Here is a 57671-nt window from a genome sequence, read left to right on the forward strand (position 1 = left end):
AGCCACTCGACGCGGTCCGCAACCGACGCCCGGTCGACATCGCCGGCATCGCGCGCGCCATGGGCCTGCACGCGTGGGTGGTCGAGCGGCCGCGCGAGCTCGGCCCCGCGGTGCGCGAGGCACTCGCGGGTCGACACCCCGCGGTGATCGAGGTCCGCGTCGCCGCCGAGATCGCACCACCGCTGGGGCCCCGCGCGCAGGTCATCGCGGGCTTCCGCGACCGGTGACCACGACCATGGCACACCGCGGACCCATCGAGGACGGCACCTGGCCCGAGCGCCTGCAGGGCCACGTGGTCGACCCTGGTCCGCCGGTGCGCGTGCACGGCTACGCGGCGGTCGAAGATCTCGCGCGACACCACGGCTTCCCCGAGCTGACGTTGCTGGCGTTCACCGGCGAGCTGCCGAGCTCCGAGCAGGTCGCGATGTGCGAGCTCGCATGGTCGTTGCTCGCACCGATCGACGTCGGTGCGTCGCCGACCCACGCCGCCCTGCTGGCGCGGATGTTGGTCGCGCCGGCCGCGAGTGTCGTGGCCCTGGCCGCGGCCACGGTGAGTGAGGAGGCGGCCGCGCTGCTCGAACAGCACGGCCCGTGGCTGCGGCGCTGCAGCGAGCTCCCGTGCGTCTATCCGGCCGCGCGCGAGGGCGATGCCGTGCTGGTCGCGACCATGCGCGCGCGACTCGGCGACAGCAGCGCGACGCTGCCGTGGCTGCGCGAGGCCGCGTCCGCCGAGGCCGCGGCGCTGGCCTTGCTGCAGGCCTGCGGCCTGCGCGAGCCACTGCAGCTCATCGCCGTGGTCGTGCAGGCCCGGCTCCCGTGTGTGATCGCGGAAGCCGAGCGACACGTCCCTCGTCGCCTCTCGCACTACCCGATCCAGCAGCCACCGTTCGACTACGTCGAGGCGGACGACGACGACGGCGGAGCCCCGTGACGCACGAGTCCCGCCTGCGCACGCACGTCGGCCACGCCGGCCACGGTGACAACCGCTTCCGCGGACGCAGCGTCGCCGACGCCCTCACCGGCCGCACGCCCTACTGGAGCCTCATCTCGCAGGCGGTGGGCAACCGTGACCTCTCGCCGCAGGAGTGCAGCGAGCTCGATGCACTTTCGGCGGCGGCCTGCGCCGCCGATCCCCGCATCTGGCCGCTCAAGTCGGTGCGCCTCGGGGCCGCGCACGGCAGCGCCACCGCGGGCCTCGTCGCGGGCCTGCTGGCGACCGATGGCGTGCACGGCCCTCGGGTCTCCGGGCTCTGTGCCGCGGTGTTGGTCGCGGTCGCCACCGCGATCGTCGGGCACGACGACGACGCCGCGCTCGAGGCCGCGCTCGAGCGGCACTTTGCGGTGCGCGTGCGACCGATCCCCGGCTTCGGTGTGGCCGCGCGGGCGCAGGACGAGCGCGTCGCGGCCTTCGCGGCCTGGCGAGCGCGCGCCGGCCACGACGGTGGCCGCCACTGGGCGCTCATGCGACGCATCGAGGCGATCGCGATCCGGCGGCGCCGCACGCCGGTCAACATCTCCGGTGCCGCCGCCGCGGTGCTGCTCGACCTCGACTTCACGCCCGCGCAGATCCACCTGCCCGCGATGTTCGTGATCGTGCAGAACCTGGTCGCCAACGCCGTCGAGGGTGCGGCCCAGGCCCCAGCGATCCTGCGACAGCTGCCACCCGATGCGATCGAGTACGTGGGCGTGCCGCCGCGCCGGTCGCCGCGGGCCGGCGGCTGAATTCGGCAGGGCGAGGGATCGAAATTCCCGGCCCCGACACTGGCGACGGTGGCCCGCCTTCGCCTGCTCCACTGCGCCCTCGCATGCCTCTTCGCAGCCGTCGCGCCCGCGTGCGTGAACAAGTCCGATGTACCGGACGCCAGCTGCCCCGACGCGCCGGGCTGCGCCACGACGTCGGGGCCCGGCGACGGCAGCACCGGCGGCGAGGCCAGCACCGGCGCGACCGCGACCTCGGCGACCTCCTCGCCCACCACCACCACCAGCGCCACCACCAGCGCCACCACCACGACGAGCGAGGGCTCGAGCGGATCCACCGGCGACGGCTCGGACGCGACGGGCGAGGGTTCGTCGAGCACCGGCGCACCACCGGACAACACCTACGCGCCGTGCCAGTCGGACGACGAGTGCACCACGGGCGTGTGCTACGCGGGCTTCTGCACCATCGTCTGCTGGACGCAGGTCGATGGTGAGATCGAGTGCCCACCGCCACCGGGCGATGCAGTCGGTGTCACCGTCACCTGCGATCGCATCGGCACGCCGAAGGGGCCCGCCTGCAAGGGCTGCTTCGACTGCGGGCAGTACTGCATCCCGAGCTGCACCGCCGACTCGACGTGTCCCGGCGGCGGGGCCTGCATCGACGCCGCGTGCTCACCCGGCGGCGCCCACTGCGGCTGAGCTGGGTCGCGACGCTCACAGGCGTCGCACGAGCCACTCGAACGCGCGCGTCGGCAGCAGCCACTGCAGCGTCGTGGCGAGGTGGGCATCGACGCCCACGAGGTAGCGCGGACGCGGCCGGGCCGCGAACAATGCATGCATCACCGCCGTGGCCACGCGATCGGGCGTCATCGGCCGCGCGGTCGCGCGTCGATAGGTCGCTTGCGCCCGCGCGAGGCCGGCGGCGTACGCGGTCTCCGTGGCCGGCAGGGCCGCGAGCGCATCGACGTAGAGCTGCTCGCCGGCGGGCAGCATCGGTGTGTCGACCACGCCGGGCTCGACCAGGCTCACGTGGATCCCAAATGGTCGCAGCTCGTGGCGCAACGCGCCGGTGAGACCAACCAGCGCGAACTTCGAGGCGCCATACGCCCCCAACCACGGCGTCGCGACACGACCGCCGACCGAGCCCACCGCGACGATGCGGCCGTGACCGCGACGCAGCGCCGGCAGGCACGCCTGCGCGAGCGCGACCAGAGCCACCGCGTGCAGCTCGAACGACGCTCGCAGCTGCGACAGCGGCACGTGCTCGAGCGGACCCAAGGTCGGCTGCCCCGCGCAGTGCACCACGCCGCCGAGTCCTGCGGGCCCGACGTGTTCGGCGATCGCCGCGCGCACGAGCGCGACCAAGTCATCGGCGCGGAGGTCGACGACGACCGGTACCACCGCGGCACTCGCCGGCATCGCGTCGTCGCGGCGCACGATCGCAATCACGCGATGGCCGGCGGCCTGCAACCGCCGGCTCACGCTCGCGCCGATGCCACTGCTGGCACCGGTGACGACGACGTCGCTCACGTCGCGTAGTCGAAGCGCCAAGCGCCGCCGAAGCCGATGCCGATCGACAGCTTGGGCGGCACGGCGCCCTGGGCCATCTGCTCGAGTAGGCTCCGCGCGAGGTTCGGCATCAACGAGCCGCGCAGCGCGTGGTCGAGCGCGCGGGCGCCGGTCTCGGACTCGGTGCAACGCCCGACCAGCTCGGTGATGAGCGAGTCCTCGAAGGTCACTTCGGTACCGTGGGCGCCGCGGATGCGCTTGCCGAGGCTGGCGAGCTTGAGCTTCGCGATGTCGGCGAGGATCTCGGGGTCCATCGGCCGATACGGCACCATCGTCATGCGAGCCAGCAACGCCGGCTTGAAGTGCTTGCTCAGGATCGGTCGGATCGCGGTCGCGACCTCCTCCGGCGACGGCTTGGCGCCGTTCTCGTGCAGCTTCATGATCGCGTCGGTCGCGAGGTTGCTGGTCAGGATCACGACCGTGTTGCGGAAGTTGACGACGCGACCTTCGCCATCCGACAGCATGCCCTTGTCGAACACCTGGTAGAAGAGGTTCATCACCTCGAGGTCGGCCTTCTCGCACTCGTCGAGCAGCACCACGCTGTAGGGCTTCTGCCGCACCGCCTCGGTGAGCATGCCGCCCTCGCCGTAGCCGACGTAGCCGGGCGGCGAGCCGATCAAGCGGCTCACGGTGTGCTTCTCCTGGAACTCCGACATGTTGATGGTCGTCATCGACCGCTCGCCGCCGTAGAGCAGGTCGGCGAGCGCGAGCGCGGTCTCGGTCTTGCCGACGCCCGACGGCCCCACGAACAGCATCACCGCGATCGGTGTCTCGGGGTTGCGCACGCCGGCGTGCGACATGCGGATGGCCTCGGCGACCGCCTTGGTGGCGTGGTTCTGGCCCTTGATGCGCGCCTCGAGGTTCGACTCCAGCTCCAGCACGACCTCGATCGAGCCGGCCTTCATCTTGCCGACCGGGATGCCGGTCCAGTCCGCGACGACCTGGCCGATCGAGTCGCGATCGACCTCGGCGTGGACCAGCGGGGTCTCGCCGCAGACCTCGGCCAGCGACGCGCGCGCGGCCTCGACCGCCGACACCCGCTCCGCGCGGTTGTTGTCCTCGGCCTCGCGCAGCTGCGTGAGCGCGTGCTTGAGCCGCGCAATGGCGTCCTTCTCGGCGGCGAGCTTCTGCTCGAGCTGGCCCATCTCGGCCTGGATCTGCTCGATGCGGGCCTGCAGCTCGGCGGGCTTGCCGTCGTCCTTGGCGGCCGCGTCGTCGATGTCGCGTCGCCGCGCAGTCAGCTCGCGCTCGACGCTGGCGAGCTCGGAGCGCAGCTGCGTCAGCTGGGCCGGCGGTGCATCCTGCTCGATGCGCACCCGCGCAGCCGCGGTGTCGAGCAGGTCGACCGCCTTGTCGGGCAGCTGCCGACCGGTGATGTAGCGCTCCGAGAGCTCGACCGCGGCGATGACTGCGTCGTCGCGCACGATGACGTCGTGGGCGTTCTCGTAGGTGTGCCGCAGGCCGCGGAGCATCAAGACCGCGTCGGCGACGGTCGGCTGGTCGACCTTCACCGGCTGGAAGCGACGCTCGAGCGCGGCGTCCTTCTCGAAGTACTTCTTGTACTCGGACCAGGTGGTCGCCGCGATCGTTCGCATCTCACCGCGCGCCAGCGCGGGCTTGAGCAGATTTGGAATCTCGTTGCCGTCGGCGCCCTGGCCGATCAGCGTGTGGGCCTCGTCGATGAACACGATGATCGGCGTCGGCGAGCCCTTCACCTCCGCGATGACCTTCTTGAGGCGGTTCTCCAGCTCGCCGCGTACGCCGGCGCCGGCCTTGAGCAGGCCCATGTCGAGCCCGAGCAGCTCGACCTGCTGCAGCTCGGCCGGGACCTCCTTGGCCACGATGGCGCGCGCGAGGCCCTCGACCAGCGCGGTCTTGCCGACGCCGGGCTCGCCCACGATGATGGGGTTGTTCTTGCGACGGCGCGCGAGGATGTCGATGACCTGCCGGATCTCGGCGTCGCGCCCGAAGATCGGATCGATCTCGCCTTTGCGGGCCTTGTCGGTGAACGAGATCGTGAAGCGATCCAGCGCCTCGCGCCCCGGCGCCCCGGCGGCCCGTGGCGCGCCCGGCTCACCGCTGGCCTGGGGCACCTCGAGCGCCTCCTTGGTGCCGGCGATGATCTCGACCAACCCCTTCTTGAGCTCGTTCTCGTCGATCGCCTCGAGGTCGGCGAAGCTCTCGGTGGTGTAGCGGCCGACGTGGGCCACGAACTCGAGCAGCAGATCGGCCGAGCGCAGCTGCACCGCGTTGCGCTCGAGCGAGGCGCTCACCCACGCGTTCTCGAACCACGTGAAGAGCGTCTCGGCGAACATCGGGCGGCCGGCGTTGCCGGTGCGGAGCTTCTGCAGCGAGCGCTCGACCGCGGCGGCGATGCGCAGCCGGTCCTTGCGGAAGTGGTGCAGGATCGCCGCGGCGTCGCCGTCCTCGACCAGCAGCAGCCCGTGCAGCATGTGGTCGGGCGTGATCTCGTAGTAGCGGCCCGCGGCCGCGCGCTCGACCACGCCCTCGAGCGCGCGCGTGCAGGTGGGGTTGAGACGACGGACGAGAGCTTTGGGTTCGACGCGCATGGGGACCTCGCTACGGGGACTCGATCGGTTCGGAGGGTTGCTTGGAAGTCAGCGGCATCGGCACGCGCAGGTGGGTGCGACTCTTCGCGCCCTGTCGCGACGACAGCCAGGAATCGATGCCCACGCGCTGGCCCGAGGCCACGCCGAGGCGAAACGGCGGGCGCGCGTGCTCGGCGAGCACCAGATCGAGCTCGAACTCGATCGGCTCGGGCGCCATCAGCCCGAGCAACTCGCGGATGACCGGGTACATGTCACCGTCGACGAGGAAGCGGCGGAAGTTCTCCTGCAGCGGGCCGATCCGCACCACCGCCTTGCCGGCGCGATCGAAGCACTGCACGCCCAGCACCGAGCTGTGGCCGAGCCGCGAGTTGAGCACGCCGAGCGTGGTGCGCTGCTCGGGGTCGATCGGCGACCAGCCGCCGGCGAACTGCACCATCTCGACGACGGCGTCACCCAGCGCCTCGCTGCAAACGTCCTGCAGCGCACGCTCGATGACGTGCGCAGAGCGCACGCGCGAGGCCAGCAGCGGCGCGATGCGAGCCATCCGCCACAGCGGCACGTGCTTGGTGCGTCGCCCGGAGAACGCATCGAGCCCCGCGAGCGCGAGCATGCGCATGGTCCACGCGTCGCCGCAGTCGGTGGTGAACTCGCGCGGCACGTCGAACTTGATGCCGATGCGGTAGACCAGGCTGAGCAGCCGGTGGTGGAACAGATCGAGGAAGTCGCGGCGCAGCGCGCCGGACTCCTGCGCCTGCAGCAGCTCCTCGGACATGAACAGCGGCATCGGTGACGCCGAGCCGGTCAGTCCCAGGAAGCTGGTCGTCACGTGGTAGCGGTGGCGGCGCTTCTCGAGCGCCTGGTGGGGGCCGCGCGGCACCTCGACGTACTCGACGCCGGTGATGTCGCCGCTCGAGAACGCCAGCGAGGGGTCGTGGCGAAAACGGATCGACTCGCCGTCGGGCGGGCCGTCGCCACCGATGCGCACCGCATTGGGCGTGGCGCGCTCGAGCATGCCGACCGCCACGAAGAAGTCGTAGGTCGACGCCTGCGTCAGCACGCGCTCCCGCAGCCCGCGCTCGGTCTCCTGATCGAGCCCGCCGGCGTCGCGGCCCACGCCCGCCGACGCGTTCATACGATGTGCTGCCGCCCGCTGCGCGCCGGCCACCCGAACTCCACCTTCGACGGGTGCAGCTGCAGGTGTTGCTCGGTCAAGGAGTTGAGCGCGACGTGGGCCGCATAGAGCTCGTCGAGCACGCAGCCGAACACGAACGCCTCGCCGACGGTGCCCGCGCGGGCCTCGTCGATCTCGATGTTCACCCGCGTGCCGCGAACCGGAGCGCCCTGCAGCATGCGCGTGATGGCCTCGGCGCTGACCTTGCGCAGCGACTCGATCTTGAGCTCGTTGGCGCGACCGGCCGTCGCGCTCACCTCGCGCTGGAAGTTGTAGAGCGCCAGCAGGGCCCGCAGCACCCCGACGTCGGCCAGCGACGAGCGCGACAGGCCCATGTGCGAGAGCAGCCGCCAGTGCAGCTCGTTGCCGAGCGCGGGGCGGGCCGGCACCGTCACCGGCGCGATGTTGCGAAACGGCGCCGGCGAGGCCACGCCGCGCGGCGTGGTGCAGATCTCACCGAGCTGCAGCTCCGCGGGCAGATTGCGGTTGGTCGCGACCACGTCGATCGACAGCACCTCTTCGACCTCGAAGCTGTTGGTGCTGACGTTGCGTGGCGTCGCGATCGACAGGTACGTGTCGGTGGCGTCGTCGATGGGCGACGTCGTCGGACGCAGCACGTAGTAGGCCGCGTCACGCCCCTCGGTCGCGTGGGTGTAGGCGACGAACGGCGCGTACTGCTTGCGCTGGGCCTGGCCCTGGCGCACGCCGATGACCGACGTCACCTCGTAGATCTCCATGTGCGCGGGCTTGAGGCCCGACGCGCGCAGCAGCTGCTCGTAGACCCGGATGTCGCGCTTGATCGGATCGGCCGAGGTCTCGAACAGGTTGATGACGGGCGTGCAGAACAGCCGGAAGGTCTCGGTGGTCAGTCGCGCAGGCAGGGCCGGCGGGCGCTCGAAGGTCAGTGCGAGCTCGAAGCTGTCCTCGGTGAGCGTCAGCCGATCGAAGTTGCGGATGTCGACGAACAGGAACTTGCCGGGCAGCGCGAAGTACTCCTGCAGCACGCGATAGCCCGCGGGCGCGAAGCTGGGCCACGGCAGCATCGCCTCGCCCTCGCCGAAGCCGACCGGGACGATCGCATCGGCGCCCAGACCCACCGGCGCCGCGCTGCCGCACTTGAGCGCGGCGGCCTTGCAGTAGCGCCGCAGCCACAGGTACAGCGCGCATGTCAGCGACGGCTCGCCGTGCAGCATCAGCCGCACGCCCTCGCGGCGGCACACCACCTGGCGACCGGCCTCGGTGGTGTTGAAGCGCAGGCGGATGACCGGGCGGTGCGCTGCGGTCTCGTCGAGCGTCGCGTCGACCAGCTCCAGCGGCAGCAGATCGATGTCGGCGGTGGTGCGGAACTCGCAGGCGGTGCCCTGCAGCGGCTTGGCCGACACCCGTGTGCCGCGGGGCACCGTGGCCACCGCCCGCAGTGCCCGCAGCGGCGGTGTGTACTGGATGATCGACATCGACGGCACCGGGCGCAGGTAGTGCGGGAACACCAGCTGCGCGACGCCATGGATGATCGCCGGCACCGCGTCGTCGATGCGCTCGCGGATCCTCGCGGTCAGGAACGCGAAGCCCTCGAGCAGCCGCTCGACATCGGGATCGCTGCCCTTCTCCGCCAACAGGCCGGCGGTCGTGGGATGGACCAGCGCGAACTCGCGGCCCATCTCGCGCAGGTAGGCGAGCTCGCTCTCGTAGTGCTTGGATCCCACCGTGGACCGCGAGTGTACGTCGGCGGGCGCGGGCCCGTCACTCGACCTTGACGCGGCCCTGCGAGCTCACCTCGGTGCGCACGCGGACCACCCCTTGGTGGCGATCGCCGGCCAGCCGCGCCGCGATCTCGAAGACCAGGGTCAGCGGGTCTTCGCCCGGCACCTGCCGCACGCGAACGTTCTTGAGCCGCGGCTCGTACTCCGCCACGGTGGCGCGGATCGACTTCTCGAGCGCGAGCGCGGCGTTGGGGAAGGCGTGCACGAGGTCGGCGAGGTCGATGATGCCGAACTCGCTGGCGGTGTGGGAGTCGCCGATGCGGCTATTGAGGATCGCCCGCAGGTTGGCGAGGATCGACTGCACCTCGTCGATCGGACGCAGCGGGTCCGGGGATGACAGGCGCGAGAGGAGTCCTCGGGTGCTCATCGGGGGCGAGGATCGCGGGCGAGGTGGCGCGACGTTGGGTCAGCGGAAGAGAGACGTCGCGGGAGGCCGGGGGCCCGAGACGCCGATGCGCGCCGGGGTTACCCCCGACGCGCAGCTACGGCAGAGCGCGATGCTCTTAGGTGTTCTCTTTCCAGTTGTCGTGGTGCGAGATGCCGCCGTTCATATACGTCCACGTGATGTTGTGGAACACGATGCCGATCTCCTCCAGCGGAGGCTCCGCCGACTTCGCCGGGTCGATGCAGTCCGGGGACACCATCTTGAAGAATGCGATGCGAGCATTCTTGAACTCGACGGTGAAGAACTGCTCGGTGGTGCCGTCACCCGTCGGGTTGGGACGGAAGAACTTGAACGTTCCCTCGATGACCTCGTTGTTGCAGAGCGCCTTCGCCAGCAGCGGGGTCGACTTGTCGATCCGCTTGCGGAAGACGATCGGCTTGTAGGTCCGTCGACCCGTCGCCAGGCTCGAGCCCTTCTCGCGCGCGGTCTCCACCTCGCTCGACCAGTAGACGCACTCGATGCTGCCCTCGCGACCGAGGCTAGTCTGCGACGACTCGCCTTGGACATCCGCACCGTTCGCCTTCAGAAAGAGATGACTTGTCTCTGCCATGTTGCTTCGAACCGTAGCAGCGCCCCGCGGGAGCGACAAGATGCCCCGGGAGTGCAGGTCCGTGAATTAATCCCGAGCCTCTCGCCACCACGCACGCGTGGGAGTCGACGCGAGAATCCGTCACGGCGGCCGCACCACTGAAGGTCACGTCGCCGCCGTGATCAAAACTTCACCCGCGCGCCGCGACCAGCTGCCGCGGCGTCACACCTGCACTCGCCGTGGCGAGGCTCGCCATCGGTCCGCCAACGGTGGTCACGGGTACATCGCGCGACCGCGACGACCACGGGTTCCACCGCGTGCCCGCGCGCGATCGACGAGCCCCGCATGTCGCCGCGCCGTCACCCGCGACGAGCCCGGCCCGTGGCCGATCGGTCGCCCTCCCACCGCGTTCACCGTGGTCACGACCGCGCGCCGCTTGCAGGCCTCGACGCGCCCCCAAGGCCCCACGCGCGGGTGACCGCCGCGCGGGCCCCCGCCTCGGCGTCGCAGCCTTTGTCGCGCGAGGGCTTCCCGAAGACCCCGCGCACGCGTGATGATGCGCGCACCGCCATGCTCCGCATCTCCGTGTCCAAGGCCGGCGAGGTCCCGCGCGCGCACGTCTTCGAGAAGCGGGAGATCACCGTCGGTCGCACGGCGGCCAACGATCTGATGATCTCCGAGCCAGGGGTCTCGAGCGCCCATGCGCGGGTGCTGTTCACCGGCACCGAGGTCACGATCATCGATCTCGAGTCCACCAACGGCACCTTCGTCAACGGCACGCGCATCCAGGGCCCGTACATCCTCGCGCCCCGGGACGAGGTCTACATCTGCGCCCACCGGCTCGAGTTCGAGATTGCCGCCGGCGCGATGGCGGGCCCGAACACCGGCGGGCGCGGCGTCGGCATGACCTCGGATCCGTCGATCCAGCCGCCGTCCCCCGCGTTCGCAGCATCGCCCGCCCCGAGCCCCGCGCCCGGCTACCCGTCGTCGCCGCCACCCCTCGGGCCGCCCGCAGCAGCGTTCGGTGCACCGTCGCCGGCCTTCGGCGCCGCGCCAAGCCCCGCGTTCGGCGGCATGCCGCAATCGGAGCCACCGCCGCTCGGGCCCCCAGCACCGCTCGATGCCGGGCTGTCGTCGGGCGGACCGCCGATGAGCCTCGGGGTTCCATCGGCGGTCGGCGTCGGTGGGCCGCGCCCGCGCAGCGCCGATGAACCTCCCACGATGCCGCCACCGATCACACCCATCGGCGGGCCGTCGCTCGGGGCCCCGGCCGGCGCGATGACCTCGGCGCCGTCGATGCCGCCGCCGCTCGAGTTCTCGTCGCCGAACCTCGCGGCCGATCTCGGCGACCTGCCGCCGCCGGTCGTGGCCGAAGCGCCCGCACGCACCGGCGCGACGCTCACGCCGAGCCAAGGCGGCATCGCCGACGCCAGCGCGCCGCCACGACTCGAGACCAAGCGCCCGGACACCCGCGAGCCCGCGGCGAACCTCGAGCCGATCGTCGCGCACGGCGAGCCCGCGTGGCCGGCCACGCCTTCGTACGCCGTCGATCCACCGTCGATGCCACCGCCGGTGGACTCGCTCCCGCCGCCCGTCGAACCGGTGGCGACGCCCGAACCTCCCCCGCCACCGGTCGAGCCCGCACCGCCCGTGATCGAGCCCGCACCACCACCGGTGGAATCACCGATCGCCGCCGCACCACCGCCGTTGCCGAGCGCAGAGCGCGAGCCCAGCTCGCCGCGGGCGATGACCCCGGCACCGGCACCGCTGCCGCCGATCGAGCCGCCGGTCGCGGCCTCGATCGAGCCGCCGGTCTCCCCCGACGCGTACACCACCGCCGACGCGTCGGTGAACGACATCTCGCGCCCCTTTGCGCCCACGCGCAGCAGCCCCTCGCGCCCGCCGGGCGTGCCGCAGGTCATCGCCGCCCCCGGTGCGCCGCAGCTGCGCTCGAGTCCGCAGCAGTCGCCGGTGCTGATCGACCCGCGCCACGTCGAGTCGCTCGACGTCGACTTCACCGATCTCTCGGCGTTGTCGGGCACCGCGCTCATGCGTGCCGCGTGCGCCCGGGTGTTCGCCGCCGTGATGGACACCCTCGCGCCCGAGGACGGCGTGCCCGATCGCGACGGTGACACCCGCGCCCGCGCCCGCGCCGAGGCCATGCGACTGCTGCAGCACGCCTCGACCACCGTGACCGGCATCGAGGTGCGTCCCTGGTCGGAGCGCATCGTGAGCGAGCTGTGCGGGCTCGGGGCCTTGTCGGCCCGGCTCGCCGAGCCCGACGTGCAGGAGATCTTCGTGCACGGCCCCGATCGCGTGCTGGTGCGGCGGGGGACCGGACCGGCCGCCGAGATCGACGCCAAGTTCTCGTGCCCGCAGGCCATCGAAGTCGTCGTGCGTCGACTGACGGGCACCAACTTCGGTGCAGAGAACCCCATCGTCGATGCGCGCACGCTCGACGGCGCTGATGTCTACGCGGTGCACGAGTCGGTCGCCAGCGGCGGACCGGTCGTCAACATCACGCTGCCGTCGCCGTCCGAGACCCGCTGGACGCTCGAGCGGCTGCTGCAGGACGGCTCGATCTCGCCGGCGATCGCGAACCTGCTCGCGACGTGCGTGCAGGCCGGGCTCGGTATCCTGGTGTGCGCCGGCCCGGGCGCGCGGGCGTTCCCGCTGCTGGCGGCGTTGATGGACGCGGCACCGACCACCGATCGCCAGGTGTTGGTGCGGCCGATGTCCGAGCCGGGCTTGTTGCCACCACAGGTGGTCGTGCTCGAGGGCGACGGCCTGGTCGGCACCGACGGCACCACGGTGATGCAGGCGCTGGTGCGCACGGCGGTGGGGCTGCGCCCCGATCGCCTCTGCCTGCACGAGACCGCCGGTCCCGAGGCCGCCGAGCTGCTCGCCATCGCCGGCCGCGGCCTCTCCGGTGTGCTCGCCTCGACCCGTGCCAGTACCGCCATGGGTGGCATCGGCCGCCTCGCCGCGCTCTCGGGGCTCGAGGGCGGCGGGCTCGATCTGGTGAGTCGCACCGAGCTGGTCGCCCGATCGATCGAGGTCATCGTGTGCGTGGGTCGATTCCCCGATGGCGTGTCGCGCGTGGTCGAGCTCGCCGAGACCCGCGTGGGCCAGGACGGCGCGGCCGCAGCCGCCGAGATCATCGGGATCGACGCGCGCACCGGCACGTGGCGCCACACCGGCGTGGTGCCCAACTTCTTCGCGACGCTGCAGCGACGCGGGGTCGTGGTCGACGCGGCGATGCTCGGCAGCTGACCTCGCGGGGACTCGACCGACTTCGTTCGCGGCCTTGGGCCCACGTGCGGCCCGGCGCCACCGCGGCGCCCTCGCGCGCGCTCGGGCCCCGCGGAGTTAAGCGTGGGAGCGGCTTGCGCCCGCGGTGTCGGCGTGTTGAGATTTCGCGGCTTTCCCGGCCCCTCATGCCCACGCGACGCACTCGGACCGCTCCTCTCCTGCGCTGTGCATCGACCCTGGCCCTGGGTCTCGCGCTCGCGCTCTCGATCTCCGCCTGCAAGAAGAAGAACGAAGGTCCGACCTGCAAGCCGGAGGACCACGCGAAGTTCAAGGTCCGCGTCTTGGTGCAGCCGACCAACGACATCAACCCCGACGAGAGCGGCGCACCGCTGCCGACGTTGATGCGGATCTACCAGCTCACCTCCGACGAGAAGGTGCCGCTGCTCGACTATCGCGAGGTCTGGGACAAGGGCAAGGACGTGTTCGGCGACACCTTCGTCGCCGAGACCGAGCACCAGGTCTATCCCGGCAAGCCCGACATGGTGGAGATCGAGCCCGATCCCAAGGCGAACTACGTGCTGGCGATCGCGCTCTTCCGCGAGCCCACCGGCTCGAGCTGGTACCGCCTGTGGGACGTGCCGAAGTACCACGGCGACTCGGTGTGCTTGGCCGAGCGGCAGAAGAAGACCTGGGCCGATCCGTGCTTCTACGTGTCGATGGAGCGCAGCACCATCGACGGTGGCCACACCCCGCCGGCGAGCTTCGACAAGGCGCTGGCCGGGGTCGAGTGCCCCGGCCCGCCGCTCAAGATGAAGCCGCCCGCACCCGAGCCCGAGGGCAAGAAGAAGAAAAAGAAGAAGCTGAAGGACTTGAAGAAGCCCGAGGTGCCCGAGCAGCCCGCAGCCCCCGAGGCTCCGGCGGCACCCGAGGCCCCCTCCGCACCGACCGCGCCCGAAGGCCCGGCCGCACCCGAAGCCCCCGCGGCACCGGGGAAGGGCTGACGTCGATGGCCAAGCGCAACCTCGATCGCGTGGTGTGGACCGAGGGGATGCTCATGTGTCCCCAGCACCTGCAGCAGCAGGATCAATTCATGGAGGCGACGCTGTCGTCGCGCCTTGCCGCCGCGGCCCCGGTCGCATGGGGCGTGGTCGCGATGACGATCGACGACGGCGCGCTCAAGGCCGGCTCGTTCAAGCTCACCGAGTTCGTCGGCGTGCTGTCGGCCGGCCTGCCGGTGGAGTTCTCGCCCAGTGAGGGCGGAGCCCCGGCCGCGCGACCGATCGCCGACGCGTTCCCGACCACCGCACCGATGCTCGAGGTCTACCTCGCGGTGCCGGCCTCGCGCGAGGGCATCCCGAACTACCAGGACGCCATCGACGACACCGCCAACGCCCGCTTCCGCATCGCGAACCGCCCGGTGCAGGACCTGACCATCGCCAAGACCGAGCAGATCGTCGCGTTCGGCCAGCCCAACCTCTCGATCGTGTTCGGTACCGAGGCCCGCGACGACTTCGAGACCGTCAAGATCGCCGAGATCGTCCGCGACGGCACCGGCAGCTTCGCGCTGTCGCGCAACTACATCCCGCCCGCCCTCAAGGTCGCTGCCTCACCGGTGCTCGCGTCGTGGATGCAGGACCTGCTCAGCGTGATGCTCACCAAGCAGCGCGCGCTGTCCGAGACCCGCCGCCAGATCGACGCCGCGGCGGTCGAGTTCACCGGCCAGGACATCACGCGGTTCCTGCTGCTGAACGCGCTCAACACGTACATCCCCCACGTCCGCCACATCACCGAGACCCGCGTGGCCTCGCCGCTGTCGTGCTACCTGACGCTGATCGAGCTCGGCGGTGCGCTCACGACCTTCTCGAGCGAGGTCGATCCGTCGAGCTTCCCGCGCTTCAACCACGCCGATCTGCGCAGCAGCTTCGAGGAGCTGTTCGGGCTGCTCAACAAGATGCTGGGCGCGACGGTGCGCGAGCTGTGCATTACCGTGCCGCTCGAGGCACGCCAGGACGGCATGTGGATCGGCCAGCTCAAGGACGATCGCCTGCCCCGCTGCCCGCGCTTCGTGCTCGCGGTCGAGGCCGAGGGCTCGCAGCAGGACGTCGCCAACCGCCTGCCCAAGCTGTCGAAGATCGCCTCGTGGAAGCAGATCAACCAGATCGTGCGCTCGGCGACCCCGGGCGTGCCGCTGGTGGTCACCCATCGCCCACCCTCCGAGGTGCCGGTGCGACCCAAGCAGGTCTACTTCATGCTCGACGTTTCGAGCGACTTCTGGCGACAGATCGCGACCGAGCGCACCGTCGCGATCTACTTGCCGCCGCCCTTCGATCCCAGCAAGGCCAAGATCGTGCTGATGGGCGTGCCCGAGCGCGCCGCACAGGCGTGAACCCCCGCGCGTCTGCGAACGCGCACCGCTTCGAGACTGCACCATGGACCGGGTCAACGAACTCACGAAGGACTGCTTCGATGCGCTGATCCAGCTGCGCAACGTCGCCGACGAGAGCCTGCTGGCGCCGGAGATGTTCCACGCGCGGGTGATCGGCTTCATCGACGAGCTGTTCCGCTCGGGACCACGCATGGGCCTGGTCGATCGCGACCTCCACGACATCGCCTACGCGGTCGTGGCGCTCGCCGACGAGGTCGCGATGCGCAAGACCGGCAGCATCCGCGACGTGTGGATGAGCAAGCCGCTGCAGCTGCACTACTTCAACGAGAACCTCGCGGGTGAGGGCTTCTTCCACCGGCTCGAGGCCACGCTCGGTGATCCACGACGGGTCGACGTGCTGCGGGTCTACTACCTGTGCCTGCTGTTCGGCTTCCAAGGCCGCTACGCCGTTCGTGGCGGCGAGCTCGAGCTGGCCGCGGTGCAACGCCGGGTCCGCGACGTGCTCGGCATCCACGCACGGCCCGAGCCGCTCTCGAAGCACCACCTGCGGCCACGCGAGCGGGTCGACCGCGCGCAGCAGTACTACGTCACCGTGTGGATCGGGTTGCTCGCGGTGCTGTTCTCGCTGGCGCTCATCATCGTGCTGCGCAAGGCACTCGATCGCCAGAGCTCCAACATCAGCGAGCGCATCGAGGCGCTGCTCCCGGACGAGTAGCCGCACTCGGACGGCTTCGACACCACACCATGGCCGCGCTCAAGTACATCTTCGCCGTCCTGCTCATCGCCGCCGTCTGGGCGGTGGTGCTGCTGCTGGGTTTGCCGATGTGGATCGCGATCGTCTCGACGGTCGTGATCGTCGCGGTGCTCGCGACCTTCGTGATCGTCAAGGTCGTGCGCGCCCGCAAGGCCGCCAAGGAGATCGAGCGCGCGCTCAAGGCCCAGGCCGACCGCCACGCCGCCAGTGCGCGCCCGGATCTGCGCGCCGACATCGAGTCGATGCAGCAGGAATTCCTGCGCGCGATCGCGGCGCTCAAGGGCAGCAAGCTCGCCGGCAAGAAGCCCAACGAGGCGCTGTACGCCCTGCCCTGGTACATGATCATCGGCCCACCGGGCGCGGGCAAGAGCACCGCGCTGCGCCAGAGCGGGCTGCGCTTCCCCTACCAGTCGAAGTCCGGTGGTGGCGTGCAGGGCGTCGGCGGCACCCGCAACTGCCAGTGGTGGATGACCAACGAGGCGGTCATCCTCGACACCGCCGGTCGCTACACCACCGAGGACAGCGACCGCGACGAGTGGATGTCGTTCCTCGACCTGCTCAAGAAGAACCGCCCCAAGCAGCCGGTCAACGGCGTGATGGTGGCGATCGCCGTCACCGACATCTCCGAGGCCCAGCCCGACGAGGTCCACGCGCGTGCGCGCGAGGTCCGAGCCCGCATCGACGAGGTCATGGCCAAGCTCGAGATGGTCGTGCCGGTGTACGTGCTGTTCACCAAGGTCGACCTGTTGCCCGGCTTCGTCGAGATCTTCGGTGACCTCGGCGACGCCGAGCGGCGACAGATCTGGGGCTTCACCGCGCCAGTGACCCAGAAGTCCGATCCGGCCACGCTGTTCCAGAAGCACTTCGACGAGCTCGCGCAGGTGGTCGAGCGCCGCGCGATCCGACGCATGGGCGACGAACGGCGGGCCGAGTCGCGCGACAAGATCTACGAGTTCCCGCAGTACTTCGAGCCCATGCGCGACAAGCTGGCGGCCTTCGTCGGCGAGCTGATGGCCGACAACGTCTACGCCGAGTCGCCGCACCTGCGCGGGGTCTACTTCACCAGTGGCACCCAAGAAGGCCGCACCATCGACCGCATCATGAACTCGATGGCGGCGGCGTTCGGCATCCAGCCCAAGCTGGCCTACACGACGCCGCAGGTCGAGCCCAAGAGCTACTTCCTCGGCGAGCTTTTCGAGAAGGTCATCTTCCCCGACAAGAACATCGCCCAGCGCAGCGCCGCCAAGGTCAAGCGTCAGGCCCTGATCGGCCACGCCATCGGCGGCGGCCTGCTGCTGGCTTCGATCGGCATGGCGCTACTGCCGGTGGTCGCGTTCCGCAACAACCGCGAGCTGATGACCGAGGCCCAGGACGCGCTCTCCAAGGTCGAGGAGCACGTGGGGCAGAAGGTGCCCGATCGCGTGAACGCGCCGATCCGGTTGGCGCAGGTCGACCCGTTGCGCGCGGTCGAGCGCACCCTCGACGAGCACGCCGACGACGGCGCACCGCTGTTGCTGCGCATGGGCATGTACCAGGGCGCGAAGTTCCAGCCACAGATGCGCCGGCTGTACCTGCGCACGGTCCGTGACGAGCTGGTGCGACCGTTCATCGACCTCACGGTCGCCGACCTCAAGCGCTTCGTGCAGAAGCACGGCCCCACGAGCGACGCCGTCAGCGGCGACCTCCACCGCGAGTACGAGGAGAAGCTGCGCTTCTACCTGCTGCTCACCGCCACCGCCAAGGGCGGCGGCGAGCTCGACTACCCGCCCAAGGGCGAGCCCGGCCTCGACGAGAAGCAGCGCGAGTGGATCCGCGGACGCATCGCCGACCAGTGGCGCGACGCGCTCAAGCACCTCGGCGACGTCGCCGACCGCGACACCATGCTGAACGTCGCCGACGCGTACCTCGACATCGTCGCCGAGGACAAGCTGTACCTGTTCGAGCGCGAGCTCAAGGTCGTCGAGAACACCCGCAAGATCTTGAAGCGCACCGATCAGCTCGACGCGCTGCTGCACGAGCTGCTGCGCGACGTCGAGGCGCCGGACCTCACGCTCGCCGACATCTCGAGCAGCCGCAAGGCACTGCTCAACGACGACGTGGTCGTGCCCGGCAAGTACACCCGCCAGGCCTGGGACGACGGCATCGCGGTGAAGCTCAGCCAGTCGGTCGACGCGCTGCTCGGCAACGAGTGGGTGCTGGGTTGGACCGAGGAAGAGGTCACCAAGAACCGTGAGCGCCAGCTCGACCTGCTGCGCTCGCGCTACTTCACCGAGTACATCGACGCCTGGAAGAAGTTCGTCCAGGCCATCTACACCAAGGCGCCGAGCGACCTGTCCGACGCCGGCGAGATCCTCAAAGACCTCACGGGTGGTTCGCCGGCGCCAATCCGGCGCACGTGCACCTTCGTCCTCTACCACACCACCCTCGACGATCCGGATCCGGAGGTCGAGGAGGACGAGCCCGATCTCGCCGACCAGGCGCTCGAGGCGGGTGCAAAGCAGCTCGAGAAGAAGGCCGGCAAGGCGGGCAGCAAGCTGGAGGCGGCGCGCAAGAAGCTGCTCGAGGAGCGCCGGAAGAAGCGTCAGAACGACCCGACCCTCAAGATCAACGAGGACGTGAAGAAGGAGTTCGCCGACTTCATCAAGTTCGGCTGCGGCGAGCAGATGCCGGCCAAGGAGGGCGAGCCGCCGCCACCGGCCAAGGCGGTGCCGCTCGACGCCTACGAGCAGGAGCTCAAGGCCGTGCGCGACGCCCTGAACGCCAAGCTCGCCGAGGAGAGCGCGGCCAACAACGCGGCGCTGAAGAAGGCCGTCGACACCGCGCTGACCACCAGCGAGAACCTCGTCAACGAGGCCGACAACGGCGCGTGGTTGGCGTCGTCGTTGCGCAAGATCCTGCTGCCGCCGCTGCGCGGCATGGCCGGGCTCGCCGGCCGCGGCGTGGACAAGGACCTCACCAACAAGTACTGCGCCGAGGTCGTCGACCCGATGAACAAGCTGCTGGCGAAGTACCCCTTCGCGCCCAAGGGCAGCGACGTGAGCCTGCAGCAGTTCTCCGAGTTCTTCGCGCCCGACGGCGGCAAGCTGTGGGCGTTCTACGACGCCGCGCTCGCCGGCCGCGTGCCGGAGAAGAACCACTCCTTCTCCATCACCAACGCCGGCAGCGGCGTCACGGCGATCGATCCGCGACTGGTGCAGTTCCTGAACCGCGCCCGCGACCTGCAGCGGGCGCTCTACGCCAACGGCGGCGCCGACATGGCGGTGGAGTTCGACGTGACGATCCGCGGCACCTCGAGTGCAGCCCGCACGACCCTCACCATCGACGGCCACGAGTACGTCTACAAGAACGGTCCTGAGCAGGCCGAGCACTTCGTGTGGCCCGGCGAGGGCGACAAGAAGGTCGGCAGCGTGGTCGCGGTCGGCGAGGGCTTCCGCGACGAGTTCGGTCAGCAGAGCAAGTGGGGCCTGTTCCGCCTCCTCGAGGCCGGCACCATCTCGTCGGGCGGCAACGGCTCGGGCTTCACCATCGTCTTCAACCTGTCGCCGACCGCGGGCGCGCGGAACCCCGATCAGGCGTTCCTGCGCATGCGCATCAAGCCGCAGGAGCCGGACATCAACCCGTTCTTCGGCAACGACGACCGGCCCGTCGACTTCATGTCGCTGTTCCGCCACCCCGACTTGGTGCCGCCCAAGTCGATCCTCATCGGAGGCCCGCAGTGTCCGTGATCGCGGCGAAGGGGGAGCCACGTCGATGGTGAACCCACGCATGGGCGTGTTCGGCAAGCTGCCGAGCGCCGGCGACTTCGTCTCGCACAACGCGTCGCACCCGGTCGCGCGCGCGCTGCAGGAGTGGATGGTCGGCGAGGTCGAAAACCTCGCCGCCAAGCGCAAGCACCTGCCCCCGACGCCGGTGAAGTTCCTCGTGCGCGATCCGGCCGGCACCAGCGCGTGCATCGGTGCGTTCGCGCCCGGTCGCGATCGGGTCGGCCGCGAGTTCCCGCTGGCGAGCTTCGTCTACGTCGACCTGCCGGTCGCGACCGTTCGCTTCCCGTCGCTGCCGGTGGCGTACGCGAGCTTTCTCGAGACCGCCGCACGCATGGTCGCCAGCGCTGCCGAGCTCACGCTCGATCTGCCGGGCGTGCTCATCCGCGGCGACACGCTCGTGCTGCCCGGCCCGCAGGAGCTCGAGGACGCGCGCACCTGGACCCATCAGGCGCTCGACGCGACCCCGGGGCAGACCATCCTCGACGCGTTGTTCGGGCCGGCCGCCGACGGCGTCGCGTTCCACGGCGTGCACATGTTCATGTCCGCGTGCGCGCACGTGCACGGCATGGACCCGGGGCGCGCATCGATCGTCCTCGATTGCCCGTGCACCGACGATGTGCAGCTCATCTTCTGGCTGCGCCTGGCCGACACGCTGCTGCAGTGGCGTCGCGCGCCGCCGTCGTTGTTCTGGATCGGCCCCGACGGGCCCAACTCGCGGCTGCTGATCTGCCTGGGCGCACCGGCGCCGGGCGTGCTGCACTTCCTCAGCGACCCGAGCGTCGCCGCCGAGAAGCTGTGGCCGATGCGCACCTCCCACGCCAGTGCGATCGAGGCCGGCCGGCGCGGGCTGTCGCCGAACGTCACCCGCGCGCTCACGCTGCCTCCGCCGGCGGCCAGCGGCCTGCTCAACATGCTCGCGGCGGGATGATCGGCGCGGCTGCGATGACGTCGATCCTCGCATGCCTCACGTCGTTCACGCTGCTGCAGCCCGCCGTGATCGACGAGGGCGCTGAACCGACCGCCGCGGCGCGTGCCCCCGCGATGCCGACAGCGCCGGCGCCGGTGTACGCGATGCCGCCGCCCGACGGCCCGCGACCGATGAGCGAGGGTGCGATCCGCATGGCAGCGTGGACCAAGCGCCGCAACGGGCTTGCCGTCGGTCTCGGCATCTCGCTCGGCGCGATGGTCGGTGGCGCGCTCTCGATCGGCCTCGGCAGCGTGCGCGCGCGCAACCAGTGCCGCGACTCGTTCTGCGAGGGCACGCCGTTCTTCGTGGGCCTCATCGTCGGCGCGCCGTTGCTCATCCTCGGCTTCGCGGGGGCACTCGGCACCGGCGTCGCATGGGGCGTGCACGTCGAGCGACGCCCGCCGAAGCTCGCCTGGCGCCTGCAGCCGACTGCGGGCGGGCTGACGCTCCGCTTCTGAGTCGAGGCTGAACGCGAGGCGTTCATCCTCGATGAAGGTAAGGAGCGAAGCGATGAGGGAAGGGGAGGCTCCGGCGGGCTTTGCCCGACGGCGGGGAAGGGCGGGCCGCCCTTCCCCATTTGCTTGGTAGGGCGTGTGTGAGCCGCACGGGAACCTCCAGGGCCTCCCGGCGCACAGCCCTAGCGGGACGAGGGCATGGGCACGACGACACGCACGATCACCGCGGGGGCACTGTTCGCGTTCGGGCTCGGCAGCACGCTCGCGCACGCGGACCCCTCGCTCACCGCGCGGCCGCGCGGCCGCGTCATCCACCTCGATCCGCAGCAAGCGTCCTTGGTCGCGCCGTGGCAACCGCAGGCCGAGGGCGGCACGCACGTCATCTACCTCAATCGCTGCGCCGCCGGCCTCACGCTGACGCAGGGCGCGACCGACAGCTCGCTCAACAACATCTCCAGCATCGTCACCGGCACGGTGAACTTCCCCGCGTACCCCTTCGGTGACGCGGCGTGGAACGAGCTCGTCCAGGGCACGCGCGAGATGTACGCGCCGTTCGGCATCACCGTCACCGACGTCGACCCCACGCCGATGCCCCACGACGAGGTCGTGATCTGCGGCAACGATGTCGCGTCGGGCTTCGCGGGCGCGGCCGGGGTCGCGCCCGGCACCTGCCAGCCGATCCCCAACGCGATCACCTTCGTATTCCCGGAGACCATCGGCAACGACCCGCGCTTCACCATCGAGACCATCGCGCAGGAGTCGGCGCACGCCTGGGGGCTCGATCACGAGTTCAAGTGCGAAGACCCGATGACGTACCTGCTCGACTGCGGCGACAAGGCCTTCCTCGACGGCGACTTCCCGTGCGGCGAGTACGAGGCGCGCGCTTGCTATTGCGGCGGCAACACGCAGAACTCCTACCAGACCATCTTGTCGCTGTTCGGGCCGGGCACCCCCGACACCGCCGCGCCGAGCGTCATCATCGACAGCCCCAGCGACGGCACGCGGTTCGACAGCGGCGTCGCCTTCGACATCGCCGTCACGGTCGCCGATGACGTCGGGGCCACGCGCGCCGACCTCTACGTCGACGGCATGCTCGCCAGCTCGGACGACAGCCAGCCCTTCGGCCCATGGCCGGTGGTCGACGCGCCCGACGGCAGCCACGAGTTCTACGTCGAGGTGCACGACGCCGCCGGCAACCTCGGCACCAGCGACGTCGTCAGCGTCCTCGTCGGACTCGCCGACGACTCGGGCGGTGGCGGCACCGAGGGTGCCGGTGGCGACGGCACCGGTGGCGACGATCCCAGCGCCGGCGGTGACGAAGGCGGCACGCCCGGCGGCATCACCGGCGGCGGCGCGATCCCACCGGGCTTCGGCCGCGGCACCGATGACGGCGGTGGTTGTGCGATCGACCGCGACGCCACCACGCCGCGCGCGTGGTGGTGCCTGCTCGTGCTCGCGGCCCGGCGACGACGCGCGCGCTAGAAGTCGCGGACGTCGACCAGCTCGCCGATGCAGCCGGTGTGGCCCATCGCGGCCTCCTTGCCGGCGCCGCCGTGCTGGCCTCCGTGACCGCCGATGCCGGGCTGGCCGACGTGCCCGCCGCCCAGGATGAGGCCGGTGGTGAACATCGCGACCTCGCCGCGCCGGGCGATCGCGATCGAGTCACCGCCGCAACCGCCAGCGCCACCGCCACCACCACCGCCGCCGCCACCGTGGCCGCCGACGCCCGCGTTTGCGGCCGCGTGACCGGCCCCGGCCGTGGCCTCGCCGCCGGCACCACCGGCACCACCGGCACCACCATCGCCGCCGACACCACCGTCGCCACCGCGACCTCGGGTGATGCGCGTCGCGTGCAGCTCGAGCCCGCTGTCGACCACGACGATCGCGATGCTGCTGCCGCCGGCGTGGCCCGGCGATCCGCCGACGCCACCGCAGCCGCCACCGCCACCGCCACCGCCGAGGCCGCCATCGGCGGCGGTGATCGGACCGCCGCAGGTGCCAGCGTCGATGTCGTAGCTCGCGGGTGCACCACCGCCACCACCACCGCCGGGCGTGCCGTCGCTACCTTCGGCCGCGAGCGCGGGCACCCAGTGGCCATCGTCGTCGAGCTCGCCGCTGGTCTTGGCCTCGGCACCCGGCAGGCCCGGCGCGCCGTCTTCTCCGTCCTCGCCGTCGCCACCGTCGCGTGGGATGTCGCCACAGACCACGCCGCCACAGTCACCCGGCGGTACCCAACCGCCCGCACCGCCCGCGGCCGCGAGCACGTCGGCGCCCGACATCGGCGGCACAGGCGGACACACGAGTCCGTCGCCACCGCTGCCGCCGACGCCACTGCACGCGGCGAGGCCACCCGCGCCACCCTCGGCGCCGGCTTGTCCCGCCGCGCCCGCGAGCGCGAACGCCATGTGGGTGCCCGCGAGCCCACGGGCTCCGTCGCCGCCGACGACGTGCACGTGCTCGAGCGCCACCTTCACCCCGCGATTGCCAACCAACGACACCGCGACGCTGCCCTGCCCCGGCGCAACGCCATCGGGCGCCACCAGCTCGAGCGCTTGCAGCCACACGTCGGCCTCGAGTCCGCGACCCACGACCGCGGCCTCGACGTGTCCGCGCACGCGCGTGATCGCCTTGTCGTCGCGGCGCGTGAAGGCGTCGGTGTAGCCGCCGTAGATCGACACGCCGCTGCGCAGCGTCACGGTCTCGTCGTAGTCCCCCTCGGCCACCAGCACGTCGTGCGGCGGCCAGTAACCGGCCGCGGCCACGATGCCCTCGTGGATCGTACGCAGCGGTCGGCTCGGCGTGCGGCCGTCATTGCCGGCGACCCAGCGCGCGGGATCGACGAAGACCGACGCGCACAGCGTTCCGTCGACGCCGTCGTCGTCGGCATCTTCGAACGCGAGGTCGGGACGATCGAAGCGCTCGCAGGCCCCGGCCACGCCGTTGCCGTCGGGCTCGCCACCGCTGCTGCCCTCGCCGCCGCCACCACCGGCGCCGGTCGTGCCCCCCGGGTCCTCGTCGCCGTCGTCACCCGAGCTCGACGCATCGGCGTCCTCGTGCAGGCCCGACCCCTCGCCACCCCCAGTGCCCGCAACGGGCTCGGGTACGCCGCAGCTCGCGGCAAGGAGGCAGGCGGTCACGAACGTTCGGCGCTGGATGGTCATCGCATGCCCTCGTTCGTCCACCACCGCGGCCGCTGCAGCGTCGGCAAGTCCTCGGAATGGGACGGCGACGCCGGCTCGCGGCCGCGGCTGCACCACCGGCGCGGCGCCATCGACCCGCCTACACCGCGGTCGGCCGACCGGCCGTGGCCCGCGGTCCTCGGTATCCGACCTGCCCGTGACGTGGGACCCGCGCGGCATCACGCACGTGGCCGCGCCCGCGCAGGCTTAAGTGCCGCGCGCACGGGTGTCCCCTGTTGGGCCGATGACGCTTCGTGTTAGCCTCTGCCACCATCGCGATGCGCCCATCGGCGTCACGCGTGGCGTCCCCACAGCCCGAGCGAGGAAGTCATGGGTAAGGAAGCTTCGGTCGCGCCCAAAGAGCGCGTGAACATCGTCTACAAGCCCGCCACCGATGGTGCCGAAGAGGTCGAGCTCCCGCTCAAGATCCTCGCGATCGGTGACTACACCGGCCGCAAGGACGACCGGCAGCTCGAGGATCGCAAGCCGATCAACATCGACAAGGACAACTTCGAAGAGGTGATGGAGAAGCACGATCTCCACATCGACATCAGCGTGCCCGACAAGCTCTCGGGCGACGAAGGTGCCGAGCTCGCGGTGAGCCTGGGCTTCAAGTCCATGAAGGACTTCTCGCCCGAGGGGATCCTGCAGCAGGTGCCGGAGCTGCGGCAGCTGATGGAACTCCGCAATGCACTCACGGCGCTCAAGTCGCCGCTGGGCAACAAGCCCGAATTCCGCAAGGCGCTCGAGAAGCTGCTGGGCGACGACGAGTCGCGCAAGAAGCTGATGGCGGAGCTGGGCATCGACAAGGGTGAAGGCTGAAGGCAACGACCATGGCAGACGAGCAACAGGAAGCAGGCGGCGGCGCAGCGACGACCCTCTCCGAGGGGTCCTTGCTGGATCAGATCCTCTCGGAGGCCAAGGTCACCCCCGGTGACCAGGACACGTACGCGATCGCCAAGCAGGGCATCAGCGCGTTCATCACCGAGGTGCTGACCTCGTCGGACAAGTACCGCAAGATCGACAAGGCGGCCGTCGACGTGATGATCGCCGAGATCGACACGCGGCTGTCGGCGCAGATCAACCAGATCCTCCACAACCAGACCTTCCAGCAGCTCGAGTCCGCATGGCGCGGCCTCAAGTACCTGGTCGACAAGGTCAACTTCCGCGAGAACGTCCGCGTCGAGGTGCTGAACTGCTCGAAGCAGGACCTCATGGACGACTTCGAGGACTCGCCGGAGATCCCCAAGTCGGGCCTCTACCGCACGGTGTACTCGGCGGAGTACGGCACCTTCGGCGGCAAGCCGGTGGGCCTGATGGTGTCGAACTACGACTTCGGCCCCGGCCCGCAGGACATGCAGCTGCTGTCGAACTGCGCCGCGGTCGCGACCATGTCGCACGCGCCGTTCATGGCCAACACCAGCCCGGCGTTCTTCGGCGAGGAGTCGTTCGAGAACCTGCCCAAGCTGAAGGACCTGAAGTCGCTGTTCGAGGGCCCGCAGTACGCACGCTGGCACGCGTTCCGCGAGAGCGAGGACTCGCGCTACGTCGGCCTGTGCATGCCGCGGTTCCTGCTGCGTCTGCCCTACGGCCAGGCCACCATCCCGGTGAAGTCGTTCAACTTCGAAGAGGAGGCGATCGGCAACCACGACGCGTACCTCTGGGGTCCGGCTTCGATCGCGTTCGCGACCCGCGTCGCGGACTCGTTCGCGAAGTACCGCTGGTGTCCGAACATCATCGGGCCGCAGTCGGGCGGCGCGGTCGAGGACCTGCCGCTGCATCAGTACAAGGCGATGGGCGAGATCCAGACCAAGATCCCGACCGAGATCCAGCTGACGGAGCGTCGCGAGTTCGAGCTCTCCGAGGAGGGCTTCATCGGGCTGGTCTATCGCAAGGACAGCAACAACGCGGCGTTCTTCTCGGCGAACTCGTGCCAGAAGGCGAAGATCTTCGCCGACACGCCCGAGGGCAAGGCCTCGGAGCTCAACTACCGCCTCGGCACCCAGCTGCCGTACATGTTCATCATCACGCGGCTGGCCCACTACATGAAGGTCATGCAGCGCGAGCAGATCGGCAGCTGGAAAGAGCGCGGCGACCTCGAGCGCGAGCTCAACATCTGGATCGGCCAGTACGTCGCCGACATGGAGAACCCGGCACCGGCGGTGCGGAGCCGTCGCCCACTGCGGGCCGCGAAGATCCTCGTCGAGGACGTGCCCGGTCAGCCCGGCTGGTACCGCTGCAACCTGCAGCTGCGCCCGCACTTCAAGTACATGGGCGCCTCGTTCACGCTCAGCCTCGTCGGTAAGCTCGACAAGACCTGATCGCCGCGGCACCTCGTCGCCCGTCGCGGGCGACGAGCGTCCCCACCGAGAGCCCTCCGCCACCCGCGGGGGGCTTTTTTTCGTGCCGCGACTAGGCCGGCGAGGTCTGCACGAAGTTCGCGATGCTCTGTCGGACGTCGATGCTGGCGGACTTGGCCTTCGCGATCACCACGTCGAACGGCGCGTCCTCGGGCACCGCCGTCCACAGGCGTTGTTCGCCCTGCGGACCACACACGATCTGCAACGCGCCGAGCCGGCGCAGGCACTGCTCGAGCGTCGGGAGATCGGTGCGGAGTTCCTCCGCGATCTCGTGCTCGGCCATCGCGGAGCCCGCGAGCTGGAAGAGGAGGTCGGTGATCATCGCCATGGGGGTGAGGGACCTTGCCGCGATCGATGGCCACTCGCCAAGTCCCCCGCGGTGTCCCGCCAAGTGAGGACAGACCGTGCGCAAAGCCAGGGGGGGCACCGACGTGCGCGGGCTCGCAGGGCTTTCCCGGCCACGGATCGCGTACACTCGCCGTCCATGCGAACGCACTGGATTGCTGTGACCTTGCTGTGTGCTTCCGCCGGGTGTGTCGGCACATCGAGCGGCGATGCTGGCACCAGCACCGGCTCGAGTTCGTCGGGCGCGGCGACCACCGACGGCACCACCACCGCCAGCACCACCACGAACGCCAGCGAGAGCTCGTCCAGCAGCTCGACCGGCACCACCACCGAGGGCTCGTCCACCAGCGAGACTGGCAGCTCGAGTGGCGGCGCCGACTCGAGCGGTAGCACCACCGAGGCCGTCGCGTTCGCCGTGACGAGCCCGGAGTTCGTCGACGGCGGCGGCCTGCCCCACACCGCGCACATCGACGGCGGCAACATGTCGCCGGCGCTCGACTGGGTCGGCGTGCCCGCCGGCACCATGAGCTTCGGCGTGTTCCTGCACGACCTCGACTTCCTCGGCGGCAACCCGGATGGCTTCCCCCACTCGGCGATCTGGAACATCCCCGCCGACGCCACCGGCCTGCCCGCCGACATCGAGCACACCGCGATGCCGAGCGATGTGGCTGGCGCGCTGCAGTGCCGCAACTGGACCGGCTCGCAGTTCGGCTACGGCGGCCCCGGCTCGGCCGCGAACCACTACGAGTTCATCGTGTACGCGCTCGACGTCGAGACCCTCGACGAGGTCGATCAGAACGACTCGCTGGTGAACGTCTACGACGCACTCGAGGCCCACGCGATCGCGAAGGCGATGATCATCGGCCAGTCGACCGGTCCGTGATGCACCTCGGGCGCGCGCGCCCTCGCCCCATCGCCAGCTTCGAGCCCCAAAGGAGTTGCACGCCATGCTCGACGAGATCCGTAGCCGCGCCGCGAGCTTCCTCGAGCCCATCGCCGGCGCCGAGCCGGCCGGTGTGGCCGCGAGCCTCGACCCTCGCTACGAGGCCGTGCGCGCCGAGGTCGCCAAGCTCGACGCGCCGACCGGCGGCGAGATCGACTGGAAGGCGGTCGCGCGCGGCTGCAAGGAGCTGCTGGTCGGCACTAGCAAGGACTTCCTGCTCGCCAGCCAGAACGCCTACGCGTTGCTGCAGCTCGAGCGATGGGCGGGGCTCGCGACCGGCCTCGCGGTGCTCGACGGCATGCTCGAGCGCTGGTGGGAGCAGGGCTTCCCGCCGGTCGCGCGGCTGCGCGGCCGCGGCAACGCCGTCGACTGGTTGACCGCACGCCTCGAGATCGCGCTGCCGACGGTGGGCGTGCAGGCCGGCGAGGTCGCGGCGTTCGAGGCGGTGCGAACCCTGTGGACGGGCATGGGCACGCGCGCCCGCGATCGCCTCGGCGAGTTCGCGCCCGCGATGGGTGGCGTCGCCGAGGCGCTGGAACGACTGCGCATCAACCTCCCCGCCGAGGCCGTCGGCGCCGCGGGCAGCAGCGCTGCACCGACGCCGAGCCCCGAGCCCGCGCCCACGTCGGCACCCGCACCCGCACCGGAGCCCGCACCCGCAGCCGCCCCGGCGGCGGCCGAGGCCCCGGCGGCGGCACCCGCCGACGATCCGATCGCGATCGCCCAGGCCGCGGCCGAGCCGTGGCTGGCCCCGATCGATGGCCCGAACCCCGCCGGGGTCGAGGCCCGCTACGACACCGGCTACGAGGCCGCGCGCGTCGAGATTGCGAAGCTCGAGGCCATCACCGATCAGGTCGTCGAGTGGAAGCTCGTGCAGGACAACGCCGGTGCGATCCTCCGCACGCGCTCGAAGGACCTGCTGATGGCGAGCTACTTCGCCTTCGCGCGCTTCAAGCTGAATGGGCTCGCCGACCTGTTGATGGGCCTGCAGCTCATCATCGCGCTGCTCGAACGCTATTGGGAGGGCCTGCAGCCCGAGCGCGTGCGCGGCCGCGCCAACGCGCTCGCGTGGCTGGTCGGTCAGCTCGAGCTGGTGCTGCCGACGCTGCAGCTCACGCCCAAGCAGCGCCCGCTGGTGCTCGGCCTCCAACGCACGTGCACCTCGCTCGCCACGCAGATGCGCGAGCGCATGGGCAGCGACGGTCCCAGCCTCGGCAGCGTGAACGAACGCGTGCAGCGGATGCTGCTCGCACTCCCGGAGGAGAAGCCGCCCGAGCCGCCCAAGCCCGCGCCGGCGCCCACCCCCGCGCCCACGACCGCACCGACCGCCGCGCCCGCGCCCGCCCCCGCGCCCGCGGTGCCGGCGATGAAGTCGGTCGCCGCCGTCGACAACCCCGATCAGGTCAACACATTCTTGCAGGAGACCAGCCGCGCGCTGATCAGCGCGGCCGGCGTGCTGCGCACCGCGGCGCCGGCCAACCCAACCGCCTATCGATTGCTGCGCCAGGGCCTCTACCTGCACCTGTCGAATCCGCCGCCGTCGGATGCCGGTGGCAAGACGCAGATCCCGGCCCTACCCGCGCCGCGGCGCGCCGCGTTCGTCGCGATGGAGAACAACGGCAAGTGGGAGGCGATGCTCGACGAGGCCGAGTCGGCCCTGATGCAGTCGCGGTTCTGCCTCGACTTGCATCGCTACAGTCATCGCGCGCTCGAACGACTGGGCGACAGCTTTGCGGGGGCGCGCACCGTGGTCGCCTCCGAGGTCGCTGCGCTGCTCTCGCGCATGCCGACGCTGCCCGATCTCCTGGCCGGCGACGGCACGCCGCTGTCCGACGGCGACACCAAGACCTGGCTCGCGCAGGTCGTGCTCGCCGGCAGCGGCGGTGGTGGTGGGAGCGGGGGCAGTGCTGGCGACGAGGACAAGCCGGTGTTCGCCGAGGTCCGCGGCCTGCTGACCGCGGGCAAGGCGGGCGACGGCATGCGCATCGCGACCGCGCGCATCGAGGCCTCGACCACGGCGAAGCAGCGGTTCACCCGGCGACTCGCGCTGGCCTCGGCGTTGCTCGACACCAGCTCACCCATGCTGGCGCGCGGCATGTTCGCATCGCTCGAGCAGCAGCTGCGATCGGACGGCCTGATGGCGTGGGAGCCCGAGCTGGCCTCGCAGGTGCTGGAGGGCTTCGTGCGCGCGATTCGGGCCGCGGCCAAGGCCGGCTCGCGCTACGAGCAGGCCGACGCGGTGTACGAGCGACTGTGCCAGGTCGACCCGATGGCCGCGGCTCGCCTGGCCGGTTGACGCCAGGGGGTCGTCCGCAAGACTCCCGCCATGCCGCCCCGCCGCCCCTCGTTGCGCCCTCTTTCGTCGCTCCTGCGTGCGGGTTCGTTGGCGCTCGCGGGCGCCCTGCTGGTGGCATCGGTGCCGACGACGGCGCTCGCGGCCCCGTCCAAGGGTCAGATCGAGCAGCTCTACGACGAGGGCGACAAGAAGAACTCCGACGGCGACTTCAAGGGCGCCGCCGAGGCGTGGGGACGCTTGCTGGTGTTGCTGTCCGAGGAGCAGGCCAACCGTGCGACGCGCGAGAGCCTGCTGCTCAACATCCTCGACGCGTACATGAACGCGTACCTGCGGATCCCCGCCGCCGACGGCAAGAAGGACATCGCCCAGCTGCGCGAGGGCAAGACCACCTTCGAGCTCTACCTGAAGCAGTATCACGCGGTGTACGGCAAGGACCGGGCGATCAGCGCCGCGGTGCAGCAGAAGGCCGACGAGCTCACCGCCGCGCTGGCGAAGGCCGAAGAAGAAGCCAAGGGCCCGACCGTCGTCGAGCCCGCCGGCGACGGCGATCCCAAGGGCACCGACGACGACAAGACCAACGTCACGCCGATCAACGACACACCGCCGGGCACGCTACCGCCGGAGAACAACGGCATGGGTCTGATCGTCGGCGGTGCGGTCACGGCCGGCCTCGGGTTGGGGGCCATCGGCATGCTGATCGCGGGCTCGCTGATCGGCCAGACTGCCGAGCGGGACTTCGAGCGCGCCGATGTCGACGCGAGCAAGCTGTGCGCCGCGACCTCGGGTGGCTGCAGCAACCTCAGCGCCGAGGACCAGATGACCTACGACGCGCTGATCCAGAAGCGCGACGACGCCGACAAGCGCGGGGGCGTGGCGAACGCAGTCACGATCGCGGGCGCCGTGCTCACACCGGTGCTGCTCGGCGCGGGTGCGACGATGTTGGCGCTCGGCATCAAGCGCAAGCGCGCCGCGGATTCGGCACGCAAGACCGTCTCACTGGCGCCGGCCTTCGGCCGCGGCTTCACCGGCATCTCGATCGCCGGCCGCTTCTGAGTCGAGGATGAACGCTTCCCCACTCGCTTGGTAGCTTCGAAGCGCGCGGGGCACTCGAGGCCGAGGTCACGGCGTCGCGGCGGGCAGCGGGTGCGTCGCGAGCCAGCGGTCTATCGCGTCGACCTGCGGCTGCGACGGCGCGCCGTCCTCCGCGTAGACGCGCCGCGCGGCGGCGGCCAGCTCACGCGCCTCGGCATCGACCCCGCGCAGCGCGGCGGTGGCCTGGGCCATGCCGAAGCGCGCCGCGGCCAGCTCCAGCACGTCGTCGCCGCTGCCGAGGGCCGCGGCGAAGTGGGCCAGCGCGCGATCGTTGCGCCCCGCGTCGAGCTCCACGCGACCCAGCTCGATGGTGGTCGACACCGTGTCCGAATGGGCCGCGCCGAGGCGTTCGCGGCGGATCGTCAGCGCTTGCTCGAGTTCTCGTCGCGCCAGCTCCAGCGCCCCCGTGACCCGGTGCAGCCGGCCCAGGTTCTCGAGCACCCGCGCGTAGTCGGGATCGTCGGCGCCCAGGCGAGCTCCGATCGCCGCGCGGCAGGCCTCGAAGCGCGCGATCGCTGCGTCGGCACGACCGCGGCCCTCCTCGATGATGCCGAAGTTGCACAGCGCGGCGGTCACGAACGGGTGCTCCGGTCCGAGCGAGCCGCGGAAGATCTGCTCGGCACTCGCGAGGTGCCGCTCGGCGTCGTCCCATCGCGCCAGATCCGTGAGCACGTTGCTGAGCCCGAACTCGATCGTGCCGAACGCAGGATGCTCGGGTCCATGCGCGCCGCGAGCGATGCTCGCCGCACGCTCGAAGGTCTCGAGCGCGAGCTCGCGGCGATGGGCACGGTAGTGGACGTTGCCGAGGTTCACCAGCCACGACACCAGCCGCGTGGCGTCCGGCCCCTCGAGGCGCACGACGGTCTCGATCGCGTGACCGTAGGCGGCACCGGCCTCGTCGAGGCGATCCATCCGATACAGGACCGTCGCCTCCGCGGCCTCCAGCCGCGCGAAGGCCAGCTCGCCGACCGCCGCGCGACGATACAGGCTGCGCGCCAGCCCGGCCCAGCGCAGGCCTTCGTCGTGGCGACCGAGGCGATCGCCGACCACACCGGTCAGCAGGTTCGCGGCGGTGCCCGCGGTCTCGTCGGCGCCCACCTCGAGCGCGAGCTCCATCGCGGCGTGGAGCGACCGCTCGGCCTCGACCCACTCGCCCAGGCCCTCGTCGATCTGTCCGCGTCGCAGCGCGACCTCGGCCCGCAGCGGCGCGTAGTCGAGGCCCTGCGCCAGCTCGTGCGCGAGCGTGACCTCGACCGCCGCGTCCTTGCCCCGCCCTGCGGCCTGCAACGCGCTCGCACGCGCGAGGTGCTCGCGCACGCGCTCGACCTCGTCGAGCAGCCACGCCGGCGGCGGCTCGACGCTGGCCAGCACGTAGTCGGGGTCGTCACACGCATCGACCGCCGGTAGGGCATCGACCGCCGCACTGGCGCGCTCGACGACCGCACGATCGACGCCCTCGAACACGTCGAGCAGCGCCGCCAGGGCCTGGCGCCGGTGGCCGAGGCACTGCATGCGACGATCGAGCAACGCCTGCGACTGCGCACCGCGTTCGTGGGTCGCGCGGCACGCCTCGCGGTAGCCACCGTCGTACGCGGCGACATACGCATCCAGTGCGAGCGCGCTCGCGTCCCACTCGCGCGCTGCGTAGGGCACCGCGACGGCGCCGAAGGCCTCGGCGAGCTGCGCCCGGCGGGCGTCGTTCCACAGCTCCGCCACGCGCTCGTCGCCGACGCACGGGTCCGCGGCACGACGGACCAACTCGGCGGTGCCATAGCTCAGGCCGGCGATGAGCCCCGCGGCCCCGATCGCGGTCCAACGCCGCCGTCGCACCGCGGCGTGATCGACCTCGAGCACCGCGACCAGTCGATGCATGTCCGGCCAGCGCGCGCCGGGGTCGGCGGCGAGCCCCCGCAGCACCGCCTGCACGACGTGCCCGGGCACACCGATCTCCGGCGGCCGCTGGATGCGACCGGCCTGCTTGGCCAACGCGAGCCGCTCGAGCGTCGCGCCGGTGAACGGCTCCTGCTTGAACAGCGCCTGGTACAGCGCGACGCAGAAGCTGAACTGGTCGCTGCGCGGATCGGCGGCGACGCCCGCATGTTGCTCGGGTGCCATGAAGCGCGGCGTGCCGACCACCGCGCCGTCCTGCGTCAGCGGCGAGCTCAGCACGTCGGAGGAGCTCGTCCCGAGCGAGATCGTCAGCGCGACCGGCCCGCTGGGCTCGCGGACGCGCTCGCGGATCGCGGCCTCACGCGTGGCGCTGGTGGGCTCGCTGCGCGCGAGCCCGAAGTCCAGCACCTTCGGCGTGCCGTCGCCCGCCACCAACACGTTGTCGGGCTTGAAGTCGCGATGCACGATGCCGGCGTCGTGGGCAGCCGCGAGCCCGCGACCGGCGCGGGCGTACATCGCTGCGATCGCGCGGGCCGGCTGGTCGATCTGCCAGCGCGTGAGGGTCGGGCCCTCGATGTACTCCATGGCCACGAACACCGCGTCGCCGAGCGTGCCGGTGTCGAACACGCTGATCACGTTGGGATGGGAGACGCGCGCGATGGCCTGGGCCTCCCGCAGCAGCCGCGCGCGCGGTGGCCCCTGGTGGCCGGTGCCAGAGCGCTTGGTCGCATGCAGCAGCTTGAGTGCGACCCGACGGTTGAGCTCGGGATCGAAGGCGGCGTAGACCACCCCCATGCCGCCCTGCCCCACGCGCTCGAGGATCACGTAGCGACCGACGTTCGATCCGGCCGGATGCGGCTCGGCCAGCCGCTCGAGCGCCTCGCCACCGACGACGGTCTCGTCGAGGTCGACGTCACCTTCGTCCGCGGGTGCGGAGGTGCGCTGCGCATCGCGGTCGTCGAGCTCGTGCATCGAGGGCCGTCGCTCCCCGGCGTCGATCATGCCAGAGGCGGCGGCTCGTCTGCGCGCGTCACATGAGGAACCAGAACAGATGCTCGTAGAACGGGCGCTCCCACGGCAGCACCTGGCGGGTCTCGATGCGATGCACCCAGCCCTGCGCCGTGTTCGTGCTCGCATCCACGCACACTTTGCCCTCGCCCTGGTGGCGGAAGATGGTCGCGCCGCGGCACGCGGTGTGGATCGCCTCCTTCACCGCCTGGTCGTACTTGCTGACCAGCCCCAGGTTGTCGGCCCGCTCGCAGCGCGGGAACTTCCAGCGATTGGCGTCCGTGCGTTCTTGGCCGACCAACGCGAAATCGGTCTCGCCTTGCTTGCCCACGCACACCTCGATCGATCCACGGCGACCGTAGATCCAGAACTCGAGCACCAACGCTGCGACGAGAAACCACCACCAGCGCACCGCCCCGAACAGCCGACGTCGCCCGGTGCCGGCCGACGTCGCGGCGCTGGCCGCCGCGGCAGCCGCCACGCGCGGTGTGGCGCTGGGCGCCGACGCATCACCTGCGTCGTCGCTGGCGCGCGGGGCATCGCCCGAGGGCGCGTCGCCGACGGCATCGTCGTCACCGTCCGCGGAACCGGGCGCCCGCGCGGCTGTCCCGTCGTCGTGCGGCTCGGGCGGCTCGGTCTCTTGCGACGTGGTCCCGGGCGGCGTGGTCCCCATGGTTCATGGATATCAGCGCGGGGCACTCGCGCGAAAGCCGTCGACCGACGCCGGCCTCGCGACCTGCACCGCCGCTGCGCCGGCGAGATCGCATCCAGTGGCTGCCGGGGCCGTAGCCGGCCTGACCGCGGCATCGCCACGCATGCGCGTCGTGACGCGGGCCCGCAGGCACCGCGCATGCGCGCGCGCAGCGACGCGGCGGACCATCGTGGACCCCAGGTCGGTGCGCAGCCGGCCCACGCGCGCCGCAGCGTGACGATTTCGGGCCCGCGCATGTGCCCAGGGCCCGAAGTTTCCCCCGCGAGCGGTCGAGTGTTCGGAACACGAACCCCGCGGGCGGCCCCGAACGAAGGCGTACACGGCCCACGACCATCCCGGTATAGTGCGCGGTGGCGCATGTCGGCGTGCGAGCGCGCGCGCCCCAAACCGGGCCCCGACCACGGGACAGCACACGGAGCACACAGGCGATGACGGCAACGAATGAGGCGTGGATCTCGGACTCCCTCGCGCGACTCGAACAGCTCGAAGGTCAACGCGAGCGACTCGCGGCCACCGGGCAGACGGAGGCGTTGGCGGAGCTCGAAGAGGAGATCAAGAGCCTCTACGAGGTGCTCGAGGCCGCGGCCGACGACAGCGGCGGTGCGGCCAACACCGGCCATGCCGCTGCGACGACGCCCTCGTGGTCGCCGTCGGTCGCCGCGGCGCCGGCCGCTGCGGTGCCCCATCCGGCGTTCGGCCCGACGCCGCAGGCCGTGGTGATGGCCGCACCCGCGATGGCCCCGGTCGCCGCGTCGCCCTTCGATGCCGCGCCGGCGTTCGCACCTGCGCCGCCGATGATGTCGGCCCCTGCGTCGACGTCGTACGACGACGACGCCGACCTGCGCGGAGGCAGCAAGCTCCCGCTCGTGCTCGGCCTCGTGGTCGTGCTCGGCGGGCTCGGTGGCGGTGGCTGGTGGTACATGAACCGCGGCACGCCTCAGGCGGCCGTCGCAGCGCCCACCGCACCGACGACGGTGATCCAGGCCGGCGCGATCCCGGAAGACACGCAGGAGCCCGACGTCGCCAAGGGCGGAGACGCTTCGCGCACCCCGCTGGTGCCGATCAAGGAGCCGACCGCCAGCGATGATCCGCGACGTCCGTCGCGGCCCGCGAGCAGTGGCAGCGCGGGCCCGAGCCGGCCGGCGCGGCCCGACAAGAGCGACGGACGTCCCGGCATCAAGGTCGACTCGACCGACGATCCGCTCGCCGGCGTGAAGTAGCGCGCCGCGCCTCGGGCGGCTGTGCGGCGCGGGCCTGCTACGATCCTCCGCGGACGTGGCAGGTGATCGCACGCTACGCGGAGTCGGTCCGTCGACGCCGCACCCCACGCACGCGAGCGCGCCGGGCCCGGTCGAGGGCGACACGCCGTCGTCGGGCCCCGACGACGCCACACGGACCGGTGAACGCCGACCGCACAGCGATGCGATCGTGCTCGGGCCCGGTGCGATCCTCGAGCAGCGCTACCGCCTCGAGGAACGCATCGGTCGCGGGGGCATGGGCGAGGTCTGGCGCGGGACCCACCTCGTACTCGGGCGCGCCATCGCGATCAAGCTGCTCATCCCCGACCCACGCGCCGAGAGCACACGGGCCGATCGCATGTTGCGGGAGGCACGACTGGTCGGACGGATCACGCACCCGCACGTGGTCGAGATCCTCGACACCGGCGAGACCCCGAGCGGTCTACCGTTCCTGGTGATGGCGCTGGTCGACGGCGCGCCGCTATCGAGCCAGCTGCGACGCGGCGCCCTGCGACCGGAGCACGCGCTCGCGATCACCGAGCAGCTGGCCGAGGCCCTGCAGGCCGCCCACGAGGTCGGGGTGCTGCATCGCGACCTCAAGCCGGCCAACGTATTGGTGCGTGGGCTCGACGGTGCATCCCCGCACTGCACCTTGATCGACTTCGGCATCGCCAAGACCACCGAGTGGGGCCCGCGCGAGAGCACGCTGACCAACACCGGCGTCGTGTACGGCACGCCGGCCTACATGAGTCCCGAGCAGGCGCGCGGCCAGGCGCTCGACGTGCGCTCCGATGTCTACGCGCTGGGCGTGTTGTTGTTCGAGATGCTCACCGGCGCCCGCCCGTTCCGCGCGCCGACCCCGGCGGAGCTGTTGTACCTGCAGCTGTTCGTGCCGCCGCCGCTGCCGAGTGTGGTGCGGCCGGAGCAGACGATCGCCCCCGGGCTCGACGCGATCGTACGGCGATGCCTCTACAAAGATCGCGAGCATCGCTTCGCCGACATGGCTGCGCTGCGGGCCGCGCTGCAGGCCGTGCGCGACGGCGTCGAGCTGCCGCTGCCCGAGATCGATCGGCCGGCGGTGCCGCCCGAGGTGCAGCGAAGGCACACGCAGGTCGCGTTTGCGACCGAGCGTCCGGCCATCACCGCGATTGCGGCGCCCCAGCCACGCGAGCGCGCCCGGCGTGCGCCACCGACGGGACCGCTCCTGGCGATCGCGGCGGCTGTGCTCGTGATCGTGATCGCGACCGCGGCGTGGCTGCTGCGCCCTGTCGCTGGTGAGCTCGCGGCGCCTGGGGCCGACGGCACCACGCCTGCCCCCACCCAGGCTCCGGCCCCGCCGCCCGCGATCGAACCTGCGGGTAGCGTCGCCACGCCGAGCGCAGCGGCGCAGCCCGCCATCCCCGCCGTGTCCGAGTCACCGGCGGCGGTACCGACACCGCGGCGTGAACCCACGACCGAGGCCGCCGACGCGGGCGATCGCAACACCGCACGACCGCGATCACGGCGCGACGCACCTCGAGCGCGCGCGCCCGTCGATCCAGTGCCTCCCCGGGTGCCCACGCCCTCCGAGCCGACCGCCCCCGCGCCAGCACCATCGCCGCGGTTGCCCGACGCCGACGGCATCATCCGCTAGAAGCCGGCACCCACGACCACCCCAGCGCCGCGATCCGACGCCCACGGCGACCACGCCACGTGCCCCTTCGTTCGCGCGCGTCCACGCACGCCGACGACCACCAACGCGATGCCGGTTGCGAGTGCCAGCGGAGCGATCACGGCGCCCGCGATCGCGAGGTCGTTGGCCCGACGTCCGCGATCGAACTGGCGTCCGCGCGCGGCCTTGTCCTCGCGCACGGCGCTGACGTCGTTGGCGGCCGCGCCCAACGACGCGCCGGCGGCGAGCATCGCGATGCCCGCGACGCCGATACCCAAGGCCACCCCACCGCCGGCGATCCAGCCCTTGCGCGCGCGCGGCCGTGGCTGCGGTGGCTCGGCGCGCCGCTCGACCGCCACCGGAACATCGTCGCGTGCGGGCTCGTCGGCCGCTGCCGGCCGCGGTGCCGGCTCGGCGGCCTCGAGCTGACGATCGAGATCGGCGATGAACGCAGCGATGCGCGCGTGCTCGGCCGCAGCGGCCTCGGCCTCGGGGTACAGCGCGTCGATGCTGCGTTCGTAGTCGAGCGCGAGCTGCCGCGAGCGCCGGAGCAGCCGCACGTCACGCTCGATCGCGTAGGCCTTCGCGAGCGCGACGGCGAGGTTGTTGATGATGATGCGGCGGATGCTCGCGGTCGAGGGATCGTCGGGCAAGCGATCGTTGGCCGCCTCCCAGCGCGCGATGGCACCGCCGTAGTCCGCGACGTCGAACCGCGCCAGCGCCTGATTGTGCAGCGCCTGCGCGGCCGCGATCGGATCTTCGTCCGCCGCCGGCGCGATCGCGTCGTCCGCCGTTGGCGCGGCCGCCAGCACCGACGACGGCATCGTCGACGCGAGCATCGTCGCCATCGTCACCGCCGTCGCGATCGGGAACCTCCGAGCCTGCGACATCGCCACCACGCGCGGATTCGAGGCTACCACAGCGACGGCGCGACCCGACGCGGACGCCCCTTCCGCGACGTGCGGCGCTGCGATAGCGTCGCGCCATGGATGCGCGCGAAGCCCCCTTGGTGGGCATCGTCATGGGCAGCAAGTCCGACTGGGAGACCATGTCGGGCGCCGCCGACACGCTCACGAAGTTCGGTGTCGCGCACGAGTGCCGCGTGGTCTCGGCCCACCGGACCCCGGCGTGGATGTCCCAGTACGCCGCCGAGGCGGCCGCGCGGGGTCTGCAGGTGATCATCGCGGGCGCGGGCGGGGCGGCGCACCTGCCGGGGATGATCGCCGCACAGACGGTGCTGCCCGTGCTCGGCGTGCCGGTGCGCAGCCAGGCGCTGTCGGGCATGGACTCGCTGCTGTCGATCGTGCAGATGCCCCGCGGCGTGCCGGTCGGAACGCTCGCCATCGGCGGGGCCGGAGCGGTCAACGCCGCACTGCTGGCGATCTCGATCCTCGCACTGCAGCGGCCGCATCTGTCCCAGGCACTCGCGAACTACCGCGACGAGCAGACCCGTGAGGTGCTCGCCCAGGAGCTGCCGTGAGCACGGCGACGGGCACCTCGGATCGACGTCGGATCCTGCCCGGTGCGCGCGTCGGCGTGCTCGGCTCGGGTCAGCTCGGACGCATGCTCGCGATCGCGGCACGACAGATGGGCTACCGCGTGCACACCTTCAGTCCCGAGCGCGGCACGCCTACCGGGCAGGTCGCCGATCGCGAGATCGTCGCGCCCTACGACGACCTCGACGCGGTGCGGGCGTTCGCACGCGAGGTCGAGATCGTCACCTTCGAGTTCGAGAACATCGCCCACGCCGCCGCGCTCGCGGCGGCCGAGTGCGCGCCGGTACGCCCCCACGGCGCGGTGCTCCACACCACGCAGCATCGCCTGCGCGAGAAGACGTTCCTCACCGGCATCGGCGTGCCGGTGGCGCCCTTCGAGGCGGTGCACTCGGCGGCCGAGCTGAGCGCGGCGCTGTCCCGCATCGGCTGCCCTGCGGTGCTCAAGTCTGCCGGCTGGGGCTACGACGGCAAGGGCCAGGTCCGCATCGACGATCCCGCGCGGGCCGACGAGGCATGGCAGCGCGTGGGCGCCGACGAAGCGGTGCTCGAGGGCTTCGTCGAGTTCGAGTGCGAGCTCTCGCTGGTGGTCGCCCGCGGCCTCGACGGCACCGTCGACGACTGGGGCTTGGTCGCCAACGAGCACCGCGACCACGTGCTCGACGTCTCGACAGCACCGGCTGGGGTCGCGAGCGCGACGCTGGCGCGCGCCCGGGAGATCGCGCGGGCGATCGTCGAGTCGCTCGACGTGGTCGGGGTGTTGTGCGTGGAGTTCTTCGCGAAGTCGGGCGGCGAGCTGCTCGTCAACGAGCTCGCACCGCGGCCTCACAACTCTGGACACTTCACGATCGACGCCGCGGTGACGAGTCAGTTCGAGCAGCAGCTCCGCGCGGTGTGTGGCCTGCCGCTGGGTTCGTGCGCGTTGTTGCGACCGGCGGCGATGGCCAACCTGCTCGGCGACGTGTGGCAACACGGTGAGCCGAACTGGGCCGGCGCGCTCGCGCAGCCGCAGGTGAAGCTGCACCTGTACGGCAAGGGCGAGGCGCGAGCGGGTCGCAAGATGGGCCACCTCACCGCGCTCGCCGACAGCCCGGCGGCCGCCCGCAGCACCGTGCTCGCGGCCCGAGACGCGCTGCGCCCGACACCTCGCGGCTGACCGGCGCCGTCGGCCCTCACCCGAGCTCGTGCCAGTGCGCGCTGTACAGCGCGAACCCGGGCTGGCTGTCGAGCAAGGCGACGCGGCCCGGTGCACCGGCCGCGATCTCGACCAGCACCTCGAACATGCCGACGTTGGAGTGGTGGTTCCACCCGTAGTGCAGGTACGGCGGGTGCTCGAGCCGCAGCAACAACCCACCCTCGCTCGGCGTCGCGGTGAGGTGGGTGCCGCGCTGGAACATGCCGTGCACGACCGCGCTGGTCTTGAGCACCATCTTCGGCCCGGTCATGCGGGTCAGCGCACGATACATGCGAGAGCGCGCGGTCCGGTGGGTGCGCTGCCGCGTCCACGCCAGCATGGCTTCGAGGGTGGGGTAGTGCAGGTCGACGAGCGCGTGGAACAGCGCGTCGGAGTGGGCCGCGGGCACCCACGCACCGGGTAGCGGTGGGTGCTCGGCGAGGTCGCGCAGCGGCTCGGGGAGCGCGGCCGCGAGCGCGCCGATGTCGTGGCCCTCGAGCGCGCTCGTCACCAACGTCGCGCGTGAGCGGCACTCCGTGTACGAGTCCAAACCCTGTGGCAGCACCGCCACGTACGCCGCGAGGTGCGGGAAGCGGCCCGCATCGATGTCGGAGTTCGCGGCCATGCGCGTCCAGTTTCCATCATAGCGCCGCCGACCCGCGCGCGCCTCACTCGATGACGGCGAAGGCGACGCGTCCGACCAGCTGACCGTCTTCGGTGAGCGTGTCGACGGTCCACGCGCCGGTGACGGCAGCCGCGTCGCCGTCGTCGGCCGCCGATGCGACCTCGGCACCGGCCGCCGTAGCGAGCACCGAGGGGTCGAGGCGCGAGCGCAGACGCACCGTGTCCCACAACCCCTCGGGGTGCGGATCGACGTCGTCCGAGCGCTGCACGAGCACGCCATCCTTGCGCCACTCGTGCACGAGGCGATCGCCCTTGCCACCGGGGGTGAAGACGTCGGTGACCGCATACAGCTCGTGCACCAACGAACGATGCAGCGCGTGCACCTCGAGCGCGAGGCGCCCATCGGGCAACAGCGTGGGACCGACCGCCCCGCCGCGCAGGTACATCGCGACCGGCGGCACCGCGGCGCGGCCATACCACGCGCCCGCCAGCGACGCGACCGTCCAGCCCACGAGCAAGGTGGCGCCGGCGGGCCGCCCCAGTGTCTTCACCGGGATGTGCATGGTCCAGAACGCCAGCGCCGACACGGCGGCAGCGATCGTCAACGTCAGCGCGGCACGGATGTTCGGCAGCAGCGCGGGCACCACCAGGTTGAGGCACGCGAACAGCGTGAAGAAGTAGAACACCGATGCGGCCATCTTCCAGCGCATCAGCATGCGGTCGAAGACCACGTCCAGGGTCGAGAGCGCCGCGCACAGCACCAGGCCGACCAGGAACCACTGGTTGGGCGAGTGCATCGTCACCGAGCGCCAGTAGAACGGCAGCAGGAAGAACAACATCCCCTGGTACATGTTCTTGAGCACATACGTCATGACGAAGAAGCGCAGCTTGGCGCCCTTGCCTTCGACGTGCTGCGACGTGCCGCTGCCGAACACGCGGAAGAACACGATGAGTACCAGCCACGCGGCCGCCAGCGAGATGGTCAGGAAGCGCGCGTGCGCGAAGCCCTTGGCCGCGAACAGCACCACGAAGATGCCGAGCCCCAGCGCGTAGAACGAGTGGAACCACCACAGCATGCGGCCGTACTTGCGCAGCATCGCCAGCACGCCGCCGAGCGGCCCCTTGGGCTTGGGCATCGCGGGCTGCGTGTGGCCTGGCCCCGCACCGGCGCGCGCAGCATCGACCGGCGGCCACGCAGCGGGCACGCCCGAACCAGCCCCCGCCGGAGGTCCGCTGCTGCCGTGGGGCGAGGCGCTCATCGACCGCGATGTTAGTGCGCGCGCGGCTCGACGGCCAGGCTCTGCAGCGCGCGGCCGATCTCACCGTCGCGATCGGACAGCTCGCTCTGCCCGAGGCCGATGCCACCGGCATCCACGGTCGCACGCGCATCGAGGGCAAACCACTCGCCGCAGGGCGCGCGATCGAGATGAATCGTCATGTCCGGGTTGACGAAGCTCCACTCGCGCGGGTCGAGCACCGGGCACACGCCGTTGCCGGCGTCGGCGACCGCGACGAGGGCCGACAGCGGCGAGGTCGCTTGGTCGGCGACCAGCGGCGCCCGCAGTCGCATCCACGCGGCCGTCGGTCCCTTGCCCCATACACCCTTGGCGATGCGGACCTCGACGGCGGTCTGATACCCGACGCGCTCGCGGAAGAACGGGAACACGAACGGCTCGAGCCCGGCAGGTCCGCGGGGCGCGGGCCGCCGCGGGCAACGAGGCGACGGCAGCGCGACCGGGTTGCGACGGATCCGCAGCGCGTGCGCGCGCAGGACCTCGTTGCCGTCGTGCAGGAGGTGTGCATCGATGCGCTGCGCCGATCGACCCGCCCGCACCAGCTCGGTCGTCACGCGCAGGCTCGCGATCGGCACCGGACGCAGGAACTCGAACGTCAGCCGCGCCACCACGTGCTGCTGCGGCTCGGGCTCGAAGGCCTCGATGGCCGCGGTCAACAGCGCCGCCGGCGGCCCGCCGTGCTGCAATTGCGGATGCCAGGGGCCACGGGTGAGCTCGGTCGCGATGAACTGCTCACCGTCGCGGACGAAGAAGGACGCCGGCGTCGACACCGGTGCTGCCATACCACGGCCATCGCCCGACCACGAGGCGAGAGGCGCTATGCTCCGCCTCCGATGAAGCAAGTGATCATTCTCGGCTGCGGCATGGTCGGCAGCACCATGGCACTCGATCTCGCGGCCGATCCGGCGCTGCAGGTGACGGTCGCCGACGTGCGCCCGATGGCCCTCGCGGCACTGTCGGCCCGCGCGAAGGTGAAGACCATCCAGACCGACCTCTCCGACCCCGCGGCCATCATCGCGCTGGTGCGACCGTTCGATCTGGTGATCGGCGCGCTGTCGTCCTCGATGGGGCTCGCGACCCTGCGCGCGGTGATCGACGCCGGCAAGCCCTACGTGGACATCAGCTTCATGGCCGACGATGCGCTGACGCTGTCGCCGGCCGCCGCAGCTGCGGGTGTGGTCGCGGTGGTCGACTGTGGCATCGCCCCCGGCATGAGCAACATGATGGCCGGCTACGCGGCGTCGGTGCTGCAGCCGTGCACGCGCCTCGACATCATGGTCGGCGGCGTGCCCGAGCTGCGGCGGTGGCCGTTCGACTACAAGGTCGCGTTCGCACCCTCGGACGTCATCGAGGAGTACGTGCGACCGGCTCGCATGGTCGAGCACGGACAGATCGCCGTGCATCCGGCGCTGTCGGGCGTGGAGCTGGTCGACATCCCCGGCGTCGGCACGCTGGAGGCGTTCAACACCGACGGTCTGCGCTCGCTGGTGACGACGCTGGCGATCCCCGACATGAGCGAGAAGACCATGCGCTGGCCCGGACACGCGCAGCTGATGCGGGTGCTGCAGGCCAGCGGCTTCTTCTCGGACGAACCGATCGTGGTCGGCGGGAAGTCCGTGATCCCACGCGAGGTGACCTCCGCGCTGCTGTTCCCGCACTGGACCTACGCCCCCGGCGAGGTCGACCTCACCGTGCTGCGCGTGGTCGCGACCGGCACGAAGGAGGGCATGCGCGTGCGCATGATCTGGGAGCTCGTCGATCGGGCCGACACGACCTCGGGCTGCAGCAGCATGTCGCGCACCACCGGCCTGCCCGCGACGATCGTGGCGCGGCTGTTGCTGGCCGGTCGGTTCACGACCCCCGGCGTGCACGCGCCCGAGGTGCTCGGTGCGGTGCCGGGGCTGCTCGACGCGGTGCTCGCGGGGCTGGCCGAGCGCGGCATCCACTTCAGCTCGCGGCTCGAGCCGGCGTAGCGGCGCCCATGGAGGCCTGCACCGGTCAGCGACCGTTGAGCAGGCTCTGCCAGCGTTCGATCGGCATCGACGGGCTACCCCCACGCGCACGCGTCGATTTCCGGCCGTGACCGCGGAACCTCGGCGACCGCGGCGTCACCATGATGATCGACGGCGCGGTCGTGCGCCCGGACTTCGATCCGCTGCGGGGGGCCGCCGCGTAGCTGCGACTGCGTGACGCGAGCGACGCTCTGGGCCCTCACCTTGGTGGCGTGCAGCCACACGTCGCCGGCCAACACCACGGCGGCGACCTCGACCGGAAGCGAGACGAGCGCACCTGGTGCGACCGGCAGTGGTTCGGACGACGCGCGCGGGAGCTCGGGTGCGTACGACGGGGGCTCGAGTGGGATCGTTCCCGGCGCCGACGACGGGCTCGGTGCCGATTTCGTGGTGCGCGGCGGCACCGTGCTGGGGGCCGGCCGTGTCGACATGCGCGTGCGGGACGGTCGCATCGTCGAGCTCGGCGCGCTCATGCCCGACGATGACGAAGGCGTGCTCGATGCCAGCGATCGCTTCGTGGTGCCGTCGTTCATCGACAGCCACGTGCACCTGGCGTATGCCTTCGATGCGCCGACGCTCGCGCGCGGCGGTCTCGCGGGCGCGGTCGACCTCGCGGCGCCGATCGATTTCCTCGCGCAGTCGCATGCGCCGCTGCAGCTGCGCGCGACGGGTCCGATGATCACGGCGGTCGATGGCTACCCCACGCAGGGCTGGGGCGCCGGCGGGTTCGGACTCGAGGTCGCGGACGCAGACGCCGCCCGGGCCGCCGTCGATCGCCTGGCGGCCGCGGGCGTGGCCGCGATCAAGCTGCCCATCGGCGAGGCGCCGAGCCTCGACGACGCGGCCATCACCGCGGTGGTGGATCGTGCCCACGCGCTGGGCCTACCGGTGGTCGCCCACGCGCTGGCCGACGCCGACGCGGCGCGGGCCGCTGCGCTCGGCGTCGACATCCTCGCCCACACGCCGGTGGAGGCCCTCGCCGAGCGCACCGTGCAGGCGTGGGCGGGACGCACCGTGATCACGACCCTGGTCGCCTTCGGCGGACGGCGGTCGACCATCGACAACCTCCGGCGGCTGCGCGAGGCCGGCGTGAGCGTGCTCTACGGCACCGACCTCGGCAACACTGGTCCGCCGGCGATCGACGCCGACGAGCTCGATCTCATGATCGCCGCGGGTCTCGACGGCGCGGCGATCCTCGACGCCGGCGCGCGCACGCCGGCGGCGACGTGGCACTTCGACGGGCTCGGCAGCCTCACCGCTGGTGCGCGCGCGAGCTTCCTCGTGGTCGCACGGGATCCCGAGGTGGATCCGCGCGTGCTCGCCGAGCCCGATGTGGTCGTGCTCGACGGCGTGGTGCAGATGCCGCTGCCCACCGCCGGCGACGGCCTCGCGGGCTGAGCCTTCGGTCGCGATCACCTCGCGATCGGAGATACTCCTGTCCAGGATGCCCGCATCGCGCCGACCCGTGATCGCTTGGACCTGCCTCATCGCAGCCGCGTGCGCGGGCTCGCCGGCCGCGGTGGGTGACGCGGGCAGCACCGGAGGCAACGGCTCGACCACCGGTTCGAGCACGCACGATCCCAGCGACACCTCGGCGAGCACCGTCACCGGCGATCCCAGCAGCAGCTCCAGCGCCACCGCCGATGCCTCGAGCAGCGACGGCGGCAGCTCGGACACGGGCGTCGTCGACGACAGCTGCATGGTCTCGGGCCAGGCGGGCACCTGCGAGGACGTCATCGACTGCGCGTCGCTGTCGCTGCTGGCGATCTGCGACGGCGCGCCATCGAACCAGTGCTGCCTGCCCGACGCGATCGCGTGCTCGGTCGAGGGTGCACCGGGCCTGTGCCTGCCGACCGCATCGTGCCCCGACGGCCTCGCGCGCACGCCGGGCCTGTGCCCCGGCGATGCCGACGTGCAGTGTTGCACCGATCCCGCGCTCGCCTGCGATCCGGACGCGATGCCGCTGCCCAACGAGGGCCTCGCCGAGCAGAGCTACGACGCCGCGTGCCCCGACGGCATGATCACCGTGGTCGACGTCTGCGTCGATCGCTTCGAGGCCTCGCTCGTCGTGATCGACGACGGCGGCGCCCCGATCTCGTCGTGGTCGCCCTACGTGCACCCCAGCGGTGTGAACGTGCGCGCGGTGTCGCTGGCGGGTGCGGTGCCGCAGGGCTACATCGACGGCGACACCGCCGCGAGCGCGTGTGCGGCGGCGGGAAAGCGGTTGTGCACCGACGCAGAGTGGCTCCGCGCGTGTCGAGGCCCGCAGGACACCACCTATCCGTGGGGCGACGCGGCGATGCCCGGCGCGTGCAACGACGCGCGCGCCACCCATCCTGCGATCGAATACTTCGGTACCGCCGATGCGTGGATCTGGTCGGAGCTCGGCAACCCCTGCATCCTGCAGGTGCCAGACGGCCTGCAGACCACCGGCGCCCATCCCGGCTGCGTCACCGCCGAGGGTGCATTCGACATGGTCGGCAACCTCCACGAGTGGACCGCCGATCCAGCGGGCACCTTCCGCGGCGGCTTCTTCGTCGACACCGTGCTCAACGGGCCCGGGTGCAGCTACGCGACCGTCGCGCACGATCGCTCGCACTGGGACTACTCGACCGGCTTTCGTTGCTGCGCCGATCCGACGTAGCGAAGCGCCCCGTGCTCGCAACGGTGGCCACGCGTGCGAGCCGGCTCACGCAGCGCACACGGGCAATCGCGCGTCGCTCAGCCAGACGCGTGGAACCACCGGCGAGGAAGGGCGGTACGATGCCACCCGCGCATCGTCGCGAAAAGGAGAGCAGACCCATGGAAGAATTCGTGCAGCAGCTGGTGGCGAAGGTCGGACTCGACGAGGACAAGGCCCGCATGGTCGTCGACTTCGTGAAGGAGAACGCCCACAAGATCCCCGAGTGGATCGGTGGCAGCGAGATGCTCGAGAGCCTCAAGGACAAGCTCCCGGGCGGCCTCGGCAAGCTCTTCTGAGTCGTGGTGTCGCTTCGACGCGCGCCGGCCAACGCGCGTGCGTCGAGGTACTAGTACCTCGACACAGGGATTGTGATGGGTCAGAACGCCGTCATGGCCGCGACTCCGCAAGACGCCGTGCCGCCGGAATACCGGGCGTATTTCAAGGTGCGGCAACGCAGCGAGGCGCGGTCAGGGCGGTGTTATGGCCCGTCACTATCGCTGTGTCGAGGTACTAGGCTGTGTCCGGTTTCCCATCAAGCCCCGAAGATGCGTAGATAGCGGTGGATGAAGGCAAGCCGGACCATCCCGCCGAAGTTGATGGCGGTCTTCTCGAAGCGGGTCACCACGCGTCGCGACTCCTTGAGCCAGCCGATGAGGCACTCGACGATGCTGCGGCGCCTGTAGAGGCGCTTGTTGAAGGCGACCGGGCGCAGCGCTCGAGTCTCGTTGTGCTTCGTGGGGATCACCGGTGTGATCCCCAGGGCGAGAGATACCTATCGATCCACTCCGCGCGGTAGCCCTTGTCGCCTGCGAGTGCCAACGGCCACTCCATGACGACACCTCGATCATCATGCAGTGCTTCGTCAGCACCTTGAAGGACCGGCGCGAGCATCGGTCCGTCGTGGGCTTGTCCGGCGCTGAGCTCGAAGTGGAGTGGGTGGCCCTCAACGTCACAGGATTTGGATCTTCGTGCCCCAGCCCCGCGGGAGCGCCCAGAGCGTGATCCGCTGGCTCCTGCGGATCGGATCTTTTCCCCCGCCGCTGCTGCAGCGCGCAGCTCGAATCGATGTCCCGTCGATGCACCACAACTCGGAGGGTCCGCGTCGTGCGGACGGCGATGCTCCGCAATCGCCGAAGTACGCGGTCGAACGTCTCGTCCTTCGTCCACTTGTCGAAGAAGTCCCAGGCGGTCGACCATGGGCCAAGCACTCCGGTAGGTCTCGCCACGGAGCCCCAGTTCGCAACACCCAGAAGATCGCGTCGAGCATGAGACGACGATCCCGCGGCCGCCGACCGGTCTCGAAGTTGTTCGTCGGGAACAGGTCCCCGATCAGCTCCCACTGCGCGTCGGTAAGGCGGTGGCGAGGCATGCCCGTCGTGGTCATGCCCCCTGGATCACGGATCCCCGATCCGCCCAAGAATTTGACGGTTTCGGGGAAACCGGACACAGCCTAGTGCGGCTGTTCGCCCAGCAGCGTCGACGCCCGGCTCGCGAGCCACTGCGGATTGAGCACGCGGGAGGTCAGCGAGCGCGCCCGCTCCGAGCGCATCAGCTGCACGAACCCGTGGCCGGCCCAGAACTTCGGCAGCATCCGTGCGCGCAGCCGCGTGCGGTAGAGGCCGCGGCCGACCCGTGAGAGGCCACCCTCGCGCGTGAAGTGACCGCCGATGGCGTTGGCCGCCAGCACGCCGGACTCGAGCGCGAACGAGATGCCTTCGACGGTGCCGGGCGAGACCAGGCGCGCGGCCTCACCGATGAACATCAGCCGGCCCTCGGCGACCATGTCGCTGATCTTCGTGGTGACCACCGCGGGGTGGCCCATCCACTTGCCGACCTGCTCGGCGCCGCGCAGCGCATCCCCGAAGTGCTGCTGCAGCAGCTCCTCGAACAGCGCCTTCAAGGCCTTGGTCTCGGGCGAGCCCTCCGGGATCGTGAGGCCGATGTTGGTCACGCCACCCGGCTCGGGGAACGCCCAGATGTAGTAGCCGTCGAGGCGGCGATCCCAGATCATCGTGCCCTGATCCGCAGGATGGCGGCAGTCCTGCCACCAACCCATGATGGTGCGGATGCCGGTCGGCGGGGTCTCGTCGAGCGAGAATCGCGACGGCGAGCCGTTGGCGCAGATCACCAGGTCGGCCTCGATCTCGCGGTCCGAGGTCTTGACGCCGCGCACCTCACCGTCGGCGCCGCGGAGCAGATCGATGACCTTGGTCTCCTGCTCGAAGCGCGCGCCGGCCTCGGAGGCCGCCAGCGCGAGCTGGTTGTCGAACTCGATGCGCGGCACCACCCATGCGCCCTTCGAGCCGCTGAGAAACACGTCTTGTCCGCCGGGACCGCGCGCGAGCATCTTCGACATCGCGAGGGCCTTGGGCGCGAAGCGTTCGCGGATCTCGAGGTGATCGAGCACGGCGAGGCTGAGCGGCGAGAGTCCGCTGCCGCAGACCTTCACCCGGGGGTAACTCGACTTGTCGAGCAGGACCACCTCGGCGTCGCCACGGCGTGCAACGGCGAGTGCACAGGCGGAGCCCGCGGGACCGGCCCCGACGATCACGATCTTCGGCTTCGGCATGGACGCCCTGGGATAGTGCGGGCCCGCGACGCTTGCAACGGGGTGGCTTCGCACGGGCGCGTGACGGCCGTCACTCGCAGTTCTCGACGCGCCGGTAACTTCGAACACGCGTCGTTCGAACCCATGTCGGCGTGCCGGGGTTTCTCTCGGGTGCGTCGCTACGGCACCGGCCGCTCGAGCGCCATGATGGTCTTCCGGAAGCGCTCGTTGAGGCCGCCGATGAACTTTCGCTGCGCGTCGTCGTTGGCCTCGGGCGCCCGCATCAACGCCTGCACCAGATCGTTGCCGCGTCGGTACGACTCGACAAACTCCGGCTGCGCGATGCGTTCGCCCCGCGACTTCTTCTCCTCGAGGTCTTCGACGAAGTGCTCGAGCTCGTCGAGGGTCTTGTCGTAGTCGATCTCGGGGGCCACCGCGGGCCCACCACCGACGACCTGCGCCGGGGCAGGTCGCGGACCACCAGGGGTCTCCCGGTGTGCCGCCCGATCAAGTGGCTTCGCGCGCGCGCCCGCGGGCTCGCGCGGCGCCGGGTCGACTTGCGCCCTGGCCGTCGCATCGGCCTCACTGCCGGCGGTGCTCGGCGCTCGCGGCTCCCGACGCGACGCGACAACCACGGCATACGCCACCAGACCGAGTGCAGCCGCGACACCGAGGATGCGGACACGCTTCACGACGCCGCCACTGTATCATCGCGTCCGGACGCACACGACATGGGCGATGAACGGACCGTATTCGGCAAGATCCTCGACGGGGATCTGCCCTGCCACAAACTCTACGAGGACGACCACGTGCTCGCGATGCTCGACATCTTCCCGCTGTCGACCGGGCACGCGTTGGTGATCCCAAAGGAACGCCGGGCGTTCCTGCACGAGCTCTCCGACGAGAGCGCGGCCGCCATCGGGCGCGTGCTGCCGCGACTGGCCCGCGCGGTGATGCACGCGACCGGGGTCACCGACTACAACATCCTGCAGAACAACGGCGCCAAGGCCCACCAAGCGGTGTTCCACGTGCACTTCCACATCATCCCGAAGGACGGCGATCGTGGGCTCGGGCTGTCGTGGCACCCCAGCCAGCTGCCCGCGGCGCAGGCCACCGAGCTGGCCGCCCGCATCGTCGACGCACTCGACGACTGACGCGCGCGAGGCCCCGAGCCCCCGTGCCACGCCCGCGCCTGATACCATGCGGGATCGGGGGTTTGTCGGATGCGAAGCGGCACAGCGGCGCTCATGGTGGCCATCGCGTCGGTCGCGTGTGCGGCGGGCGAGTCGACCGAGTCGGGCGCTGCGCCGACGGCCGGCGTCATCAGCGTCGGTGGCGACACCGGCAGCAGCTTCGTCGATCCCTCGATCAGCTCCACGAACGGTGGCAGCGATCACGGACCGCCGCCCGACACGACCGAGACCGGCGACACCTGCCCGGTCGGCGCCGAGGGCTGTGACTGCACGCCGGGCGGCGCGTGCGACGAGCCGCTCGCATGCCTGGCGGGCACCTGCACCACCGTGCCCGCAGAATGCGGCAACGCTCAGGTCGAGACCGGCGAGGCCTGCGACGACGGCCCCGCCAACGCCGACACCGCGGCGTGCAAGTCCGACTGCACCGCGCAGGTGTGCGGCGACGGGTTCATCGGTCCCGGCGAAGGCTGCGACGACGGCAATGCCGACGACACCGACGCCTGCACCAACGCGTGCGCCCTGGCCTCGTGCGGCGACGGCATGGTCCAGATGGGCGAGGGCTGCGACGACGGCAACGCCGACGACACCGACGCTTGCCTCGGCACCTGTGTCGCGGCGAGCTGCGGCGACGGCATCGTCCACGTCGGCGTCGAGCAGTGCGACGACGGCAACGCCGACGACACCGACGCCTGCCTCGGCACCTGTGTCGCGGCGAGCTGCGGCGACGGCATCGTCCACGCCGGCGTCGAGCAGTGTGACGACGGCAACCTCGCCAACGATGACTCCTGCAGCAGCGCATGCAGCTGTCCGCAGCTCGCCTTCGCAGGCGCCGGCGACATCGCGGGTTGGAGCACCTCGGGCGGCTGGGGCCTGTACAACGCGACGCCGATCAGCTCGAACGCCGCGGTGACCTTCACCACCCAGGGCCAGGTGTTCGGCACCGACGGCAACCGCGTGCCGCCATACCCGGGCGCCGAGCTCGAGGCTTCGAGCGCGACCACGACCAGCTTCGTGCTCCCGAGCCAGCTCGAGTTCCGCTCGTGGCACGTCGACGAGGGCGGCCCGACCTACGACAGCAAGCGCATCTCGGTGTCGATCGACGGCGGGGCCTCGTGGACGATCTTCGTCGACTGCAGCGACGGCGCCCTCGACGATCAACCGTTTTGCGTCTACCAACCGGGACCGCGGGCCGAGGGTGCATTCGACGACGTCGTGATTTCGTTGGGAACGTTTGCCGGACAGTCGGGCCAGCTCCGCTTCGAGTACGCCAGCGGCGACACCTGCTGCACGTTCGAGCAAGGCTGGTACATCGACGATGCGAACTTCGTGACGTGCGGGTAGCACGATCGAAACCAAGGCCGCCGTAGTGTTCGTGGCGTCGCGTACGTCGAGAAGGCCCGACGAGGTTCGCAACGGCGCAGCGCGCCCTACGCAGGCGCATCGTCCACGCTGGGGCGTTCGAACGCGCGCGGGTGGGCGAGTTGCCCATCGGCGGACGTGCAGCGGCGGCGTTGGCCACGGGCGCGCGCGCCGACCACGACGCGGGAACCCGCAGGGCGAGAAGCACAACGCGGTGCGCGTTGCACAATCATCTCGACCACGCGCGACGCGAGGCACCACCGTGCTACGCCGACTCCATGCTGGAAGCCCTCGACCGGGAAGCTGCGGGACCGTTCGAGCCCGCCGCCGACATGTTCGTTCGCTGCGGTGACGGCGGGCCCGCGCCGCGTGCCCCTGCCCCGCCGCGACGCCCGCTCGACTGGCCCGGGCCCGGACCGATCGACCTGGCGGTCCACGACCTGCCGCACGCCTCCTCGACCACCGAGTGGTGGTACCTGAAGGCCCACGTGCAGACCGTCGACGGCCGCGCGTTCTCGCTGTTCGCGGCGTTCTTCCGGGTGCTCACTGGCCGCGACGAGGCCACCGGCGAGCTCGAGTACGCCCACTCGATCACGTGGGCGATCTCCGACGCGGGCCGCCGGCGCTACGTGACGCAGTCGCTGGTCGATCGCGCGGCACCGCGGCTCGGCATCGAGAAGATCGACCGCGGCGAGGGTACCCGTGACACCCGCATCCGTCGCGCGATGCGAGAGGTCTGTGCCCGCGGCAAGGTGCCCTACCCCGATCGCATGTTCGAGCGCACGCCGCACGTCGGTCGCCGTCGTCTCGAGCTCGAGTTCGATCGCGCGCGACTGCACAAGTCCGACGACGGTCGCTACCACCTCGAGCTGCACCACGACGAGCAGCGCATCGGCGCCAAGCTGAGCTTCACCCTCGAGAAGGCGCCGGTGCGCCACGGCGACGACGGCGTCGTCAAGGGCACCCAGGGCGAGGACATGTTCTACTACTTCGTGCCGCGCTGCCGCGTGGAGGGCGAGCTGCTCGACGCCGGCGTGGCGGTGCCGATCTCGTGCGGCAGCGGCTGGTACGATCACGAGTTCGGCCGCCACCCCGAGGGCGAGGCCGCGACCCAGGGCAAGCGCGACGACGTCGCGTGGAACTGGTGCGGTCTGCAGCTCGACGACGGCAGCGAGATCTCGGCCTACCGCATCGTCGACCTCGGCACCCACGAGGTCTTGGGTGAGCGCGTACTGGTGGTCGATGCCGACGGCACGCGCCACGACCTCCGCGGCAGCTTCGAGGGCACCAACCTGTGGCGTAGCACCCGCTCGTTCAACGAGTACCCCACGCGTTGGGCGTTGCAGGTGCCCGAGGCCGGGCTCTCGCTCGCGCTCGAGGCCGCGTTCGACGATCAAGAGTTCGTCACGGTGGTGTCGAAGCCGGCGTTCTGGGAGGGCCGCGTCGCGGTGCACGGCACCCGCGGTGGCCGCGAGGTCCGCGGCCTGGGCTACGTCGAGCGCAGCGGCTTCGCCAGCATCGACGATCTCGAGGGCTTCTTCGCCGCGGTCGGCAAGGAGGTCCGACGCTCGGTCGCGGAGCTGTACCCGCGCAGCCCCAGCTTCGAGCAGGCTCGCGACCTCATCGCGAGCGAGTCACGCCCCGGCTGGATGGACGGCGTCGACGTCGAGCGGTTCGCCCGCACGATGATCCACCCGGTGCGTGACATCACCGATCGCGGCGGCAAGTCGTGGCGCTCGTACGCGGCGCTGGCGTGCTGCGACATCGTCGGCGGCGACTCGCGCAAGTTCGTGAAGTGGCTGGCGATGCCGGAGTTCATGCACGTGGGCTCGCTGATCGTCGACGACGTACAGGACCGCAGCGACGTGCGCCGCGGCGGACCCACCGTGCACCGCGTGTACGGTGATGCCCATGCCATCAACAGCGGCACCGCGGCCTACTTCATGGGCCAGAAGCTGCTGAACTCCGACGAGGTCTCCCACGCCGATCGGCTGCGCCTGTACGACCTCTACTTCGAGGCGCTGCGGGCCGGTCACGCCGGGCAGGCGCTCGACATCGAGGGCTTCGACGACGTGGTCGACGACGCGGTGGCGCGCGGCGACGGGCCTGCGCTCGAGCATCGCATCCTGGCGATCCATCGCCTCAAGACCGCGGCGCCCGCGGCTGGGCTCGCGCGCATGGGCGCAGTGGCGGGCGGCGGCAGCGAGGCGCAGATCGAGGCGGTCGGCGACTTCTTCGAGGGCCTGGGGCTGGCGTTCCAGATCATCGACGACGTGCTCAACCTGCGGGGCTTCGGCCGCGGGCTCAAGGCCACCGGCGAAGACATCATGTGCGGCAAGGTCACGCTGCCGGTCGCCAAGGCATTCGGTGCGCTGCCGCTGGCGCGGCGGCAGTGGCTGTGGCAGACGCTGCGCAGCAAGCCGCAGGACCCCGCGGTCGTGGCCGAGTGCATCGCGGCGATCGAGGCGTGTGGCGCCCTCGATGCCTGCGTCGCGCAGGCGAACGCGCTGGTCGAAGCCGCGTGGCAGCGCTTCGATCCGCTGGTGGAGGACTCGTTTCCCAAGCTCGTGCTGCGGGCGTTCGGTTGGTATGTACTCGAGCGCCACTACTGATCCCTGCCACCATGGTCGACACCTGGGCGGTTTCGCCGGCGCGGGCATCGGCGTCGGCGAGATCGCGTGCAGCGAGCCCTCGCGCCACGACGTCGCCGCGCTGGCGGTCGCGCCGCGCTGGCCGCCCGAGCGCACGCTCGCATTGCCCGGCCGTTGCCGCGGCAGCGTCATGGCGCGCTGGGCCGACAGCTGCCGACGGCACTTCGGCGATGCCGCAGTGCTACGCCTGCGCAGCGGCCTGCCGGCGTGGGCCCACGACCTCCCCGACGATCCGCCCGAAGAGGCCTGGTTCCCGGTCGGGCTGCAGCTGCGGCTGACCGAGCTGGTGATCGACGACCTGCTCGGCGGCGACGCGCCGCGACTGGAGGCGCTGCTGCGCGCCGACATCCGCCGCGCGCTGCCGCGGGCGACCGCGATGTTCCTGCGTGCGGTCGGGCCGGCCGCCGTGCTGGGGCGCGCGAAGCAGGTCCATCCCCACCTCTACGACGTCGGTACCGCCACCGTCGAGCTCGGGCGCGGCCACGCCATCGTCGCGTGCGACGGCGCGATGATGTTCGGCCACCCGACCTGGCTGCTGCTGCAGCTCTTCGCCCACCGCGGGTTCATCGCGCTGACGGGGCGCGACGTGGCAGAAGCGATCGCGATCGCGACGCGCGAGGACGCCGCGCGCATCGAGCTCGCGTGGACGTGACGAGGCGAAATCGCGCCATCGTCATTGCTTGCGACGTCGCAGGCCGCCGGCGGTGAGCTCCGCTGCGGCGACGCGTCCGCGGCGGTACGCCGCAGCGTCGACGCGCAGCGGGGCGCCCCGGCCGAGGCCGAGATTGGCGGCGACGAAGGCGTCGAGCGCTGCACGCTCGGCGGCGCGCTGCGGTTCGATCACGGCCAGCGCCTCGGCGCTGGTCGATGCCGTCTGCGCGCGCTCGAGCTCGCCGAGGCTCGTCGCAACCGCCTCGACGACGCCGACGCGGAAGCCCTCGTGCCAGCGCCGCGCTCGAGCTGCGCCGTGGGTGGCCGAGAGCCACTCGATGCGACGCACGAGCCACTGCCACAGCTCGAGCACGAGCTCACGGTCACGTCCGCGGCCGACCAGCACGATCGCCTCACCGTCCGGGGTCGTGCGCCGGTAGGCAACACAGCCGTTGGCCGTCGCGAGCACGCTGGCGAGTGCGAGCTTCCACTTGCGCACGCGACGGCCGTGCTCGAGCGGCGCGTCGCGGGCGTCGACGATGGGATCGGGATCGTCGCGGACGTCACGCTCGGCCGACAGCCACGCCTCGAGGCGGTGGCGATCGACCAGTGCCTGCGCTCGCGCGGCCGCGAGCGCGGCCTCGTGGGGATTGGGCGAGGTCGCCAGCGCCAGCAGCTTGCGCACCTTCGCCAACGCCGGCGGGATCGAGGCGTCGCCCGGCGGATCGTCGGCGGGAACCATCGTCGATTGCGAGGGTACGCGATGGCGGCGGTCGACGGCGCCGCCATCCCGCCCCCGTCGCTAGTACCTCGACACAGCGATAGTGATGGGTCAGAACGCCGTCATGGCCGCGACTCCGCAAGGCGCCGTGCCGCCGGAATACCGGGCGTATTTCAAGGTGCGGCAACGCAGCGAGGCGCGGTCAGGGCGGTGTTATGGCCCGTCACTATCGCTGTGTCGAGGTACTAGCGCACCGCCGGTGTGATCACGCCCAGGCGCGCGCCGGCCGGATCTCGCAGGAACGCAAAGCGACCCACGCCCTCGGCGTGGATCGGCTCGCCCTCCACGCGACCGCCGAGCCTGCGGGTGCGCTCGAGCGTGGCGTCGAGATCGGCGACAGCCACGTACGGCAGCCAGTGCGTGGGCATGCTCGCGACCGGCGAGGCCATGATGCCACCGCGACTCTGGTCGCCGTTGCGCAGCACGTAGTAGGGGCCAGTCGGCATGTCCATCACGTCGTGCGTGTAGCCGAAGGCGCGCTCGTAGAACGCGAGCGCGGCGGCGGCATCGGGGCACCACAGCTCGTTCCAGTGGAACGCACCGGGGCCGGTGCCCTTGTCGCCGTCGGTCGTCAACGCGCGAAAGAGCATGAGCGTGCCGCCCTGCGGATCGGCGATCGGCTGCATGCGGCCGACGCCGGGGATGTCGACCGCGTCCATCAGCGCCTTGCCGCCGGCGGCGGTCACCCGCGCCACGGCCTTGGCGATGTCGTCGACCGAGACGTACGCGAGCCACTGCGGCACGCTCACGCCCTTGGGCAGCGGCGCGAACCCACCGAGCTTGGCACCGCCGCCCTCGATGATGGGGTACTCGGCGCCGGCCATGGGCACGCGGTCGACCCGCCAGGGCAACAGCTCGGTGTAGAAGCCGATGGCCTTGGCGTCGTCGTTGGTCAGGTACTCGAACCAGGTGAATCGTCCAGCATCGATGGTCATGGGGTCGCTCGCTTGCGTCGGGTCAGGGGCCGTTCGAGCTCCGCGGGCGCATCCCGCGGGCCCCTGCGGCCGCCACGTGTCGACCCCCAGTCGAACGAGCCCAACGCCACTCGACAGCCGGCCACGAAGAAAAAAACGATGCCCCCTGTCGAGTCGACCGCCGCTCGATCGACCCTGGGGTCGGGCCCCCGTCGACCCCCTTCCGGCCCGAGAGCGAGATCCCCATGCAGTTCCTCCT

Annotated in this window: 49 protein-coding genes and 1 pseudogene (2 of these 50 running past the window's edge); 30 read left to right on the top strand and 20 right to left on the bottom strand. The window is 71.1% G+C overall.

Annotated features, from left to right (window positions below; all coding sequences use genetic code 11):
- The 4 genes in view from IPH07_25640 to IPH07_25655 are tightly spaced (at most 48 nt apart) and all read left to right on the top strand, a layout consistent with a single transcriptional unit that may run on beyond the window.
- Nucleotides 1-227: the end of a thiamine pyrophosphate-binding protein gene (locus IPH07_25640; GenBank protein ID MBK6920805.1), read on the top strand. It extends 1504 nt beyond the left edge of the window; the window shows 227 of its 1731 coding nt (coding positions 1505-1731); its start codon lies off the left edge, out of view; it ends in the stop codon at nucleotides 225-227.
- Nucleotides 224-931, top strand: a complete 708-nt coding sequence (locus IPH07_25645) for a hypothetical protein (GenBank protein MBK6920806.1) — start codon at nucleotides 224-226, stop codon at nucleotides 929-931. The genes IPH07_25640 and IPH07_25645 overlap by 4 nt, the downstream gene beginning before the upstream one ends.
- Nucleotides 928-1722, top strand: coding sequence for a hypothetical protein (locus tag IPH07_25650; GenBank protein ID MBK6920807.1), 795 nt, complete (start codon nucleotides 928-930; stop codon nucleotides 1720-1722). Before IPH07_25645 ends, IPH07_25650 begins: the two co-directional genes overlap by 4 nt.
- 48 nt (nucleotides 1723-1770) lie before the next feature.
- Nucleotides 1771-2397: a hypothetical protein gene (locus tag IPH07_25655; GenBank protein MBK6920808.1), complete on the top strand. Its 627-nt coding sequence runs from the start codon at nucleotides 1771-1773 to the stop codon at nucleotides 2395-2397.
- 15 nt (nucleotides 2398-2412) lie between these two features.
- Here the strand turns inward: IPH07_25655 and IPH07_25660 are convergent, their stop codons facing one another.
- The 6 genes from IPH07_25660 to hcp all read right to left on the bottom strand — a co-directional run bounded on the left by IPH07_25660 (nucleotide 2413) and on the right by hcp (nucleotide 9763).
- Nucleotides 2413-3228, bottom strand: coding sequence for an SDR family NAD(P)-dependent oxidoreductase (locus tag IPH07_25660; protein MBK6920809.1), 816 nt, complete (start codon nucleotides 3226-3228; stop codon nucleotides 2413-2415).
- Nucleotides 3225-5837 carry a type VI secretion system ATPase TssH gene (tssH, locus tag IPH07_25665; GenBank protein MBK6920810.1) on the bottom strand — a complete coding sequence of 871 codons (2613 nt, stop codon included), beginning with the start codon at nucleotides 5835-5837 and terminating at the stop codon, nucleotides 3225-3227. Before tssH ends, IPH07_25660 begins: the two co-directional genes overlap by 4 nt.
- Nucleotides 5838-5847: 10 nt before the next feature.
- Entirely contained in the window at nucleotides 5848-6951 is a 1104-nt protein-coding gene (gene tssG / locus IPH07_25670; protein ID MBK6920811.1) for a type VI secretion system baseplate subunit TssG, read from the bottom strand.
- Nucleotides 6952-6965: 14 nt separating this feature from the next.
- Nucleotides 6966-8711: a type VI secretion system baseplate subunit TssF gene (gene tssF, locus IPH07_25675; protein ID MBK6920812.1), complete on the bottom strand. Its 1746-nt coding sequence runs from the start codon at nucleotides 8709-8711 to the stop codon at nucleotides 6966-6968.
- 37 nt (nucleotides 8712-8748) lie between these two features.
- Nucleotides 8749-9135 (bottom strand): type VI secretion system baseplate subunit TssE, encoded by a 387-nt coding sequence (gene tssE, locus IPH07_25680; protein MBK6920813.1) that lies wholly within the window; start codon nucleotides 9133-9135, stop codon nucleotides 8749-8751.
- Nucleotides 9136-9271: 136 nt separating this feature from the next.
- Entirely contained in the window at nucleotides 9272-9763 is a 492-nt protein-coding gene (gene hcp / locus IPH07_25685) for a type VI secretion system tube protein Hcp (protein MBK6920814.1), read from the bottom strand.
- A 549-nt stretch (nucleotides 9764-10312) separates the two neighbouring features.
- On the opposite strand from hcp, the gene tadA reads away from it, so the two are divergent.
- The 8 genes from tadA (at nucleotide 10313) to IPH07_25725 (ending at nucleotide 22802) form a co-directional block, all read left to right on the top strand.
- The gene (gene tadA / locus IPH07_25690; protein MBK6920815.1) at nucleotides 10313-13015 is read left to right on the top strand and encodes a Flp pilus assembly complex ATPase component TadA; all 2703 of its coding nucleotides are present in this window, start codon (nucleotides 10313-10315) and stop codon (nucleotides 13013-13015) included.
- Nucleotides 13016-13179: 164 nt separating this feature from the next.
- Nucleotides 13180-13995, top strand: a complete 816-nt coding sequence (gene tssJ / locus IPH07_25695; GenBank protein ID MBK6920816.1) for a type VI secretion system lipoprotein TssJ — start codon at nucleotides 13180-13182, stop codon at nucleotides 13993-13995.
- Nucleotides 13996-14000: 5 nt separating this feature from the next.
- A complete protein-coding gene (gene tssK, locus IPH07_25700) occupies nucleotides 14001-15380 on the top strand; it encodes a type VI secretion system baseplate subunit TssK (GenBank protein ID MBK6920817.1) in 1380 nt (459 codons plus the stop codon).
- 43 nt (nucleotides 15381-15423) lie between these two features.
- Complete coding sequence (locus tag IPH07_25705) at nucleotides 15424-16095, top strand: DotU family type IV/VI secretion system protein (protein ID MBK6920818.1); 672 nt, start codon at nucleotides 15424-15426, stop codon at nucleotides 16093-16095.
- A gap of 29 nt (nucleotides 16096-16124) precedes the next feature.
- A complete protein-coding gene (gene tssM / locus IPH07_25710) occupies nucleotides 16125-19859 on the top strand; it encodes a type VI secretion system membrane subunit TssM (protein MBK6920819.1) in 3735 nt (1244 codons plus the stop codon).
- A 25-nt stretch (nucleotides 19860-19884) separates the two neighbouring features.
- Nucleotides 19885-20826 (top strand): type VI secretion system-associated protein TagF, encoded by a 942-nt coding sequence (gene tagF, locus IPH07_25715; GenBank protein ID MBK6920820.1) that lies wholly within the window; start codon nucleotides 19885-19887, stop codon nucleotides 20824-20826.
- Between the two features lie 14 nt (nucleotides 20827-20840).
- The gene (locus IPH07_25720) at nucleotides 20841-21323 is read left to right on the top strand and encodes a hypothetical protein (protein ID MBK6920821.1); all 483 of its coding nucleotides are present in this window, start codon (nucleotides 20841-20843) and stop codon (nucleotides 21321-21323) included.
- Nucleotides 21324-21518: 195 nt separating this feature from the next.
- On the top strand, nucleotides 21519-22802 hold the full coding sequence (locus tag IPH07_25725) for a hypothetical protein (GenBank protein ID MBK6920822.1): 1284 nt from the start codon (nucleotides 21519-21521) through the stop codon (nucleotides 22800-22802).
- Here the strand turns inward: IPH07_25725 and IPH07_25730 are convergent.
- Complete coding sequence (locus IPH07_25730) at nucleotides 22799-24481, bottom strand: hypothetical protein (protein MBK6920823.1); 1683 nt, start codon at nucleotides 24479-24481, stop codon at nucleotides 22799-22801. The genes IPH07_25725 and IPH07_25730 overlap by 4 nt on opposite strands.
- Before the next feature lie 348 nt (nucleotides 24482-24829).
- Here IPH07_25730 and tssB point away from each other — a divergent pair, with 348 nt between their 5' ends.
- The gene (tssB, locus tag IPH07_25735) at nucleotides 24830-25321 is read left to right on the top strand and encodes a type VI secretion system contractile sheath small subunit (GenBank protein MBK6920824.1); all 492 of its coding nucleotides are present in this window, start codon (nucleotides 24830-24832) and stop codon (nucleotides 25319-25321) included.
- A gap of 11 nt (nucleotides 25322-25332) precedes the next feature.
- The gene (gene tssC / locus IPH07_25740; protein MBK6920825.1) at nucleotides 25333-26820 is read left to right on the top strand and encodes a type VI secretion system contractile sheath large subunit; all 1488 of its coding nucleotides are present in this window, start codon (nucleotides 25333-25335) and stop codon (nucleotides 26818-26820) included.
- A 91-nt stretch (nucleotides 26821-26911) separates the two neighbouring features.
- On the opposite strand, the gene IPH07_25745 is transcribed toward tssC, so the two are convergent.
- Nucleotides 26912-27187, bottom strand: a complete 276-nt coding sequence (locus IPH07_25745; protein MBK6920826.1) for a hypothetical protein — start codon at nucleotides 27185-27187, stop codon at nucleotides 26912-26914.
- Nucleotides 27188-27370: 183 nt separating this feature from the next.
- On the opposite strand from IPH07_25745, the gene IPH07_25750 reads away from it, so the two are divergent.
- The 3 genes from IPH07_25750 (at nucleotide 27371) to IPH07_25760 (ending at nucleotide 31496) form a co-directional block, all read left to right on the top strand.
- On the top strand, nucleotides 27371-28087 hold the full coding sequence (locus IPH07_25750; GenBank protein ID MBK6920827.1) for a YbhB/YbcL family Raf kinase inhibitor-like protein: 717 nt from the start codon (nucleotides 27371-27373) through the stop codon (nucleotides 28085-28087).
- 64 nt (nucleotides 28088-28151) lie between these two features.
- Nucleotides 28152-30443: a type VI secretion system protein TssA gene (tssA, locus tag IPH07_25755; GenBank protein ID MBK6920828.1), complete on the top strand. Its 2292-nt coding sequence runs from the start codon at nucleotides 28152-28154 to the stop codon at nucleotides 30441-30443.
- Between the two features lie 30 nt (nucleotides 30444-30473).
- Entirely contained in the window at nucleotides 30474-31496 is a 1023-nt protein-coding gene (locus tag IPH07_25760; GenBank protein MBK6920829.1) for a hypothetical protein, read from the top strand.
- 66 nt (nucleotides 31497-31562) lie between these two features.
- Here IPH07_25760 and IPH07_25765 read toward each other — a convergent pair whose 3' ends face one another.
- Together IPH07_25765 and IPH07_25770 are read right to left on the bottom strand one after the other, a co-directional pair.
- A complete protein-coding gene (locus IPH07_25765; GenBank protein ID MBK6920830.1) occupies nucleotides 31563-34427 on the bottom strand; it encodes a serine/threonine protein kinase in 2865 nt (954 codons plus the stop codon).
- Between the two features lie 28 nt (nucleotides 34428-34455).
- The gene (locus IPH07_25770) at nucleotides 34456-35106 is read right to left on the bottom strand and encodes a hypothetical protein (GenBank protein MBK6920831.1); all 651 of its coding nucleotides are present in this window, start codon (nucleotides 35104-35106) and stop codon (nucleotides 34456-34458) included.
- 467 nt (nucleotides 35107-35573) lie between these two features.
- On the opposite strand from IPH07_25770, the gene IPH07_25775 reads away from it, so the two are divergent.
- On the top strand, nucleotides 35574-36365 hold the full coding sequence (locus IPH07_25775) for a hypothetical protein (protein ID MBK6920832.1): 792 nt from the start codon (nucleotides 35574-35576) through the stop codon (nucleotides 36363-36365).
- A gap of 55 nt (nucleotides 36366-36420) precedes the next feature.
- On the top strand, nucleotides 36421-38016 hold the full coding sequence (locus tag IPH07_25780; GenBank protein MBK6920833.1) for a protein kinase: 1596 nt from the start codon (nucleotides 36421-36423) through the stop codon (nucleotides 38014-38016).
- Here IPH07_25780 and IPH07_25785 read toward each other — a convergent pair.
- Complete coding sequence (locus IPH07_25785) at nucleotides 38013-38873, bottom strand: hypothetical protein (protein ID MBK6920834.1); 861 nt, start codon at nucleotides 38871-38873, stop codon at nucleotides 38013-38015. The genes IPH07_25780 and IPH07_25785 overlap by 4 nt on opposite strands.
- 146 nt (nucleotides 38874-39019) lie before the next feature.
- Between IPH07_25785 and purE the strand changes: the two genes are divergently transcribed.
- Both purE and IPH07_25795 read left to right on the top strand, forming a co-directional pair.
- Nucleotides 39020-39514 (top strand): 5-(carboxyamino)imidazole ribonucleotide mutase, encoded by a 495-nt coding sequence (gene purE / locus IPH07_25790; GenBank protein MBK6920835.1) that lies wholly within the window; start codon nucleotides 39020-39022, stop codon nucleotides 39512-39514.
- Nucleotides 39511-40683 carry a 5-(carboxyamino)imidazole ribonucleotide synthase gene (locus IPH07_25795; GenBank protein MBK6920836.1) on the top strand — a complete coding sequence of 391 codons (1173 nt, stop codon included), beginning with the start codon at nucleotides 39511-39513 and terminating at the stop codon, nucleotides 40681-40683. The genes purE and IPH07_25795 overlap by 4 nt, the downstream gene beginning before the upstream one ends.
- A 16-nt stretch (nucleotides 40684-40699) precedes the next feature.
- On the opposite strand, the gene IPH07_25800 is transcribed toward IPH07_25795, so the two are convergent.
- Genes IPH07_25800 through IPH07_25810 form a run of 3 tightly spaced genes read right to left on the bottom strand, consistent with a single transcriptional unit; the run spans nucleotide 40700 to nucleotide 43390 of the window.
- Complete coding sequence (locus IPH07_25800) at nucleotides 40700-41326, bottom strand: hypothetical protein (protein ID MBK6920837.1); 627 nt, start codon at nucleotides 41324-41326, stop codon at nucleotides 40700-40702.
- A 43-nt stretch (nucleotides 41327-41369) separates the two neighbouring features.
- A complete protein-coding gene (locus IPH07_25805; GenBank protein MBK6920838.1) occupies nucleotides 41370-42584 on the bottom strand; it encodes a hypothetical protein in 1215 nt (404 codons plus the stop codon).
- A gap of 11 nt (nucleotides 42585-42595) precedes the next feature.
- Nucleotides 42596-43390 carry a thioesterase family protein gene (locus IPH07_25810; GenBank protein MBK6920839.1) on the bottom strand — a complete coding sequence of 265 codons (795 nt, stop codon included), beginning with the start codon at nucleotides 43388-43390 and terminating at the stop codon, nucleotides 42596-42598.
- A 63-nt stretch (nucleotides 43391-43453) separates the two neighbouring features.
- Between IPH07_25810 and IPH07_25815 the strand changes: the two genes are divergently transcribed.
- The 4 genes from IPH07_25815 to IPH07_25830 all read left to right on the top strand — a co-directional run bounded on the left by IPH07_25815 (nucleotide 43454) and on the right by IPH07_25830 (nucleotide 47611).
- Entirely contained in the window at nucleotides 43454-44593 is a 1140-nt protein-coding gene (locus tag IPH07_25815) for a saccharopine dehydrogenase NADP-binding domain-containing protein (GenBank protein ID MBK6920840.1), read from the top strand.
- A 213-nt stretch (nucleotides 44594-44806) separates the two neighbouring features.
- On the top strand, nucleotides 44807-46030 hold the full coding sequence (locus IPH07_25820; protein ID MBK6920841.1) for an amidohydrolase family protein: 1224 nt from the start codon (nucleotides 44807-44809) through the stop codon (nucleotides 46028-46030).
- A 46-nt stretch (nucleotides 46031-46076) separates the two neighbouring features.
- On the top strand, nucleotides 46077-47276 hold the full coding sequence (locus tag IPH07_25825; protein MBK6920842.1) for an SUMF1/EgtB/PvdO family nonheme iron enzyme: 1200 nt from the start codon (nucleotides 46077-46079) through the stop codon (nucleotides 47274-47276).
- Between the two features lie 158 nt (nucleotides 47277-47434).
- Nucleotides 47435-47611, top strand: coding sequence for a hypothetical protein (locus IPH07_25830; GenBank protein ID MBK6920843.1), 177 nt, complete (start codon nucleotides 47435-47437; stop codon nucleotides 47609-47611).
- A gap of 236 nt (nucleotides 47612-47847) precedes the next feature.
- Here IPH07_25830 and IPH07_25835 read toward each other — a convergent pair whose 3' ends face one another.
- The 4 genes from IPH07_25835 to IPH07_25850 form a co-directional block, all read right to left on the bottom strand.
- A complete protein-coding gene (locus IPH07_25835; protein ID MBK6920844.1) occupies nucleotides 47848-48060 on the bottom strand; it encodes a transposase in 213 nt (70 codons plus the stop codon).
- 204 nt (nucleotides 48061-48264) lie between these two features.
- Nucleotides 48265-48699: a transposase gene (locus IPH07_25840; GenBank protein ID MBK6920845.1), complete on the bottom strand. Its 435-nt coding sequence runs from the start codon at nucleotides 48697-48699 to the stop codon at nucleotides 48265-48267.
- Nucleotides 48700-48765: 66 nt separating this feature from the next.
- A complete protein-coding gene (locus tag IPH07_25845; protein MBK6920846.1) occupies nucleotides 48766-49884 on the bottom strand; it encodes an NAD(P)/FAD-dependent oxidoreductase in 1119 nt (372 codons plus the stop codon).
- 158 nt (nucleotides 49885-50042) lie between these two features.
- Nucleotides 50043-50297: a hypothetical protein gene (locus IPH07_25850; protein MBK6920847.1), complete on the bottom strand. Its 255-nt coding sequence runs from the start codon at nucleotides 50295-50297 to the stop codon at nucleotides 50043-50045.
- Between the two features lie 297 nt (nucleotides 50298-50594).
- On the opposite strand from IPH07_25850, the gene IPH07_25855 reads away from it, so the two are divergent.
- From IPH07_25855 to IPH07_25870, 4 genes are all read left to right on the top strand, one after another.
- Nucleotides 50595-51017: an HIT family protein gene (locus IPH07_25855; GenBank protein ID MBK6920848.1), complete on the top strand. Its 423-nt coding sequence runs from the start codon at nucleotides 50595-50597 to the stop codon at nucleotides 51015-51017.
- Between the two features lie 69 nt (nucleotides 51018-51086).
- Nucleotides 51087-52397, top strand: a complete 1311-nt coding sequence (locus IPH07_25860; protein ID MBK6920849.1) for a DUF4215 domain-containing protein — start codon at nucleotides 51087-51089, stop codon at nucleotides 52395-52397.
- A 296-nt stretch (nucleotides 52398-52693) separates the two neighbouring features.
- Nucleotides 52694-55027, top strand: coding sequence for a polyprenyl synthetase family protein (locus IPH07_25865; protein MBK6920850.1), 2334 nt, complete (start codon nucleotides 52694-52696; stop codon nucleotides 55025-55027).
- The gene (locus IPH07_25870; protein MBK6920851.1) at nucleotides 55005-55718 is read left to right on the top strand and encodes a hypothetical protein; all 714 of its coding nucleotides are present in this window, start codon (nucleotides 55005-55007) and stop codon (nucleotides 55716-55718) included. Before IPH07_25865 ends, IPH07_25870 begins: the two co-directional genes overlap by 23 nt.
- 585 nt (nucleotides 55719-56303) lie before the next feature.
- Here IPH07_25870 and IPH07_25875 read toward each other — a convergent pair.
- Nucleotides 56304-56459 (bottom strand): annotated as a pseudogene (locus tag IPH07_25875) (DUF2786 domain-containing protein).
- A 224-nt stretch (nucleotides 56460-56683) separates the two neighbouring features.
- On the bottom strand, nucleotides 56684-57433 hold the full coding sequence (locus IPH07_25880; protein ID MBK6920852.1) for a VOC family protein: 750 nt from the start codon (nucleotides 57431-57433) through the stop codon (nucleotides 56684-56686).
- Between the two features lie 224 nt (nucleotides 57434-57657).
- Between IPH07_25880 and IPH07_25885 the strand changes: the two genes are divergently transcribed.
- Nucleotides 57658-57671, top strand: the 5' end (the start) of a protein-coding gene (locus IPH07_25885; GenBank protein MBK6920853.1) for a YciI family protein. 337 nt of this gene lie beyond the right edge of the window; 14 of the gene's 351 nt are visible here — the first part of the coding sequence; the start codon lies at nucleotides 57658-57660; the stop codon falls past the right edge of the window.

The sequence above is a fragment of the Deltaproteobacteria bacterium genome (genome assembly GCA_016709225.1).
GTDB classification, from domain to species: domain Bacteria; phylum Myxococcota_A; class Polyangia; order Nannocystales; family Nannocystaceae; genus Xiheibacterium; species Xiheibacterium phototrophicum.

What these genes read in the sequence shown, in the direction of transcription:
- IPH07_25815 (MBK6920840.1), top strand. Translation starts at nt 43,454, where the DNA reads ATGAAGCAAGTGATCATTCTCGGCTGCGGCATGGTCGGCAGCACCATG.
- tssA (MBK6920828.1), top strand. Translation starts at nt 28,152, where the DNA reads ATGCTCGACGAGATCCGTAGCCGCGCCGCGAGCTTCCTCGAGCCCATC.
- IPH07_25870 (MBK6920851.1), top strand. Translation starts at nt 55,005, where the DNA reads ATGTACTCGAGCGCCACTACTGATCCCTGCCACCATGGTCGACACCTG.
- tssB (MBK6920824.1), top strand. Translation starts at nt 24,830, where the DNA reads ATGGGTAAGGAAGCTTCGGTCGCGCCCAAAGAGCGCGTGAACATCGTC.
- IPH07_25855 (MBK6920848.1), top strand. Translation starts at nt 50,595, where the DNA reads ATGGGCGATGAACGGACCGTATTCGGCAAGATCCTCGACGGGGATCTG.
- IPH07_25800 (MBK6920837.1), bottom strand. Translation starts at nt 41,326, where the DNA reads ATGGCCGCGAACTCCGACATCGATGCGGGCCGCTTCCCGCACCTCGCG.
- IPH07_25745 (MBK6920826.1), bottom strand. Translation starts at nt 27,187, where the DNA reads ATGGCGATGATCACCGACCTCCTCTTCCAGCTCGCGGGCTCCGCGATG.
- IPH07_25865 (MBK6920850.1), top strand. Translation starts at nt 52,694, where the DNA reads ATGCTGGAAGCCCTCGACCGGGAAGCTGCGGGACCGTTCGAGCCCGCC.
- IPH07_25725 (MBK6920822.1), top strand. Translation starts at nt 21,519, where the DNA reads ATGGGCACGACGACACGCACGATCACCGCGGGGGCACTGTTCGCGTTC.
- IPH07_25860 (MBK6920849.1), top strand. Translation starts at nt 51,087, where the DNA reads ATGCGAAGCGGCACAGCGGCGCTCATGGTGGCCATCGCGTCGGTCGCG.
- IPH07_25880 (MBK6920852.1), bottom strand. Translation starts at nt 57,433, where the DNA reads ATGACCATCGATGCTGGACGATTCACCTGGTTCGAGTACCTGACCAAC.
- IPH07_25720 (MBK6920821.1), top strand. Translation starts at nt 20,841, where the DNA reads ATGACGTCGATCCTCGCATGCCTCACGTCGTTCACGCTGCTGCAGCCC.
- hcp (MBK6920814.1), bottom strand. Translation starts at nt 9,763, where the DNA reads ATGGCAGAGACAAGTCATCTCTTTCTGAAGGCGAACGGTGCGGATGTC.
- IPH07_25840 (MBK6920845.1), bottom strand. Translation starts at nt 48,699, where the DNA reads ATGACCACGACGGGCATGCCTCGCCACCGCCTTACCGACGCGCAGTGG.
- IPH07_25785 (MBK6920834.1), bottom strand. Translation starts at nt 38,873, where the DNA reads ATGCTCGCGTCGACGATGCCGTCGTCGGTGCTGGCGGCCGCGCCAACG.
- tssC (MBK6920825.1), top strand. Translation starts at nt 25,333, where the DNA reads ATGGCAGACGAGCAACAGGAAGCAGGCGGCGGCGCAGCGACGACCCTC.
- tagF (MBK6920820.1), top strand. Translation starts at nt 19,885, where the DNA reads ATGGTGAACCCACGCATGGGCGTGTTCGGCAAGCTGCCGAGCGCCGGC.
- tssM (MBK6920819.1), top strand. Translation starts at nt 16,125, where the DNA reads ATGGCCGCGCTCAAGTACATCTTCGCCGTCCTGCTCATCGCCGCCGTC.
- IPH07_25830 (MBK6920843.1), top strand. Translation starts at nt 47,435, where the DNA reads ATGGAAGAATTCGTGCAGCAGCTGGTGGCGAAGGTCGGACTCGACGAG.
- IPH07_25770 (MBK6920831.1), bottom strand. Translation starts at nt 35,106, where the DNA reads ATGGGGACCACGCCGCCCGGGACCACGTCGCAAGAGACCGAGCCGCCC.
- IPH07_25845 (MBK6920846.1), bottom strand. Translation starts at nt 49,884, where the DNA reads ATGCCGAAGCCGAAGATCGTGATCGTCGGGGCCGGTCCCGCGGGCTCC.
- tssJ (MBK6920816.1), top strand. Translation starts at nt 13,180, where the DNA reads ATGCCCACGCGACGCACTCGGACCGCTCCTCTCCTGCGCTGTGCATCG.
- IPH07_25825 (MBK6920842.1), top strand. Translation starts at nt 46,077, where the DNA reads ATGCCCGCATCGCGCCGACCCGTGATCGCTTGGACCTGCCTCATCGCA.
- IPH07_25760 (MBK6920829.1), top strand. Translation starts at nt 30,474, where the DNA reads ATGCCGCCCCGCCGCCCCTCGTTGCGCCCTCTTTCGTCGCTCCTGCGT.
- tssE (MBK6920813.1), bottom strand. Translation starts at nt 9,135, where the DNA reads ATGAGCACCCGAGGACTCCTCTCGCGCCTGTCATCCCCGGACCCGCTG.
- IPH07_25775 (MBK6920832.1), top strand. Translation starts at nt 35,574, where the DNA reads ATGACGGCAACGAATGAGGCGTGGATCTCGGACTCCCTCGCGCGACTC.
- IPH07_25805 (MBK6920838.1), bottom strand. Translation starts at nt 42,584, where the DNA reads ATGAGCGCCTCGCCCCACGGCAGCAGCGGACCTCCGGCGGGGGCTGGT.
- tssK (MBK6920817.1), top strand. Translation starts at nt 14,001, where the DNA reads ATGGCCAAGCGCAACCTCGATCGCGTGGTGTGGACCGAGGGGATGCTC.
- tadA (MBK6920815.1), top strand. Translation starts at nt 10,313, where the DNA reads ATGCTCCGCATCTCCGTGTCCAAGGCCGGCGAGGTCCCGCGCGCGCAC.
- IPH07_25765 (MBK6920830.1), bottom strand. Translation starts at nt 34,427, where the DNA reads ATGATCGACGCCGGGGAGCGACGGCCCTCGATGCACGAGCTCGACGAC.
- tssH (MBK6920810.1), bottom strand. Translation starts at nt 5,837, where the DNA reads ATGCGCGTCGAACCCAAAGCTCTCGTCCGTCGTCTCAACCCCACCTGC.
- IPH07_25705 (MBK6920818.1), top strand. Translation starts at nt 15,424, where the DNA reads ATGGACCGGGTCAACGAACTCACGAAGGACTGCTTCGATGCGCTGATC.
- purE (MBK6920835.1), top strand. Translation starts at nt 39,020, where the DNA reads ATGGATGCGCGCGAAGCCCCCTTGGTGGGCATCGTCATGGGCAGCAAG.
- IPH07_25730 (MBK6920823.1), bottom strand. Translation starts at nt 24,481, where the DNA reads ATGACCATCCAGCGCCGAACGTTCGTGACCGCCTGCCTCCTTGCCGCG.